This window comes from Mediterranea sp. ET5 (assembly GCF_023337025.1).
In the GTDB taxonomy this organism is placed as follows: Bacteria; Bacteroidota; Bacteroidia; order Bacteroidales; family Bacteroidaceae; genus Phocaeicola_A.
Window position 1 is genome coordinate 1 of record NZ_JAMBLN010000018.1, and the last position, 57671, is coordinate 57671.

Consider the following 57671-nt stretch of genomic DNA (forward strand, 5'->3'; position numbering starts at 1 on the left):
CCCTCACAAGATAGGCATCAGCCTGCGCTATGTCCTCAAATGGGGAAACCAATGGGCAAAAGTGCGGAAAGCTGTCGGTGCGGGAGATGGTGGAAGATTGAAATAGGACCAATTATTCAGCGTGAGTCACGATGACGTGGCATTTTAATCACCTAGTTTCATGGAACGCCTGTAATTTGGTTTACCTTTGTGACTGTCAGAATATACAATAATGAGCAACAACGATAACAATATAGAAAAAAGAAGTTTCGAGGCTTTCATCAATGCCATCGGCTTCGATCAGGAACTTGGCTTATATGTGTCAGTTCGCACGCTCATATCCATTGGGCACATTACAGAGTTTCATAGAAACCGATGTGAAATTAACAAATCCCAGTGTGCGGAAAATCACAGATGCAATCCAAAGCCTGAACAATGTGCCATTTATGCAAGAGCCTCTTGTGCAAATTCAATCATCTAGCAACAAGGAAGTTGCAATTGCGCAAGAACCTCTTGCACAAATTCAGGATGTATCCCAGACAGTAGCCGCTGTTTACCAGATGCCGATTGAGGACATGGAAAAACTGTTCATGTCATCACCCGTCGCAAGAATCAATTGGGCAAGCCATGTAATTATACTCAACAGTTCGCTTCCGTTGGGTGTGGAATATTGGTATATGAAGCAATCCGTGGAAATGGGCTGGAGCAGTAATGTCCTAAAAATGCAAATTGAAAACAAACTGTATAAGCGGCAAATCAACAGCCAAAAAGTCAATAATTTTACTGCCACGCTTCCCGCACCTCAAAGCGACCTTGCCAACTACCTGTTGAAAGACCCGTATATCTTTGATTTGGCAGGAACTAAAGAACGTGCAGACGAAAGAGATATTGAAGAACAACTGGTAAAGCACGTTATCTGTTGGAAATGGGCAACGGATTTGCCTTTGTCGCAAGACAGAAACATTTCCAAATTGGCGACAGTGATTTCTATGCCGACCTGATTCTGTATAATGGACGGCTTCGAGATGGTAAGGCGCATCCGTGAGACGGACGGGGACACGCCCATCCTGTTCGCTTCCGCCCTGACCTCGCCCAAGGATGTGAGGCATGGCTACAAACTGGGGGTGAACAACTACGTGAAGAAGCCATTTGTCCCGGAAGAGATTGATGCGCACATCCATGCCATCCTGAAGATGAAGGAAGGTGCCAAAAGCAGGTCGGTAGAGGGGCACTGCAGGTTCGGTCATTACACGCTCGACACCATACATGCCACCTTGCGTGATGACAACACGGGTAAAACCCGTGTATTGACCACAACGGAAGCCAAAATTCTGCAGCTTCTCGCCGAAAACAAGAATGAGGTCATCCGCCGCGAAGCCATCCTGAGCCGTTGCTGGAAGACGGAAGACAACTTTTTCGCTTCCCGCAGCCTGGATGTGTTTATCAGCAAGCTCCGCAAGCTCTTTGCCGGGGACCCGAATGTGGAAATTAAGACTGCAAGAGGTGTCGGACTGATGCTGGCAGTCAAGTGAAAGCCTCTCAGGCAAGACGGCACGAGGGAGAGATTGTCCCCGACCGATGGTCCATGAAACCAACGATTTTTCCTACCTTTGCAGCCTCAACCGTATGACAACATGAAGATTAGAAACATCGACCTGGGAGAACATCCCATTGTCCTCGCCCCGATGGAGGACGTGACCGACATAGCCTTCCGCCTGATGTGCAAGCATTTCGGAGCGGACCTGGTATACACCGAATTTGTTTCAAGCGACGCACTGGTGCGCTCTGTGAGCAAGACCATGCAGAAGCTGACCATCAGCGACGACGAACGCCCCGTCGCCATCCAGATTTATGGCAAGGAGACCGACGCCATGGTCGAGGCGGCACGCATCGTGGAGGAGGCACGCCCCGACATCCTCGACATCAACTTCGGCTGTCCCGTGAAGCGGGTAGCAGGCAAGGGTGCGGGTGCAGGAATGCTGCAGAACATCCCGAAGATGCTGGAGATTACCCGTGCAGTGGTCGATGCCGTGAAGATTCCCGTCACCGTGAAGACCCGCCTGGGCTGGGATGCCGACCACAAAATCATCGTCGACCTGGCGGAGCGTCTTCAGGACTGCGGCATCGAGGCGCTGACCATCCACGGACGGACACGCGCACAGATGTACACCGGCGAGGCGGACTGGACCCTCATCGGAGCGGTGAAGGAAAACCCGCGGATGCACATCCCCATCATCGGCAACGGCGACGTCACCACCCCGCAACGTGCCGCGGAGTGTTTTGAGCGTTACGGTGTGGACGCGGTGATGATCGGACGCGGCAGCTTCGGGCGTCCGTGGATATTCAAGGAGGTGAAGCACTTCCTGGAGACCGGTGAAGAGCTTCCCCCGCTGTCGTTCGACTGGAAGATGGATGTCCTGCGCGAAGAAGTCCGCCAGAGCGTGGCGCGACTGGACGAGCGAAGGGGTATCCTGCACATACGGCGTCACCTTGCCGCCACTCCCCTGTTCAAGGGTTTGCCGAACTTCCGCGACACACGCATCGCCATGCTGCGCGCCGAGACCGTCGACGAGCTGTTCAGCATCTTCGACGACATCAAGGAGCGTTACGGCAAGGAGTAAGGACACACCGCGGGATGCGAAGGCACAAAAAAAACGAAGACCACCAGGGACGCGCCTTTGTGCCTTCGTATCTCGTCATCATTGTCAATTATCAGAGTTGTCCATTGTCAATCAAAAAGTTCCCTTCCTCTCTCAGGAACATGCTGGCAATCATAATGGAGTTTATGCCTATAGCAAAAACGACAATAGTGTGTATATGATTTGCATCCGTCTTCTTCTCTCTCCACACTGCATTCTTCTCTAGTCTCCATATATCTTCGCTTTTCTCCACCTCTATATATTTCCCTCTCTGCATCTTTCTCTCCCATCCAGTCTTCCCAGAGAGGAAGGGAACTGTCTTTCTTTAGTTAATGATGGACAAAAGTATGTTATTTTATCTGTAATGCAAAATCTTTTCCTCCTTTTTTGTTGTCTGTACCATAAAATCGTTGTGAGATGTATTTTCTTACACTTCTCAACCATTCCCGCTTTGTTACATTCCGACTGTAAGAAAGATAAGGGTTAAATTTACACTCCATACTTTGCTTCCGCCTGTACAGAAGACGCACTTCATGGACACACACCCTCCGGACATTTGTGTTTGACCGGACAGACACAAGTCTTTCATCGGGCAGACACAAGTGTTTGACGTGGCAAACTAATTGGTTTGATATACCAAAGTATGATACTTAGCCTACCAAAGTATTATACTTAGACCACCTAAGTATTATACTTTGCCTGCCTAAGTATTATACTTTGGTCTGTCAAGTCCCTATGCGTATCAGATTAAGCACGGGTGTGCAGTGAGTCAGGCACGGGTGTGCAGTGAGTCAGTCATCCATGCCCCGTCCGCCGGACAACCGTGTCTGTGGGAGAACGTCCGGACAACGGAAGGGGCGACGCATAAAAAAGGGAGGCGCGTTCGTTTGACGCACCTCCCCGCATGCTCCTCCTGTACGGAGGCAGCGACATATCCCAAATCGGTCATTAGACCGCTCAAAGTTCCCTTCGTTTCAAAAGGGCAAGCTCTTTGAGCATCTTGTCCACCTCTGTCGGCATCTTCTTCCTCGTTCTGTCTCGACGTAGCCCGCTACGTCTTCAACAAAATGAGAAACAAGCTGCCTGACAGATGCGAACAATCTACTCAAACTCTAATGACCGATTTGGGATTATCAAATAGAAAACAGGAATCAGAACTGGTCCACTCCCCATCCGTCGGCCTCCTTCGTCCGCACGCTCACGATGCGGCCGAAGTCATCCGGAGACTCCCAGAGGATCTTGGCACTGTCGTCCAGGTTCTTGGCGTTCTGCATCGGCAGCAGATAGAACTTGCCGTTCTCCAGTCCGAGTCCCATGTAGTTGCTGTTGAACCACTCGGCGCACATCGCCGTCACCGGAGCGTCGAATGAGAGGTACTTCTTCACCGACTTCGCCGTGCGGTCGAGCATGTACAGGTCGTTGCCGCTCGCGATGAACGTGTAGGCACCGGGGTTGGAAGCCTGGGTCGTGTAGGGCAAGGTGTAGACGTAGCTGTCGGCACGCATGATGTCGTCGATGAGGTTGACGTGCGAACCGTCTTCCGAAGCCGAGAGCACCGCCATGTTGTCCACCATCAGGGTCGAACTGTTGTAGTTGTCCTGCCAGATGCGGCAGGTCTGCACGGTATACTGTCCGTCCTTCTCGAAGATGAACACATAGCTGTAGCCCGTGCCTCCGTACTGGTACTGGTCGTGGTAGCCACAGTGCACCAGGTTGTAGCCCTCGTAGTTGTCGAGGGGCACGAAGCCGGCAGGTCCCTCGAAGTGGCGGAGCGCCGAGATGCGTCCCAGCGTGTACTCACCCTTGCTGTCCGACTTGATGTCCGACACGTGGAGCAGGCGCTTGTGCTTGTCGTCATGCAGCAGGCAGAAGTTGCCGCCCAGCTTGCTGACGATGATGTGGGTGTCGGTGAGCGGTTCGTCCTCGCCCTCACACTTGCAGGGCACGGGATAGAAATACTCCGAGTTGGGCAGCTCCTTCGTCGACTTGATGCGGGTGTAAATCTGTCCTTCCTCGTCCTCCAGCACGTCGGTCCAGCCCATGTACATCACATTGGCGGCACGCATGCCGGCAGGCCAGCCTCCGTCAATCATCTCCGAACCGGTCATGTCCTTCACAAAGGTCGACGACTCCACGTCGACCAGCTCGGTGGGCGTGATGACCATCACCTGCGGACCGCCGCCGTACCAGTTGTGCTCGTGCAGGCGGATGGGGTCGTCCGGCAGGTACTCGTCGTTCTCGGCATGATACACACCGACGACCGTACGGATGGTGCTGTTGGCAATGTCGACCTTGTCCCCCAGGAACGAAGAGCTGAGGATGGCGCTCAGGCAGGTGTGCCCGTCCTTCTCGCCCAGGACGTAGAAGCCCGCACCGCTGTACTTCTCACGGACGCTGACATAGACGGTCTGGGCATAGTGCAGGTCGTTCACCAGGTCATGGATGTCGAAGACCAGCAGGGCGTTGCTCATCAGCGAGTCGCAGACATAGGTCAGGTCGCGCTCACGGCTCACGACCTGTGCGTAGTCGATGCTCCATGAATATTCCACATTGGCGATGTCCCGCAGGGTGTCGCCCTGCTCGCTGAGGATGACCGGCGACAGGGTCAGGGTGTCGCCCTGTGCCAGACTGAGGGTACTGCCGCCCCCGAAGGACGACTCGTCGATGACATACTTGGGGATATCCGTGTACGAATAGTTCCCCTTGTCCTCATAGCAGCCTGCAAGGACTGCCGCCACGCAGAGGTATAACAGGATTAGTTTATGTTTCATAGCTTTTTCTTCTCTTTACTTAAGGATTAATATCCGGCCAGTTCGATGGGCGAACCGTCCGCTTCCGTCCACTCGGGGTGGGCATCCAGTGCCTGCTGGTAGGCATCGCGGACCTTACGCATCTCGGTCAGCGAGTAGCCCGAATAGTCGGCAATGCCGGTGGACTCGATGAGGTAGTGGTACTTGGCATCGCTGTAGGGGCCGAAGATGGCGTTGGTGATGTCCTCGGTCCACCACTCGGGCTTGCGCAGGAGGTTGCTGAAATGGGTCTTCACCATCAGGCTGTCGGGGTAACCGACGTCAAAGTGGTCGTTCGCCACGATGCGCAGGGCGAGCGAGACCTCCTCGTCGTCCATGCGTGCGCTGCGCTTGAGCAGGACCTTGAGTGTGTCGGTGAACAGTCCCTTGCGGAACACCACGGGACTGGGCAATGTGTATTCATCGGGCAGTGCCGTGGTGGCAGTGTCCACCACCTCGACGCTCACCTCGCGGTCGGCATCCAGCTGCTGGCCGATGAGCTGTATCGGGAAGCACGCCTCGTAGGTGTCCGTCCCGGGATAGAACTGGAAGGTGACGGTCTGCTCCTTCTCGCCCGTGAAGTAGAGGCGGTGGGAGCTGACGTCGTAAACGGGTATCTCCGCCTCCGAGCAGGCAGCAAATGCAAGCACGGCACACAGAGGCGCACTGAGTAACAGGTGTCTTTTCATAATCATTCTCGAATCGTTTGGTTAAATGGCACTCTCGCTGTCGGGCAACGGGAATACGAAGTTGGCGTCGTAGACGTAGTCCGGGTCAATGCCCAGGCGCTTGTAATAGTAGAAGAGCTGGCCCTCGCCAACGAACTCGCGGTTCGCCTCCTTGACGATTTCCGGACCGAACCATCCTTCGGGGTCGCTGGCAATGATCTGGCTGTACTTGCCCTTCGAGCAGTTGCGCCCTTCACGGACGACATCAATCTCGTCGGCAGCCTTCACATTGTCACCGATGGTGTAGTAGTACTCCGCACGGATATAGTACATCTCGCTCAGGCGCAGCACCGGGAGCAGGTCGGCACAGTAGCTGTTGGACTCGTCGCTGTACTTCAGCGACAGCACGTTGTAGGACGTCGTGTTCAGCAGGACCGCATAGCGCACGTCCGACTGGTCGTCGAACAGGTAGGAGGCGTCGTTGATGTAGAACTTCGTGTTGTCGGCAGTGGCGTCGCTGTAGTTCGTCACGGTCTTCTGGTTGGAGAGGCAGAAGATGACATCGTGATAGAGGCGCGTGTTGCCCGTCGAGGGATAGGTGAACGTGAAGTAGGGGTTGCCCTCGTAGGCTCCGTCAATGATGGGCTGCGTCTCGTCGAACGCCCGCTTGTAGTTCTCCGCGTCGTAGGGTCCGGCGTAGTTGTAGGCGCGTGCCAGGGCGGCGCAGATGGCGTAGTAGTTCATGCGGTAGCCGCGGTAGGTGAAGAAGATGTCCGACGGGGGATTGCCCACACCCGAGCCTTCGAAGTTCTCGATACGGGCGTTCGTCGTCATCCAGTAGGCGCGTTCCTCCGCCGTGTCAAAGGGCTTCACCAGCTCCTTGGCAGCCTGGAGGTCGGCGATGATGCGGTCGAGCACCTCCCGGTTGGAGCTGTACTCCTTGAAGGTACAGGGGTACGTATCCACATAGGGGATGTAGTCCTTCCCGTCATCCTTGACAGGAGCGGGGGCGAACAGACGCAGGACGTCCAGGTGGAGGAAGGCACGCAGAGCCAGCGCCTCGCCCTTGATGAGCTGACGCTCCTCCTCCCCTCCGCGGAACTTGGAGGCAGGCGCCTCCTCTATCTGGGCAATCAGGTTGTTGCAGTTGGCGATGCTGTTGTACATCTTCGACCAGATGTCGTCGATGACATCTTCCACCTTGGAGTCGGTGTATTCGAAGCTGGCGAACTTGTCGTAGAGGGTGTTCGTGCCCAGGTACCAGGAAGAGTACATCTGTGCGGCGGCATCCAGGTAGCCCCACGTCAGGGCGGAACCGTAGAGCGAGGTCTCCGACATCTGACGGTAGACACCGTTGAGGGTCACGCGGTAGCCGTCGCCCTCGGCAAACAGCTCGTCCTGCGTCAGCGTGTCAGACGGACGCACGTCCAGCCAGTCGGAACAGGAACTGCCCGCCAGGAGCAGGACGGCGGACAAGAGTATGTAGAGTTTCTTCATTTGTCGTACGTTTAAAGGGTTAGAAGGAAGCCTTGACGGCGAAACTTACGGAGCGCGAGTACGGGTAGCTCAAGCCACGCTCCTGCTTCACGGTGGAGGCATAGAACAGGTCGTTGGCAGACAACTCCAGCCGGAGCATGCTCAGTCCCCAGGGGGCTATCAGCTCGTTGTCGAAGGTGTACTCCAGCGAGAGTGAGTTCAGCGTCAGGTAGTTGTAGTCCTGCACGAAGCGCGACGTAGGCTGTGTCTGCGCGATGTTGTTCACGCCTGCCTGCAACGCCTGGAACTTCGACACGTCGCCGGGCTTCTGCCAGCGGTCGGTCAGCACGCGGTAGTCGACGTTGCTGTCATAGATGTCGGCGTCCTCGACCTTGTCGACCAGCGTCTGGTTGTAGCGCTGTCCGCCGAACTCGTACATGAACGTGGTGTAGAGCGAGAAGTTCCTCCACGATGCGCTGAAGCCGAAGGTTCCCTGGCCGTCCGGCTCCTTGTTGCCGATAACGACCTGGTCGCCCGAACGCCAGGTGTCCGTCACCGTCCCGTCAGGACGCAGGAACAGCTCCTTGCCCGACGCAGGGTCGATGCCCAGCGAACGTACGCCCCAAATGGAATTCATCGAACCGCCCTCGACGTATTGCAACAGCGGCTGCGAACGTGAGCTCTGGTTGAAGGGGTCGCTGTAGTAGTCCTGCACCTGCTTGTTGTAGTCGCGCAGGCTGTCGGAAATCTTCAGAATCTTGTTGCGGTTGTGTGCCAGGTTGGCGAAGATGGAGACGTACCAGTCGCGGTTGCGGAAGATGTCGGAACGGAAGTCCAGCTCGAAACCGCGGTTCTCCACCTCACCCACATTGTCCTTGTAGGTCGTGAAGCCCGTGTGGCTGGGGATGGTCACGTCGTTCACCATGTCCGTCGTACGCTTCACATAGTAGCTCGCCTTCAGGTAGAACAGCCGACGCAGGAAGCTCACCTCGAAGCCGACGTCGAGCGTGTTGGTCGTCTCCCAGCGCAATGCCTCGTTGCCCAGGGCGTAGAGCGTGGCGCCATAGCCCGTCTTGTACCATTCGTCGGTGAATATCTGATAGGTGGTCTCTGCCTGGTAGGGGGCGAAGTTGACGGCGCCCGTCTGTCCGTAGCTTCCGCGGAGCTTGAGCAGGTCGAAGAAGCCCAGGTCGCTGATTGCCTCGTAGTTGTGCAGGTTCAGTCCGACGCCCGTGCTCCAGAACGTTCCGCACTTCTCATCGGCACCGAACTCCGAGGAGCCTTCCACGCGGATGCTGGCGTCGAAGAGGTAGATGTTGTCGTAGCTGTAGTTGAACACGCCCACGCCACCCATCTGACGGGTCGTGTTCTCGCTCGTCGACGGCTTCTCATAGACTTCCTGCGCATAGTTGGGCGAATGGAGGATGCCCGAGGGGAAGCCGCGGTAGGTCGTGCTGACCGACTCGGTCTGCGTCTCCTGCGCGTTAAAGCCCAGCGAGAAGTTCAGGTTGTGCTTGCCGAAGAACTGGTTGTAGGACAGGGTGCTCTGGAAGTCCCAGTTCAGGTTGGAGCCCGAGCCGGTGGTCAGTTCGCCCGACGAGTAGTTGGTGGAGCTGATGGGGTTGGTATTCTTCTTCGAGAGCGGGTCGAGGAAGCGGTCGCTCTTGTTCGTCTGGTAGGTGACACCCAGCGAGGCTTTCCACAGCAAGTGGTGCGTGATGTTCCACTGCAGGCTCAGGTTGTCGATAAGCTCGTTGTACGACGACTTGTCAAAGTTGTGCAACCCTGCCTCATAGAGCGGGTTGGTGATGGTGCCCGACATGTGCCAGTCTTCCAGCTCCTCGAGGTAGTTGCCGTTCTCGTCGGTGTACACGTCGTAGGGCTGCTTGGTGGTGTAGTCGGAGAAGGAGCCGTAGGGTGACTCCTGACTGTGGGTCGTGTTGAAGCTGACGTAGTTGCGCACCTGAAGCTTGTTGATGCGATAGTCGAGGTACATGCCTCCGCCCATCGTCCGACGACCCGAACCCTTCATGACACCGTCGTCCTGCTTGTAGTTGAGGTCGACGCCGAAGCGCAGGTTCTCCGTACCGCCGTCGATGTAGAGGCTGTGGTTATGGTTGAACACCGTGCGCAGGGGCTTCGACAGCCAGTAGGTGTCGACACCGCGCCGGACGTTGTACAGCTTGCCCTGATACTCCTCGTTCAGCCGTTCCTGGTCGGCGGGAGTGTCGGAGACGTAGCATCCTGCGAGGCGTTCTGCCTCCAGCTTCTCAGCCGCGTTGAGCAGGTGGTAGTCGCTCAGGTCAGGCGCCTCGACCTCACCGGTGAAGCTGTACTGCACGTTGAGCTTGCCGGGCTTCGGAGTGACGGTCGTGATGACAACCACACCGTTGGCTGCACGCGAACCGTACATCGCCGTGGCGGCGGCATCCTTGAGGATGGTGATGCTCTCGATGCGAGAGGGGTCCATGTCGTAGAGTTTCGTCACGTCGATTTCGAAGCCGTCCATGATGAAGGTCGGCAGGTTCGGGTTGTTCTGCAGGTTCGACTTCGAGGTCAGGCTCTGCGTATCCAGCTCCTTCACGCCGATACCGGAGTTACCACGGATGGACACTTCGGGCAGGGCATTCGGGTCCGAACCCCAAGTGGTGTTCTCGGCAATGCGGAACGACGGGTCAAACGCCTGAAGCGCCTTGATGACGTTCGTCTTGGAAACACGTTGCAGCTCCTCCTTGCGGATGGTGGTGGAGTTTCCCGTGAAGCTTTCCTTCTTGAAGTTCACAAAGCCTGTCACCACCACCTCGTCGAGCTGCTGGGCGTCTTCATCCAGACGTATTTCCAGTTCTTTCTCTCCCAGTGCGGACGCTTTCACCCGCACCTCCTTCGTTTCCATACCGACGAAGGAGAACTGCAACACGGCATCCGCTCCTTTCGGCACGTTGATTTGGAACCGTCCGTCGATGTCGGTGATCACACCGTTCATGTTGCCTTTGCGCAACACGGTCACACCGGGGAGCGAGTGGCCTTCCTTGTCTGCCACCCTACCCTTGACGGTAATGAGCGTTCTCTCGGTGCTTGTCTGCAGACCCGTGCTCACCCGCACCGACACCTGTGCTGCCACAGGAGCCGCGCAACAGAGGGCACACGCCAGGAGCGCACCTTGACTCACTAGTAACTCTCGCTTTTTTCTCATGTTCTATATGTATTAAATACTCAACATTAGGATGATTCGTTTCACTTCTTCCGTCTGCGCCACCACGTCAGCGTGTAGCAGGCGATGAGGGCGGCGGGGACAAGCCCCATGAAGAGGATGCGCACCCAGATGAGTGCTCCCTGACCGATAGACATGGCGTCGTCGGCCGGACGCGGACGGTCGGTGTTGATGGGGAAGACGTTGTAGGACAGGTCGCGGAACGACTCGGTGATGAGTGAGAAGTTCGAGCCGTTCAGGGCGTAACGCTCGGTCGTCAGCTCGCCGTTGCTCATGCAGTCCGCGTCGCCCAGGATGAGGATGCGCTGCTCCTTGTCGCCCACCTGACGGGTGAGGCGGAGCATCGTCGGGACGGCAGCCTCGCGTTCGCCCGTCAGGGTGTCGAGCACCGCCTTGTCGTCAACGAAGTCGGTCGTCTGCAACTCCATCCACGAGCCTTGTGCCGGGGTGGTGAGCATGGGGGTCACGTGGAAGGCGGTCGTGTCTGCCCACGCCAGTCCGACGGCACCGGGCATGATGATGCGGTAATCGTTGCGGCGCAGTCCGGCATAGACATCGTTCAGGGCGGCAGCTTCGGGTGTGAGTTCCTGCGCCAGGAGGTCGGCTGCATACTCTGCCGTCGGATGGACGACAATGCCCGGCAGGAAGCGGACGCCGAACGGCTCCACGAGGGGATTCATGACCTCCTGACGGCGCGGCTCACCGGCAATGATGAGGTTGCCCCCGCGCTCCACGTAGTCGTGCAGGCGTGCCAGTTCGCCGTCAGTGAACGGGGTGCGTGCCTCGGCAATGACCACGATGTCGATGTCGGCAGGGATGCCCGTGGAATCCGCCAGGTTCAGCCCGACGGCATCAAAGCCCTGGTTGATGAGGGAGTAGCGGAAGGTGAGGTTGCGGGCAAAGGCGGCATAGTCGCGCTCGCCTGCCTTGTCGATGCTGCGTTCGCCGTGACCAGCGACAAAGCCCACCTTGGGAGCCTTGACGACGAGCCGCTTCAGGGCAGCGGTGATTTCGCTCTCACGCGGGTCGCGCTGATTGTCGTCATACACACGCAGGAAGCTGCGTGCACCGTTCTCCCGTTCGAGGACGCGGACGAAGCGGTTGCCTTCGGGCGTGAGGTCGATGATGCGATGTATCTCTTCGGGACTGAGGAACATGTCGAAGTCCAGGTCCATGATGTCGCACATGCGGCGGGCGATGCCTTCCTCGTCCAATCCGGGGAACTGGGCATAGATGGAGGGATTGTTCACCCGGTCGTAGTAGTAGACGTAGTTCATCTCCAGCTCGGGCTTGAAGCGGATGTACTTCTCGAACTGCTCGCGGTCGTAGTTCAGCCGGGAGGGCATGCCCTTGCCGTAGTTCTCGTCGAGCAGGTTGACATAGGTGGTGATGGTCAGTCCGCCGGTCAGCTGCTTCATGACTTCCTGGCTCTCGGGCGTGAGCGTGTTCGCCTTGGTGGCAGTGGCGTCGTAGTAGCCCATGAGCTTGGGGCGTGTGGTGGTGTAGCCGACGAGGAGGGCGACGCAGACCGTCAACGTGTACTGCATCCACTTGACAGCCGGCTTCACCGACGTGCGTGCGAACTTGAGCTTCAGGATGGAGAGCACGAGGAAGAGGACGATGACGATGAAGAAGTAGAGCACGTCCTGACTGCAAATCATGCCCTCGATGAGGCTGTCCGAACGGCCGGAGAGGGAGAGCCAGTAGGTGATGTCACGGACGAAGGCGATGTCCTGCCCCACATTACCAATGTAGTTGAGCAGTGCCAGCAGCGTCAGTGTGCCGACGGCGGCGACCACCTGATAGGCGGTCAGGGTGGACATGAAGAGTCCGATGGCGGCATAGGCACAGGTGAGCAACAGGATGCCCAGCAGACCCGTGAAGGCGAAGGGGTAGTCAAAGTGCTCCACTGTCAGGGCACAGAAGACGAGGAACAGCAACAGCACGGCGATGAGCAGGAGGGCATAGACCAGCATCGACAGGTACTTGCCGAGGATAATCTGGGTGTTCGTTACCGGAGAGGAGTAAAGCAACTTGATGGAGCCGCTGCTGTACTCCTTGCTCATCAGCCCCATCGTGAGCAGGGGGATGTAGAGATAAAGGTTGTCCTGCATGGCGGCAAACACACCGCCGAAGCCCAACAGGAGGCGCGAGGTGAGGTTATAGGGACGGTAGCCCAGTGCGAGGTAACGCAGCTGGTCGTCGATCAGGTCGGAGAAGGTAAGCCCCGCCTGAAATGCGAAGATGATCAGTATGAGCCAGGCGATGGGCGAGCAGAACAGGTTGTACAGCTCCGCCTTGGCTATTTTCCATGTTGTTTTCATATTCACTGGAAATGGGTTAGTTGACGAGTTAACAAGTAAACGTGGGAACGGACGGACTGCACCCGGTCGACGGGGGAACGGACGGACCGGGAGACGGTGCCTCATCCTTCCCCCTTCGAGAGGCGGGCGAATATCTCGTCGAGCGAGCGACGTTCGAGCCTGATTTCCTTCAAGCCCCATCCGCTGCGGACGCTCCGGTCGATGACCCGTTCGGTGATGTCGGGGCGGCGGTCGAAGTGAACGCGGAAACTTCCGTCGCCCAGGTCCTCGCTGCCGGTGACACCATCCAGTGCAGCCAGCTCATCCGTCGTCGGCGGATTGTCCCACACGACAAGGAACGAGGTGGGCGCGACGTAGTTGTCAAAGTCGTCCATCGTACCGGTGAAGACGACGTGTCCGCGCTCGATCATGCGTATCTCGTCACACGTCGCCTGCACCTCCGAGAGGATGTGGGTGGAGAGCATCACGGCATGGTCGGACGCGAGCTCCTTGATGAGGTTACGTATCTCGACAATCTGGTTGGGGTCCAGTCCGTTCGTCGGCTCGTCGAGGACAACGAACTTCGGGCTGTGGACGATGGCCTGCGCGATGCCGGCGCGCTGCTGGTAGCCTCCGGAGAGGTTCTTCAGCAGACGGCTGCGGAAGTGGAGGATGCCGCAACGGTCCATCGCCCGCTCGACAGCGGCAGGGATGGCTGCCTCGTCCATCAGACGCAGGGCGGCGCAGTAGGTCAGGTATTCCTCCACGGTCATGTTGGGATACAAGGGAGGACGTTGGGGGAGGAAGCCGATGTACTTCTTGGCTTCCACCGGATTCTCACGCAGGCTGATGCCGTTGATGTAGACATTGCCTTCGGTCTGGTTGAGTACTCCGCAGATGATGTTCATCGTGGTGGACTTCCCCGCTCCGTTGGAGCCGAGCAGGCCGAAGACACCGCGGCTTCTCACTTCCAGGTTTATGTCGCGTATCGCCCAGTCCACGCTGTAACGGTGGGACAGGTGCTCTACTTTTACAATTGTTTCTTCCATAATGGGTCTATTTAAGTTGACGAGTGGACTGGTTACTATCTTCTGCGCCGGCGCACACGGATGGTGATGCCGCAGGCAGCAAGTGCCAGGGGCAGGAGTCCGGCAAAGCCGTACTTGATCCAGCGGCGGGAGTCACGCCCGAGATAGATTTCGTTGTCCGTAGGTTCGGGGCGGGTGGTGTCCAACGGGTATTCGCCGTAGGAGAGCCACTTGAAGCTTCCGGTGAGCAGGGTGAAGTTCGACGAGTTGACGCCGTTGCGGGTCTTGCCCAGCTCGTAGTTGCTCACGCAGTCGGCGTCACCGGAGATGACGATGCGCTGCTCCTTGTCGCCCACCTGGCGGGTGAGTGCCAGTACCGTGGGGTAGCTTCCCGGACGCTCGCCGCTCAGGCTGTCGGCTGTGGGTACCTGGTCGAGGAAGTCAGTGGTCTGAAGCTCGGTCCAGCTCTTCTCGCCGGAGACGATGACGGGCAGGGCAGTGAACCCGCACGAGGGGTCAAACGAGAGGGCGGTCGCCTCGGGCATGCTGATGGTGTAGCCGTAGGCATAGGGACGACGGTAGGTCGGGAAGGCCTCGGCTGCCTGTGCCGTGATGTGGCCGACGGTCAGTGTCGGCAGGTCCACGTCGTTCGGCTCGACGAGCACGCCGGGCAGGAAGCTGACGCCGAAGGGGGCGACAACAGGATTCATGACCTCCTGACGGCGGTAGTCGCCGAGGATGAAGAGGTTGCCCCCGCGGTTGACGTAGGCGGACAGCTTGCCGCCCTCTGCCTCATCAAAGGGGGTGCGCATGTCGGCAATGACCACGATGTCGACGTCCGCAGGGATATCTTCCCGGGAGAGGTCGACGGTCAGCACGTCGAAGCCCTGGTTGATGAGCGAGTATCGGAAATAGATGCTCTCGGCAAAGCGGTTGTAGTCGCGGTCGCCGGTCTTGTGGATGTCGCGCATCCCGTGGCCCGTGAGGAAAGCGACCTTGGGCGACTTGACGACAAAGCGCTTGAGTGCAGCGGAGATTTCGGTCTCGGAGGGGTGCTTCTGGTTGTCGTCGTAGAGACGGAGGAAGCTGCGCTGTCCGTTCTCACGTTCGATGACGCGGACGAAGCGGTTGCCCTCGGGTCGCAGGTCGATGACCTTGCGTATCTCTTCAGGAGTGAGGAACATGTCGAAGTCGAGGTCGAGGATCTTGCTCATCTTTTCAGCCTTCTGACGGTCGTCCAGCCCCACGAAGCGGTCGTCGAGCGACTCGTTGTCTGCCTTGTCCCAGAAATAGACGTAGCGCATCTTGATCTCGGGCTTGAAGCGCAGGTACTGCTCAAATCGCTCCACGTCATATTTGAGCTGGCTGGGAAGCCCGCTGCCGTAGTTCGGCTCCAGGAGGTTGACGTAGGTCGTGATGGTCAGTCCGCCGTTGAGCTTCTTCACGATGTCCTGGCTGGTGCGGGTGAGCGTGTTCGACTTGGTGGCGGTGCAGTCATAGTAGAACTTCAGCGAGGGCAGCGTCGAGAGATAGCCGACGAGGAAGGCGGCAGCCACCACAGCCGTATAGGTTCCCCACGAACGGGCACGGGACACCTTGCTGCGTCCGGCACGGAGCTTCAGGATGGAGAGGCTGATGAACAGCACGATGACAATGAGGAAGTAGAGCACGTCCTCCGTACAGATGAGTCCGTCGATGAACTGGTAGGCGCGTCCGGAGATGGAGAGCCAGTAGGTGATGTCGCGGACGAAGGCATAGTCCTGCCCCACCTCGCCGACGTAGTTGAGGGCGGCGAGCACGGCGAGCGTACCCATGGCGGCGACCACCTGATAGGAGGTGATGCTCGACATGAACAGTCCGATGGCGCCGTAGGCACAGATGAGCAGGTAGATGCCCAGAATGCCCGAGAAGACCAGCGGCAGGTCGGCGTCCTTCACCGTCAGTCCCGTGAACACGGCCATGACCAGCAGCGGGAAGATGAGCGCCAGGTTGTAGACGAGCACCGAGAGGTACTTGCCCAGGATGATTTGCGGGTTCGTCACGGGCGAGGAATAGAGCAGCTTGATGGAGCCGCTGCTGTACTCGCGGCTCATGAGCCCCATCGTGAGCAGGGGGATGTAGAGGTAGAGGTTGCCGAGCAACCCCGGGAAGATGCCCATCCAGCCGGTGAACATGCCGGAGGTGGCTCCCCACAGGCCGTAGCCCATGGCTTGCGACTGGATTTGGCGTCCGATGGCATCGCTGAAGGCCAGCCCCGACTGGAAGGCGAAGATGACCAGGATGAGCCATGCGATCGGTGAGCAGAAGAGCGAGCGCAGTTCTGCCAATGCTATGCGGATGGTTGTTTTCATAACGGTTCTTTGCTAGGTTCGTTGGTTGAGGTGCGTCGGGAGTCCCGCCGTTCAGGAACGGGAGGCGGCGGCGTCCGTGTGTGCACCGGTGTGCAGGGAGGCGACGCCCTTGCCCGAGAGCTGTGCGAACACGGTGTCGAGCGAGTCGCGTTCGAGCATGATTTCGCTGGGACGCCAGCCTTTCTCCACGGCGAGGGCGGCGACACGGCGGGTCATGCCGTGGTCTTCACCGTCGAAGTGGAGGCGGAAGCGTGTGGGAGTGAGGTGTTCCACCTTGAGGATGCCGGGGATGGCGACAAGCTCCTCCACCGGTGGTGCCTGTTCCAGCACGAGCACAAAGGTGCTCGGCGCCATGTAGTTATTGAAGTCGCGCAGCGAGCCGGTAAAGACCACCCGTCCGTGCTCGATCATCATGATTTCGTCGCACGTGGCCTGCACCTCGGGCAGGATGTGGGTCGAGAGCATCACGGCACGCTCGGCAGCAATCTCTTTGATAAGGTGGCGGATTTCGACAATCTGGTTCGGGTCCAGTCCGTTGGTGGGTTCGTCGAGCACGACGAAGGGCGGGTTATGGACGATGGCCTGCGCGATGCCCACCCGCTGCTGGTAGCCGCCGGAGAGGTTGCCTATCAGGCGGCGACTGAAGTGCATGATGCCGCACTTCTCCTTCGCGCGGTCCACTGCAGGGCGGACCTCCTTCGGGTCCATGAGGCGCAAGCGGGCACAATACATGAGATACTCGTCCACCGTGGCGTCGGTGTACAAAGGAGGGCGTTGTGGCAGGAAGCCGATGTAGCGTTTCGCCTGCACCGGGTCTTCGCGGAGGCTGATGCCGTTGATGTGGACATCTCCCTCGGTCTGGTTGAGCACACCGCAGATGATGTTCATCGTGGTGGACTTCCCCGCTCCGTTGGAGCCCAACAGACCAAACACCCCTTTCTTGCTGATCTGAAGGTTAATGTCCCGGATAGCCCATTGCACGCTGTAGCGATGCGACAGGTGGTCTACCCGTACGATAGGTTCTTCCATAAAGCAGAATAATGTCTTTAGGTTAGTATGGAGCCGACCCCACCGTTCCCCCTAAGAACGGCAGAGCTGCTTTTAATCTGTAAGCGAATGAATATTGAATCCCCTAATCTTTCAATATTTTCTGACTCCCTGTAGGGAGGTGTGCGAATATAGGAAGAAATATTCTGATATACGAGGATGGTGTAACGGCCGTTTGTATTTATTCACACTTGCATATCCATGCAGACAGAACACATTTGCCGATAATACGGTCCTGCTGGCAGACAAATACTGACAGTTTCGTCCTTTCTCACGGACAGAAGATAAGGAAATGCAGCATCCTCCCGACACCGTGTCACGAACTCACAAACAGGCGTTTAGTTTATTTAACGCAATAATGGTTAGAACATCTTGCCGTAACAGATTCTTCATCGGGGCGAAACGGAGGTTTCAAATTCAAACCACGGCACGTAAAAACGACCGTGCGCCTACAGAATAAGTGTCAAAAACACGAACATCTGTAAGCGCACGGCAACGGGTCCGGAGGCAGCGCGTCAGCCCACAGCCGACAGGGCGGCGGTGGCTTTCTTCTCGGTGTATGCCTCCACGACGTTGATGACATAGTCGCCCAGCTTCTCGCACTCGGCAATGAGGTCCATGTAGTGGACACCCATCTGGTAACCGTACTCCCGGTTGTTGATGTCCATCACGTTCTGTGTCTTGAGCTGGTCGCGGTAGTTGTTGATTTCCTGCTCGATGTTGAACGACACGTTCGGGTCTACCTCGTGGGTGGTGTCGTTGAGCAGCGCCATCATCTGCATCATTGCCTCGTTGACGAACTGGAACATCAGTTCGATGTGTTCGTACTGCTTCTCCGTGAAGTCGGTCTTGCCGCTGTGCTTGTGGTTCAGCGTACGCGCCAGGTTGTAGCAGCTGTCGCCGATACTCTCGATTTCGGACACCTCGCGCAGCATCTCGCGTATCTGCTCCTTGCTCTCGGAGCTGAGGCGTCCCTCGGAGACGAGGTTCAGGTAGTTGGCTATCTCCACCTCCATGCGGTCGCTGATATTCTCGTACTTCTCGATGCGGGCGAACAGACGGGTGAAGGCGTCGTCGTCGGTTGTGTGGAGCAGGTCGCGCACAAAGCCGAACATGCGGTGGGTGCGCTTGGCGTAGAGGTTGATTTCCTTGCGTGCCTGGAGGATGGAGAGCTCTGCCGTCGACAGCAGGCCGCCCTCGATGTAGCGCAGGCGGAACTCCTCATCGTCGTCCTTCGCCTTGATGACACGGCAGATAATGCGTTCCATCGGCTTGATGAACCAAATCAGGATGAGCACGTTGCAGATATTGAAGCAGGTGTGGAACGCCGAGAGCGCATAGGTGATTGCGATGTGAGGCGACGCGTCGGGTGCCATCCAGCGGACCAGCCCCCGCACCATGTCGACGAAGGGATGGAACACACACAGCACCCAGATGACTCCGAAGGTGTTGAAGATGAAGTGGGCGAACGCCGCACGCCGTGCCTGCGCATTGCCCGTCAGCGCCGCGATGTTGGAGGTGACCGTCGTGCCGATGTTCTCGCCCATGACCAGCGCGATGCCCATGTACAGGTCGAGCACGCCGCCGGAACAGAGAATCAGCGTGATTGCCATGACCGCTGCCGACGACTGTACCAGCATGGTCAGCACGCTGCCGACCAACAGGAAGAGCAGCGTCGAGAGGAACCCCCAGCCCCGGCACGAGGCGATGAAGCTGATGACCGCCTCGTTGTGCTCCAGGTCCATGGTCAGCGCGTTCTCCCGAAGGGTCGTCAGACCGAGGAACATGAACGAGAAGCCAAAAATAAACTCTCCGAATGACTTGCGCCCGCTCTTGCGGGAGAAAATCAAGGGGAGAGCTACAGCAAACAGGGGGAAAACGAAGTTGCTCATGTTCATCTGGAAACCGAATATCGACATAATCCACGCAGTGAGCGTCGTGCCGATGTTCGCACCCATGATGACGGAGATGGCTTGTGCCAGTGTCAGCAGGCCGGCGTTGACGAAGCTGACCGTCATGACCGTCGTCGCAGTGGACGACTGGACGGCGCCGGTAACGAACGCGCCCGTGAGCAACCCCGTGAACCGGTTCGTCGTCATGGCGCCAAGGATGTGGCGGAGGTGTCCGCCCGTGAGCTTCTGAAGTCCCTCGCTCATGGTCTTCATGCCATACATGAGCAGTGCCAAAGAGCCGAGAAGCTTTAAAAATACGAAAATAGACATGTGGTTTATCTTTATTAATAGAGTCTCCTACCACGCCTCATCCCGATTATGCCTATCTTTAGCCACAGGCTTCCCCACCGACGGGAGACAGCCGCCAAACGAACCGCATAATTGTAACAGGAATGAAACAAGTAATACAAATCTGCTGCAAAAATAATGAAAAAACTCAGAGCTTTCCTATCGGGAGCTCACTTTTGCAAATCTACAAAGGCTTCGGACTCGACATGCCCTACGGCGTGGTGAGTGCCAAGGTGAACAACCACGTGGAGGGTCTGAACTTCCGGGTCTACCACAACAAGGATGTGGAGTTCCTCGACATCTCCAGCGAATCGGGACTGCGCACCTACGTCCGCTCGCTCTGCTTCGTGCTCTGCAAGGCGGTCGCGGACGTATTCCCCGACGGACAAATCCTGCTGGAGCACCCCGTCTCGCGGGGCTACTACTGCAGCCTGCGCATCGGGCGTGAACCGGAGCTCGCCGACGTCACCCGCATCAAGCAGCGCATGGCGGAAATCATCGCCGCCGACCTGCCCTTCCACCGCATCGAGCAACATTCCGAGGAGGCAATCCGCCTCTTCGAGCAGAAGGGCATGACGGACAAGGTGAAGCTCCTGCGCACGACGGGACGGCTCTATACCTATTATTATACGCTCGACGGATTCGTGGACTACTACTACGGTAGCCTCCTCCCCTCGACGGGACACCTGCACCTGTTCGACCTGGTGAAGTACTACGACGGGCTGCTCCTCCGCTTCCCCGACCGCATGAACCCCTCCGTACTGGGCGAGATGGTCAAGCAGGAGAAGATGTTCGACGTCTTCAACGAGAACCGCCGCTGGCAGGAAATCATGGGCGTGAGCACGGTGGGCGACTTCAACGAGGCGATTGCCGAAGGACACGCCACGGACCTCATCAACGTTGCCGAGGCACTGCAGGAGAAGCGCATCGCCCGCATCGCAGACGACATCTGCGCGCGCCCTGACGTGAAGGTGGTGCTCATCTCCGGTCCCTCGTCGTCGGGCAAGACGACCTTCAGCAAGCGGCTCTCCGTCCAGCTCATGGCGAACGGCAAGCGCCCCCACCCCATCTCGCTCGACGACTACTTCGTCGACCGCCAGCACACGCCGCTGGACGCCGACGGGAACTATGACTACGAGTCGCTCTATGCGCTGGACCTCGACCTGTTCAACCAGCACATCCGTTCGCTCATCGCCGGCGAACAGGTGGAGCTGCCGCGCTTCAACTTCACCACCGGGGCGCGCGAGTACCGGGGCGACTTCCTGCACCTGGAGGAGAACGCCATCCTCATCCTCGAAGGCATCCACGCACTGAACCCCGAGCTGACGCCCCACATCCCGGAAGCGAACAAGTACCGCGTGTACGTGTCCGCCCTGACGACCATCTCGCTCGACAACCACAACTACATCCCCACGACGGACAACCGTCTGCTGCGACGCATCATCCGCGACTACAACTACCGGGGCTACTCCGCCGAGGAGACCATCCTGCGCTGGCCGAGCGTACGGGCAGGTGAGGCGAAATGGATTTTCCCGTACCAGGAGAACGCCGACGCCATGTTCAACTCCGCATTGCTCTTCGAGCTGTCGGTGCTCAAGAGCCACGTGGAGCCTGTGCTGTACCGCGTCCCCGAGTCGTCACCGGCCCACTCGGAGGCTTACCGCCTGCGCCGCTTCCTCGAGTACTTCATCCCCGTGCCGGACCGCGACCTTCCGCCGACCTCGCTCCTCAGGGAGTTCCTGGGTGGAAGCAGCTTCACCTACTGACCCAGACGTGTCCGCTCCAGGTCCAGTCCCGTCGGCGACTGGAAGACGTGGAGGCCGAAACGCGGGAGGACGGCAAGGCACACCTCGAGCACCTCAGCCTGCAGCATCTCGTAGGGAATCCATGAACGGTCGGCCGAGAAGAAGTAGAGCTCCAACGGGAGACCCTGCGGACCGGGCTGGAGCTGGCGTATCATCAGCGTCAGCTCCGCATTGATGCGCGGGTTACGACGCAGGCAGTCGGTGAAATAGGCACGGAACACGCGCAGGTTGACCACCTCCTTCTCATCCTTCAGCGGGGCGAACCACTCCTCATCGGCATAGGCGGACAGCTCCTCGGGCGTGCAGAAACGGATGCTCTGCATGTCGATGTTCACCGAGCGCTTTACCCGGCGCCCGCCGCTCTCCTGCATCACACGCCAGTTCTCAAAGGAGTCGCTCACGAGCGTGTAAGGCGGGACCGTCGTCACGGAGTTGTCCCAGTTGAGCACCTTCACCGTCGTCAGGTTGACCTCCGTCACCATGCCGTCGATGCCCTGCTTGGGGATTTTGATCCAGTCGCCCGGACGGAGCATGTCGTTGGCAGAGAGCTGCACCCCGGCGACCAGTCCGATAATGGTGTCCTTGAATATCAACATCAGCACGGTGGCGGCGGCACCCAGGGCGGTGAACAGTGCCAGGGGCGAACGGTTCACCAGGACACTCACCACGCCGATGACGCCGACACAGATGACGATAATCTTCAGCATCTGGTAGACGCCCTTCAGCGGGCGGTCGCGCAGGTCCTCGTGCTGCGTCGAGAGCTCATAGACCGACGAGATGAGAGCGGTGAAGAACCGGATACCCACGATGATGAGCCATATCTGGGAGATGCGCAGCAGGATGTCGAGCCACAGCCCCGTGCCGATGAACACGTAGGGAATCACGACATAGACCACCATCGCAGGCACGAGGTGGGAGATGCTGCGCAACACGCGGGGATTGAAGAGGTAGTCGTCCCACGTGGCCTTGGTCTTCGACACGACCTTCGCGACGAGGGGGATGACCACCCGACGGCAAATCAGGCCGACGAGGTAACCGAACAGGAGAACTGCCACGAGCCAGAGCACGCGGTGGAGGGTGGAAGTGGAGTCTTCGCCCATGAGGTAGCCTTCAGAGCGCAACCACTGGTCGAAGGTGCGAAACATATCTTCATTCATAAGGCAACTAATTTTCTGCAAAGATACAGGGCAATTGACAATGGACAACGTTTCAATTGACAATTGACAATGGACAATTGACAATTGACAATTGCCCTTCGGCATGGGAGCTGTCCAACAAGGCAATAATTGTCCATTGTCAATTGTCCATTGTCAATTGCCTTGTATCTTTGCACCGTATTAACGAACCAAGCTCTACGTGTTATGGAAAACCGGAACACATCGGGACGGGCGGAACGCGAACGGCGCATCTACCGCGTGACCATCGTCGGCAGCGTGGTCAACCTCGCCCTCCTCCTCTTCAAGTTTGCCGCGGGCATCCTCGGGCGCAGTGCCGCCATGCTCGCCGATGCCGTCCATTCGCTGTCGGACTTCGTCACGGACGTCATCGTACTCCTCTTCGTACGCATCTCCAACAAGCCGCAGGACAAGGACCACGACTACGGGCACGGGAAGTACGAGACCCTTGCCACGGCACTCATCGGCATCATCCTCTTCTTCGTCGGACTGGGCATCTTCTGGAACGGCGCACGCTCCATCTGGGCGTTCGTCCGTGGGGAAACGCTCGAAGCGCCCGGCACCCTTGCCCTCGTGGCAGCCCTCCTCTCCATCGTCACCAAGGAAATACTCTACCGCTACACCGTCATCGTGGGACGGCGCGAACAGTCACAGGCGGTCATCGCCAACGCCTGGCACCACCGCAGCGACGCCCTCTCGTCGGTCGGCACGGCAGTGGGCATCGGCGGAGCCATCCTGCTGGGCGACAACTGGCGTGTGCTCGACCCCGTGGCAGCCGTGGTGGTGAGCATCTTCATCGTGAAGGTAGCGTGGGAAATGGTCGTCCCGTGTGCCAACGAACTCATGGAGCAGTCGCTGCCCGAGCAGACCGAACGGGAAATCGAGGAGATTCTCCTCAGCTTCCCCGGCGTGACGGAACCGCACAACCTGCGCACCCGCCGCGTGGGCAACAACTGCGCCATCGATGTGCACGTCCGCATGGACGGCAACCTCACCCTCCACCAGTCACACGAGACCACACGCGCCATGGAGCAGCGCCTGCGCGAGCTCCTGGGCGAAGGGACGTTCATCAACATCCACGTCGAGCCGGCGAAAGGGTAAGTCAGGAGGAGAGGTCCTCGCGGAAGTAGTTGGCAAACTGGTAACTGTTGTTGTGTGACAGGATTTCCTTGTTCGTCTTGTCGCCCTTGGGCGTCCGTTTCTCCTTCCAGTCACTGGGCGTCATGCCCGTGTACCGCTTGAAACACTTGGTGAAGTACTTCGGGTCGTTAAAGCCCGTCATGTAGGCTATCTGGGAGAAGTTGTAGTCGCCGCGCAACAACTCGATGGCGTAGGCAATGCGCACACGGTGCATGAACTCCACGGGCGTCAGTCCGGTGACGGACTTTATCTTGCGGTAGAGCATGGAGCGGCTGATGTTCATCCGCTTGGCAAACAGCTCGATGCTCAGCCCGGCATTGTCCATGTTCTCGCGCATGAAGCGGACGATTTGTGCCAGGAACTCGTCGTTGCTGTTCCACGGCAGCACGTCCGTCCCCGTCGGTCGGCGCGCCCCTCCCGTCAGTCGTTCAGCGGACGGCTCCGCCGCCGCTGCTCCCTCCGGGTTGTCGCGTCGCTGCTGCTCCTCCTCGTGGCGGTGCAGCAACTGGTGGGCGTGCAGCAGCTCCGTGCGTATGTTCTCCTCCTGCTGCTTCAGCCGTTCGACGGTGCGGCGGCACTCCGTCAGCTCCGCCTCCAGACGGGCTATCTCCCCGTCCTTCTCCCGCCCTTCTTCCAACTGGTGCGCATGCGCCTCCTCCAGGTCGGCATGTTCCCTCTCGAGTGTCAGCAGACGGGCACAACGCTCCTGCAAGTCCGTATATCCCCCACGGAGGGTATCATACCGACGCCCCGCCTCATCGAGCAGCATCTGCTCCTTCTCCAGCGTCAGCGTCAGCTCGTTGCACGCCTCCTCCAGCTTCCGGTGCGTGGCGTCCAGCTCGTCGTACGCCTGGCTCTTCTCCGCATAGTGCATCTTCAGCTCCGCATGCTCTCTCCGGACCTCGGAGCACATCCGTTGGTTACGGCGCAGCACATGGAGCAGATAGCCGACGAGCAGCAGGAGCACGACCGCCGCACAGACCGCAGCCAGGAGGCCGTTCTGCAGGTCATACGTACTCCCCGTGGCAGCTTCCAGCCGGACACAACAGGCGGACAAGCAAAGAATGGTCAACGTTCGCATCATAAACAAGTCTTATCTGAGGATTCTACGGCAAAGATAGCTTTTCAATTGACAATTGGCAATGGACCAGGAACAATTATCTCAACTGAGGATGGACAACCGTCTGCGAATCAGGGACGAGCACTCGCCTGTGCATGACGCACGAAAGCACAAGAGGGGCGACCGCTCCGGTCGTCCCTCTTGTCTCCGCCTGATAAGTTCATACCCACGCCGAAGGGAAATTGTCAATTGTCAATTGTCAATTGTCAATTATCCTAGTCCCTGTCGAGGTCGACGAGGTTGCCCTTGAAGTCGAACGTCATCTCCCAGCGGTTGGAGAGCTTGACCTCATATTCCTTGTCATCCTTGTCCTTTTCGACGCTGATGATTTTGGTGTCGGGGTGATTCTCGGACACGTATTTGGTGATGAACGAGGGCACGGCAGCAGCGGGCACCTGGCTGTACTTGCACTCTATCTCCTTCCACTCACCGTTGCGGTAGAACTCCACGTTGTCGCCGTTAGCGAAGACAACCACGTATACTTTCTCAAGGAAGTCGGTCTCCACCTTCGAAATCACCACTTTCTTGTCAGCGAAATGTTGCTTGATGAACTGTTGCGCACTTTGCGGGAACTGGGTCACCGGCATCGAACGTTCGTTGTCGGCTTTCACTTGGGCAGATACCAGGGTAAACATGCAAACGAGGGCAAATAATACTTTTTTCATACGATAGAATATTTAAAGTTAGACATTTATGTTTTTAGTTACGGATGAGACGGTTGCCAATCGACAAGGAATGATACCGTCCGGTTGGACCGGGAACATCGTCCGATTGGACCGGGCGACCAGACCGGTCGCCCCTACATTCACCGCCTGATGGACATCCCCCAACGCCGAAGGGAAATTGTCAATTGTCCATTGTCAATTGTCAATTGAAACGTTGTCAATTGTCAATTATCCTAGTCCCTGTCGAGGTCGACGAGGTTGCCTTTCAGGTCGAACGTCAGCTCCCAGCGGTTGGAGAGCTTGACCTCGTAGAAGCGTCGGTTGTCCTTATACCCCAGCTTCCATATCTTCTGGTCGGCATGGTTCTCCGCCACGTAGCGTCGGATGAACTCGGGGACGGCGGACGAGGGTACCTCCGTGTACTTGCACTCGATTTCTTCCCATTGTCCGTGGCGGTCGAACTCGACCTTGTTCCCGTTGGTAAATATCACGTCGTAGCTGCGGTCGAAGAAGTCGCTTTCCATCTTTGCCAGTGCCACCTTCACCCCCTTGAAGTGCTCGCGGATGAAGCTTTGTGCCTTCTCCGGCAACTGGTCAATGCGGATGGGACGGTCGTCGTCGTTCGTCGCTCGTGCCGTACAGACGGCAATCAGGCACAGGAGGCTCATCAGAATCTTTTTCATAGTCCTACGTTTTTGTCGGGTTTCACTTGTTGTTTCGTTCTTACACTGCAAAATTCGGGTGTAAATCTGAAAAGAATCTGAATCGGACGAAAAAAAATAAGGCTATTGACAAGGGGATTGTTGGACCGGGATGCGTCGGTTCATTGGATGGGGTGCGTCGGGTGTTTGAATGGGGTGCGCCGGGTGTTTGAATTGGACACATCCGTTTATTGGACCGGGCGACCAGACCGGTCGCCCCTACATTTTTTGGAATGTTTTGTTTATGGGGTCCGACGTTTTTATCAATTTGTCAAAATGTCAAATGAACCGTCCGAGAATGCCCACGGTTGCGCCAAAATACGGATTGGTGACCGGGAAAGGAATTTTCAGGCGGTTTGTGAAATACACATTGACAGGGTTTCCGTCGGTTTCTTTTCTTTCTGTCTCCTTTCTCCATCCATCCGTTCCCTTCCGTCGGTCTTTTCACACGGACGGACGCAATTTCACACATCGGAAATCGTGCCCCTTCGGTCTCTAAAAAATGGGGACAGGTGGTTGTTTTCGTACGGACGAACGACCACGACGGTGCGGACACGTCCGTACGACGGTAGTCGTTCGTCCGTACGAAGCCAATCACAGGTGCTTCGGACCGTGGAAATAGGTTCGGCGGATGCTTTTTTTGCGTTAGAAACGGTATAATTATGTAAAGATACGTTTATCCTGATACGTTCTGACGGACGTGTCTTAAAATATTTAACGCGCAATTTTCTAATTGGGACGATTTTGCGAAAATATGCGTTACCTGAAAACGGCAAATCGGGAAAATATGATGTTAAAACCGGACTTTCAATTGACAATTGACAATTGATAATTGACAATGGACAATTATCGCCTTGTAGACACATCCCCCACGCCGCAAGGTAATTGTCAATTGTCCATTGTCAATTGTCAATTGTGTTATGTCGCCCCTACATTCGCCGCCTTATGGGCTCGGTCTTCATGTCACAAGACAAGGCAACCTGCCCAATGAAAACGGGCCCGTGCAACTCTCCGGTCAGGAGATGTCGCACGAGCCCGCACGCCCTTGGATGGGTAGAAATCTTAACTTTAATCCTCTACAACCTGGAAGTCTTCCTTTCCAACGCCGCAGACGGGGCATACCCAGTCTTCGGGAATATCTTCAAACGCAGTGCCCGGAGCAATGCCGCTTTCGGGATCACCTACCTCGGGGTCGTAAACCCAGTCACATACAGTGCAAATGTACTTCTTCATAAGTTCGTTAGCTAAATGGTTTGTAATCGTTTTAACTTTGGACACGACAAAGAAAGTAAATACTTCCGAATGGTCGTCATTCTTTTAACAACATTTTGAAAAGTTCGTCCATTCCGTCGGATGCGCCCTTGGTAATGGTGTGCACGGGCGATGCGCTATGGACCGCAACCGCCTTCGGGTCGATGACGTAGACGGGCACGCCGGGACGGATGTAACGGACGAGTCCGGCGGCGGGATAGACCTGCATCGACGTGCCGATGATGACGAAGATGTCGGCAGTCTCGGCTTCGGCGATGGCATCCTCAAAACGAGGCACCGCCTCGCCGAACCACACGATGAACGGACGCAGCTGCGAGCCGTCGGCAGCCTTGTCCCCCAGGCGGATGACGGGCCTGGCGGGGTCGATGTCGCAGATGCACGACGGGTCGTTCGGGTTGCGGCTGGAGGTCGCCTTCATCAGCTCGCCGTGCAGGTGGATGACGTGCGAACTGCCGGCACGCTCATGCAGGTTGTCCACGTTCTGTGTCACGACCGTGACGTCAAAGTGTTGCTCCAACGCTGCCACCATCCGGTGACCGTGGTTCGGCTCGGTGCGCAGCAGCTCCGCGCGACGCGCGTTGTAGAAGTCCAGCACCAGACCGGGGTCCGCCTCGTAGCCTTCGATGCTGGCGACCTGCTGCACCGGGTAGTTCTCCCACAACCCGTCGGAGTCGCGGAACGTCTTGATGCCGCTTTCGGCACTCATGCCTGCGCCCGTCAGCAGCACAATCTTTTGCTTTTTCATGAATGATTCCTCCTTGTTTGGTGATTAAAGGCAAAATTATGAAAAAATCATTGTGACCCACTCGTTAACTGCAAATATTCAGCTACCTTTGCACCGTTTCAACAAGAATCACAGTCTCAAAACAACTAAGTAAGGAAACAGACATGGATAAATTCAGTTACTCCATCGGGTTGGGCATTGGCCAGAACCTGAAAGGCATGGGAACGGCGGACCTGAACGTCGAGGACTTCGCACAGGCAGTCAAGGACGTTCTCACGGGTGCCGAGCCTGCCATCTCGCACACCGAAGCCCGCCAGATAGTCAACGAATATTTCGAGAAGCTCGAAGAACGGATGAACGCCGAGAACATCGAGAAGGGCAAGGCGTTCCTCGAAGCCAACAAGAACAACCCGAACGTGAAGGTGCTCCCCAGCGGACTGCAATACGAGGTCATCCGCGAGGGCAACGGCAAACGTCCGAAAGCCACCGACCAGGTGCGCTGCCACTACGAGGGAACGCTCATAGACGGCACCCTCTTCGACAGCTCCATCCAGCGCGGCGAACCCGCCGTCTTCGGCGTGAACCAGGTCATCAAGGGATGGGTGGAAGCCCTCCAGCTGATGAGCGAAGGGGCGAAATGGAAGCTCTACATCCCCTCCGAACTGGGTTACGGCGCAGCAGGGGCAGGCGCGATGATTCCGCCCCACAGCGTGCTCATCTTCGAGGTCGAGCTCATCGAGGTGCTCTGATGCGCACACAGACAAAGAACTACAAATCAAACAAACAGATAAGCAAATGAAAAAGTTAGGTATTGCATTGATTGCCGCCGCAGGCCTCTTCGCTTCGTGCGCCGGCAACGCTCCCACAGCCACGTTCAAGTCCGGCGTCGACACTCTGTCGTATGCAGCCGGTGTGGCAAACACCCGCGGTCTGCGCCCCTACCTGGAGCAGCAGATGGGCATCGACTCCACTCAGATGAAGGACTTCATCCGCGGTCTGAAGACAGGTGTGAAGGCTTCCGAGGATGAGAAGCAGAAGGCTTACTATGCCGGCATCCAGATCGGACAGCAGGTGAAGACGATGATTGACCGTTTCAACTACGAGTTGAGCGGCAACGACTCTGTCCGCGTGGTGAACGATGACAACTTCCTCGCTGCTTTCATCGCTGCCGCCATGGAGGACAACAAGGGCATGATGATGGACATGGACAGCGCGATGAACTACCTGCAGAACAACATGGAGCGCATCAAGTCGGACTACCTCGCCGAGACATACGCCGAATACAAGGCTGCCAACGAGAAGTTCCTCGCCGAGAACAAGACGAAGGAAGGTGTCAAGACCACTCCGAGCGGCCTGCAGTACAAGGTGCTCGTGGAAGGCAAGGGCGAAGTGCCTGCTGCTGATTCCCGCGTGAAGGTGAACTACAAGGGTACGCTCATCGACGGCACCGAGTTCGACAGCTCCTACAAGCGCAATACACCGGCTACCTTCGGCGTCAGCCAGGTCATCAAGGGCTGGACTGAGGCTCTGAAGATGATGCCCGTCGGCTCGAAGTGGCAGATTTTCGTTCCGCAGGAACTGGCTTACGGTTCACGTGAAACAGGCAAAATCAAGCCGTTCTCTACGCTCGTCTTCGAGGTTGAACTGCTCGAAATCGTAAAGGACGATAAGAAATAAAATCCGCAGGCGTTGCCTTCGGTAATTCCAACATGCATTTTGAAAGGAGGTCTCCTGCCCCGCAACGGGCAAGGACCTCCTTTCTTCTTGATGGCGATGCACATTCGCCGCCTTGCGGAATCGTTTCCACGCCGAAGGGCAATTGTCAATTGTCCATTGTCAATTGTCAATTAAATCGTTGTCAATTGTCCATTGAGGAACGTAAGCTCCGTAAAATAATCTTTCATCCTTATAAAAAACGGACGGTTCGACAGGCAGGCACGGAGAAACGCCTTATCTTTGCAGGAAATCCAAACGGCTAATCAAACACATCGTTATGAAGATACGCAACTACATGATGCTCATCTGCGCCACGGTGGCATTGGGATGCCTCTCGTGTGCCAACAGCAAGAAAACATCGGCTGCCGAAGGGGAGACGACGGAGAAGGCGGTGCAGGTGCCTGCCTTCAATGCCGACAGTGCCTACCTCTACGTCAAGCAACAGGTGGACTTCGGTCCGCGCACACCGAACAGCCGGGCGCACGACCTCTGCGGTGACTACCTGGCCGCACGGCTGGAGTCCTTCGGCGCGAAGGTCTACAACCAGCGTGCCGACCTGACGGGCTATGACGGCAAGACGCTCAAGGCACGCAACATCATCGGCGCGTTCAACCCCGATGCCAAGCGGCGCGTACTGCTCTGCGCACACTGGGACACCCGTCCGTGGGCAGACAACGACCCCGACGAGGCAAACCACCACAAGCCTATCCTGGGCGCGAACGACGGCGCCAGCGGAGTGGGCGTGCTGCTCGAAGTGGCGCGCCAGCTGCAACAGCAGGCTCCCGCCATCGGTGTCGACATCATCTTCTTCGACATGGAGGACTCCGGCACCCCGCAGTTCGCCTCATCCATGGGCGACGACAGCCACACCTGGTGCCTGGGCTCGCAATACTGGGCACGGGCTCCCCACGTGCAGGGCTACAATGCACGCTTCGGCATCCTCCTCGACATGGTGGGCGGCAAGGGGGCGACCTTCCTGCGTGAGGGCTACTCCATGCAGCATGCCCCGTCCGTGGTGAAGAAGGTGTGGAAGGCTGCCGCCAAGCTGGGCTTCGGGAACTACTTCATCGACGAGGACGGCGGCTATGTGAACGACGACCACGGTCCGGTGAACGAGCTCGCACGCATCCCGTGCATCGACATCATCAACTGCTCACTGACCGACGAGCTGTCGAGCTTCGGCAACTTCTGGCATACGCTCGACGACAACATGGACGTCATCGACCGCGCCACCTTGCAGGCAGTGGGACAGACCGTCCTCCACGTGGTGTACAACGAGAAATAACCTTGCAAGGGACAAGGGAGCATGGACAACCGGACGTGGCTCCGGCGGCGTGCCGGCACACTCGGGACAAACGGACGCCCTTACCTTATATATACAGGCGTCCGCTGACCGCCACCGGACGGCCGTGGCTCCTTGCCTGCTGTTCCTTTCCAACTGAAACCACTTTCTTATGACTATGACAATAAACGAACTACAAGACGAAGTCATCGCCGAGTTCAGTGACTTCGACGACTGGATGGACAGATACCAACTGCTCATCGACCTGGGCAATGAACAGGCTCCCCTGGACGAAGCCTACAAGACGGATTCCAACCTGATCGAGGGCTGCCAGAGCCGTGTGTGGCTGCAAGCCGACCTCATCGACGGGAAGGTGCACTTCCAGGCGGAGAGCGACGCGCTCATCGTCAAGGGCATCGTCGCCCTGCTCATCCGTGTGGTGTCCGACCATACGCCGGACGAAATCCTCAACGCCGACCTGTACTTCATCGACCGCATCGGGTTGAAGGAGCACCTCTCCCCCACGCGCAGCAACGGACTGCTGGCGATGGTCAAGCAGATGCGCATGTACGCCCTCGCCTTCAAGGCAATGAACAGCTGACGGATGGGCAAGGGCGTATTGCTGGGCATGAGCGGCGGCACTGACAGTTCGGTTGCCGCCCTTCTTTTGCAGGAGCAGGGCTACGAGGTGACGGGCATCACCTTCCGCTTCCACGAGGACGAAGGCGACACCGCCTACCTGGACGATGCCCGCGAGGTGGCGGCACAGCTGGGCATCCGTCACCTGACCTACGACGCCCGCGAGGTGTTCAGGCAGACGGTCGAGGACTACTTCGTCCGCGAGTACCTGGCGGGACGCACACCCGTGCCCTGCACCCTGTGCAACAACCTGCTGAAGTGGCCCCTCCTCTGCCGGGTCGCCGACCGCGAGGACATCCCCCACGTGGCGACGGGACACTACGTCCGCACCGTGAACGACGGCGGACTGCACTACATCGTCCGCGGGGCCGACCCCGACAAGGACCAGTCCTTCTTCCTCTGGGGTCTGCCTCAGGAGGTCATCCGCCGGATGGTGCTCCCCATGGGCGGACGGACGAAGGCGGAGGTGCGCCGTCTCGCGGCAGAACGCGGGTTGCGCAAGGCAGCCGTCAAGCGCGACAGCCTGGGCGTGTGCTTCTGCCCCGGAGACTACCGTCCGTACCTCCGTGCGCGGGTTGCCGACGGACGCATCCGCCCGGGCTGGTTCTACGATGAGGACGGCACGCCCCTGGGCAGGCACGAGGGCTACCCGTTCTACACCATCGGGCAGCGGCGCGGACTGGGACTCTGGCTCAACCGTCCCGTCTTCGTGAAGGACATCGACCCGACGACCAACCGCGTCACGCTCTCACCCCTCTCCTCGCTCGAACGCCGGGAGATGGTGCTCACCGACTGGCGCGTGGTCCGCCCCGACGACGTGCTCGGCCGCTCCGACGTCGACGTCCGGATACGCTACCGCAAGCAGCTCAACCGCGCCACCGTCACCCTCCTCCCCGACGGACGCCTGCACGTCCGCCTCCACGAACCCCTCACCGCCATTGCCCCCGGACAGGCCGCCGCATTCTACCGGGGCGACCGCGTGCTGGGCGGAGGGATTATTGCCTGAAAGTACATACGTGCACACAAAAATTCGCTAACTTTGCCTCGCTAAACCACTATTCATGCGACAAGGGAATTATCAGATACAGAAACAACAACAGATACAGACGCTCTCCCCCCAGCAGGTGCTGGCAGTGAAGTTGCTCGAGCTGCCCACCGTCGAGCTGGAAGAGAGGGTCAAGGCGGAACTGCTCGACAATCCTGCCCTGGAGGAAGGCGAGGCCCCCGCAACCGCACAGGAGGACGGCGACGACTACACCGCCGGACCCGCCGACGACGAGGCTGCTGCCATCACCCCCGAAGACATGGAACTGGGTGACTACAGGACGGAAGACGACATCCCCGACTACAAGCTGCACGAACCGAAGACGCCGGCTGCACAGGCCGAGGAGATCCCCTTCTCCGAAGCGGTATCGTTCTACGAGCTCCTGAAGCAGCAGCTGGGCGAACGTGAACTGACCGACCGTCAGCGGCAACTGGCAGAATACCTCATCGGCTCGCTCGACGACGACGGCCTGTTGCGCAAGGACTTCAACTCCATCAGTGACGAGCTGCTGTTCAACTACGGCCTGGAGACCACCCCTGCCGAACTGGAGGATGCCCTGCACGTCATCCAGGACTTCGACCCGCCCGGAGTGGGCGCACGAAGCCTCCAGGAGTGCCTGCTCATCCAGATACGGCGCAAGGACGACTCCCCGCTGAAGACGCTGGAGCAGGACATCATCGGCAAGTGCTACGACGAGTTCACCCACAAGCATTGGGACAAAATCAAGCAGCGCCTCGGACTCACCGACGCGCAGTTTGAGGACGCCAAGAACGACCTCGTGCGGCTCAACCCGCGCCCGGGCAGTTCGCTGGGCGAGACCGTAGGCCGCCCCAACCAGCAGATTGTGCCCGACTTCCTGGTCGAGACCCTGGACGACGGAACGGTGACCCTCGCGCTCAATGACCACTCCGTGCCCGAGCTGCACGTCAGCCGAGAGTTCGCCGACATGCTGGACGAGCACACCCGCAACCGCGCCAACCAGAGCAAGGAGTCACGAGAGACGATGATGTTCCTCAAGCAGAAGATGGACGCCGCCCAGAGCTTTATCAATGCCGTCAAGCAGCGCCAGCAGACGATGCTCAGCACGATGCGCGCCATCATCGACCTCCAGATGCCCTTCTTCCGCGAGGGCGACGAGTCGCTGCTCCGCCCGATGATACTCAAGGACGTGGCCGCACTCACCGGACTCGACATCTCCACCATCTCGCGTGTGAGCAACAGCAAGTACGTGCAGACGAACTATGGCATCTATCCCCTGAAGTTCTTCTTCAGCGACGGCTATACGACTGACGAAGGCGAGGAGCTATCCGTCCGCGAGATACGACGCGTGCTGAAGGAGTGTGTCGAGAAGGAAGACAAGTCGCACCCGCTCACCGACGACGAGCTGGCGCGCATACTGAAAGACAAAGGATTCGCCATCGCCCGGCGGACGGTAGCCAAGTACCGCGAGCAACTGGGCATCCCGGTGGCGCGACTACGAAAATAGACCGCTTTGCTGTATGGAAGAGAAGTATTTACGCACGGCAGCCCATCTGCTGTCCATCATATTCAGGCCGTTCTACGTCCCCACGGTCGGCTTCATCGCGCTGTTCCTGTTTACCTACCTGGGGCTATTGCCCATGCGCTACCAGGTCATCATCGTGGGCGTGGTCTATCTGTTCACGGTGGTACTCCCGATGCTGGCCATCTATTTCTACCAGAAGGTGAACGGGTGGAGCCTGCGCCACCTGGGACATCGTGAGAAGCGCATCGTCCCCTATGCCATGACCATCGCCTCCTACGTCACCTGCCTGCTGCTGATGTACCGCATGGGCATCCCGCGCTTCATGTCGGGCATCCTGGTGTCATCGCTGCTCGCCATAGTCATCTGCGCGCTGGTGAACATCTGGTGGAAAATCAGCGTCCACATGGCAGCCATCGGGCAGTTCATCGGCGGGATGGTGTCGTTCAGCCTGCTGTTCTACTACGACGGGGTGGGATGGTTCTGTCTTGCCATCATCGTGGCAGGCCTGCTGGGCACGTCGCGCATCATCCTGCGGCAGCACAGCCTCAGCGAGGTCATCGTCGGCTTCCTCGTGGGCCTGGTCTGCGGGATTGCCGGCATCCTGTTCATCTGACGCGGACGGGCGATGCGCCGTCCCTGACCGGGTCCGTCCGCTCCGCCAACCGCATGCAAAAACATCAATTCACTATAAAACCAAAGACTATGAAACCTGTTGTAAGCATTATCATGGGAAGTACGTCCGACCTCCCAGTCATGGAGAAGGCAGCTCAGCTGCTTGACGAAATGCAAATCCCCTTTGAAATCAATGCGCTCTCCGCACATCGCACCCCCGAGGCTGTCGAGGCATTCGCCAAGGGCGCACGCGACCGCGGACTGAAGGTCATCATTGCCGCCGCCGGTATGGCTGCTGCCCTTCCGGGCGTGATTGCTGCCAACACCACCCTGCCCGTCATCGGCGTACCCGTGAAAGGCTCCATGCTCGACGGCGTGGACGCCCTCTACTCCATCATCCAGATGCCTGCCGGAATCCCTGTGGCTACGGTCGCCATCAACGGCGCCATGAATGCCGCCATCCTTGCCGTACAGATGCTAGCCCTGAGCGATGAGGAGCTCGCCGCCCGCTTCGCCGCCTACAAGGAGGGACTGAAGCAGAAGATTGTCAAGGCGAACGAGGACCTCAAGGCGGTGAAGTACGCTTACAAGACCAACTGAGCCCCGTCATGACAGACCTATTCAACTACGAACGCCGGGCGACGCACGAGGTGCAGGTCGGCGCCACACCGATGGGGGCTGCCAACCCCATACGCATCCAGTCGATGACCAACACGCCGACGCGCGACACCGAAGCGTCCGTCGCACAGGCAAAGCGAATCATCGACGCCGGAGGAGAGTACGTACGGCTCACCACCCAGGGAGTGGCAGAGGCTGAGAACCTGCGCAACATCAACGCCGCCCTGCGCTCGCAAGGCTACCTGACGCCCCTTGTGGCAGACGTCCACTTCAACCCCAAGGTGGCGGAAGTAGCTGCACTCTATGCCGAGAAGGTGCGCATCAACCCGGGCAACTACGTCGATGCCGCACGCACCTTCAAGCACCTGGAATATACCGACGAGGAGTATGCACGCGAACTGGAGAAGATACGCGCACGCTTCGTCCCCCTGCTCGACATCTGCAAGGCAAACCATACCGCCCTGCGCATCGGTGTGAACCACGGCTCGCTCTCCGACCGCATCATGTCGCGCTACGGCGACACGCCCGAGGGGATGGTGGAGTCGTGCATGGAGTTCCTGCGCATCTGCGTGGAGGAGAACTTCCGCGACGTGGTGGTCTCCATCAAGGCGAGCAACACCGTCGTCATGGTGAAGACCGTCCGGCTCATGGCTGCTGTCATGGAGCGGGAAGGGATGGACTTTCCCCTCCATCTCGGCGTGACCGAGGCGGGTGACGGCGAGGACGGACGCATCAAGTCGGCACTGGGCATCGGCGCCCTGCTTGCCGACGGACTGGGCGACACCATCCGCGTGTCCCTCAGCGAAGAGCCGGAGGCGGAAATACCCGTAGCACGCAAACTCGTCGACCATGTGCTCGCCCGTCAGGGACACCCCTACATCCCCGGACAGGCACCTGCCTCGTTCGACTACCTCTCGCCGGTACGCCGCCACACACGGGCAGTGGGCAACATCGGGGGCGAGAACGTCCCCGTGGTCATTGCCGAGGGCATCGTCGAGCGCACCGAGGTCAACCCGCAGTTCCAACCCGACTACATCTACGCCGCCCGTGCCCTGCCGGAGAAGCGCGAGGCGTGCGGCTACATCCTCGATGCCGACTGCTGGAGCGGCGAGGTGGGCACCTATCCTGCCTTCATGCCGTCGGGCGAAGGCGACGAGCCGCTCTTCCTGAAGCTCATGCAGTGCCCCGCGCCGATGAAGTTCCTCTTCCTGACCTACATGGCTTGCGACGACGAGATGCTCGCGCTCCTGCGCCACCACCCCGAGGTCGTGGTCATCGCACAGAGCAACCACCCCAACCGGCTGGGCGAGCTGCGCGGACTGGTCCACCAGCTCACGTGCGCCGGACTGGAGAACCCGGTGGTGATGTTCGAGCACTACGATGAGCGCGACGCGGAGGACCTGCAAATCAAGGCGGCAGCCGACCTGGGCGCCCTGCTCTTTGACGGACTGTGCGACGGCATCTTCCTCTACAACCAGGGGACGCTGCCTTCGACCGTGGTCGACGCTACCGCCTTCGGCATCCTCCAAGCTGCCCGCGTGCGGACGAGCAAGACCGAGTACATCGCCTGTCCGAGCTGCGGACGCACCCTCTTCGACCTGCAGGACACGCTGGCACGCATCAAGGCTGCCACCGCCCACCTGAAAGGACTGAAGATTGGCGTCATGGGCTGCATCGTCAACGGTCCGGGCGAGATGGCGGACGCCGACTACGGCTACGTCGGTGCCGGACGCGGACGGGTGAGCCTCTACCGACGCAAGGAGTGCGTCGAGAAGAACATCCCCGCCGAGGAGGCAGTGGACAAGCTGCTGGAACTGATACGACGGGACCGGGGCGAATAAGTCTCTCCCGAAAGATAACTGAAGAAGAAGGTGTGTCAACGAGCGCACCTTCTTTTTTTATGCCCGATTCCCTCCCGTCATCCGGACTTTCTCCCGGCAAGCACCGTCGTCCGACGGACGGGAGACAAAGGTTCCCCTCGCTCAACCCAAGGGCTTGACTCACTGCACACACGCTCTTAATCTGATAAGCACAGGGACTTGACAGACCAAAGTATAATACTTTAGCAGCCTAAGTATAATACTTAGGTGGTCTAAGTATCATACTTTGGTAGGCTAAGTATTATACTTTGGTCTGTCAATCCCACGTGGGTACGCAGCTAAAGCCCCGTGCACAGGCGACTGAAGGCATGCGCTTGAGCCGTCAGGCACAAAGGACGGAAGATAATGCCGACAAGCACACCCCCTCTTTTCAAAAATGAAAAGGGTGCACCGCCCATCGCGATACACCCTCTGTCTCTTCGTCCGTCTGGCGGAACGCCTTCGGGAACAGGTCCGTGGCTGTGTGTGAAGGTCACCTCATCGCCAACGCCTTGTTCTCGGCTGCCTCCATGATGGCACGTTCGCCCGGGCCCTTGTCGTTGATGCCGCAAAGGTGCAGGATGCCGTGGATGATGACCCGGTTCAGCTCGTCCTCGTAGGTCGTGCCGACCTGCTCCGCATTGGAACGCACGGTGTCAAGGCTGATAAAGAGGTCGCCGCTGATGACGTCCCCCTCGGTGTAGTCGAAGGTGATGATGTCGGTGTAGTAGTCGTGTTGCAGGTACTCGCGGTTCACCTCCAGTATCTTCTCGTCGTTGCAGAAGATGTAGGCTATCTCGCCCACCTGCTTGCCGTAGGTCGCAGCCACGGCTTTCACCCAGGCGCTGTTCTCGCGCCGCTTGATGGACGGCATCTTCACGCCGTCGGTGTTGTAACTGATCATATCGTTTGAGTTTATACGTTAGGCAATGGACTATCAGAAGAACAGGTACGCCATGCAGATGGCAGCAATCACACCGGCGAGGTCGGCCAGCAGTCCGCAGCCGACGGCGTGGCGCGTATGACGGATGCCCACACTGCCGAAGTAGACTGCCAGGATGTAGAACGTCGTGTCCGTCGACCCCTGGAAGATGCACGCCAGACGGCCCACGAACGAGTCGGCTCCGTAGGTCGCCATGGCATCGACCATCAGTCCGCGTGCCCCGCTGCCGCTCAACGGCTTCATCAACGCCGTGGGCAACGCACCCACGAAGTCGGTGTCACCACCGCATGCAGACACGACCCACGCGATGCCGTCCACCAGCATGTCCATCGCTCCCGATGCACGGAACACCCCGATGCCCACCAGGATGGCGACCAGGTAGGGGATGATGCGGACTGCCGTACTGAAGCCCTCCTTCGCCCCTTCGATGAACGTGTCGTAGACGTTGATGCGCCGACGTACGCCCGAGAGGATAAAGCCTATAATGATAAGGAACAGCAGGATGTTTGCCGCCGACGTCGACACGGCGTCAATCTGCACCTGCGACAGACTGCCGAAGCCCCAGATGAGGAGCGACACAACGACCGACGCACCGCCCAGGGCGATGAGCAACGTCCGGTTGAGCAGGTTGATGCGCTGGCAGAAGCTGACGCAGAGGATGCCCGCCAGCGTGGAGAAGAAGGTGGCAATGAGCAGGGGGACGAAGATGTCCGTCGGCTGTGCAGCCCCCATCTGTGCCCGGTAGACCATGATGCTGATGGGGATGACGGTCAGCCCCGACGTGTTGAGCACGAGGAACATGATCATAGGGTTCGTCGCCGTGTCCTTCCGCGGATTCAGCTCCTGGAGCTGCTCCATCGCCTTCAGACCCATCGGGGTGGCGGCATTGTCCAGTCCCAGCATGTTCGCAGCAATGTTCATGAAGATGGTCCCCGTGACAGGATGCCCCTTGGGGATGTCGGGGAAGAGCCGGCAAAAGAGCGGACTCAGCCAGCGTGCCAGCAGACTGACGACACCGCCCCGCTCGCCGATGCGCATGATGCCCAGCCAAAGAGAGAGCACACCCGTCAGCCCCAACGAAATCTCAAAGGCAGTCTTCGCCGAGTCAAAGGTGGAGCTGACCATCGCGGGAAACACCGTGGTGTCTCCCCAGAAAAGGAGCTTGGCGACCGCCATGACGAAGGCGATCAGGAAAAAGGCTATCCAAATGTAGTTCAGTACCATAAGCTGTCGTATCAATGCTCCGCACGGGAGGATGTGCAAAAGTAACACATCTTGCGGACATACGGAACGAATCCACCGCCCAAGAAGGCAGCGCGTCCGGCACACCGACGCGAAGGACATTCCACCGGAGGGGACAGGCAGGGGCCGTCGGCTGGTAACGGACGACAAGCACATCGGGACGCGCATATTTCGACGGACAAAGCGTTGTAACATTCAAAAAATCATTTAACTTTGCTCCCGATATAAGCTTAACACACATACTATGAGAAAACTGATTGGACTGGCAGTCATTGCCTTAATGACTCTGCTCGTCATGCCCTCTGGACTGTCCGCAGCACAGCCCGAAGCGAAGAAGCGTTACAAAGTGTCCGTTTGCGACTGGATGATTCTCAAACGTCAGAAGATTGGCGAGTTCGCCCTGGCACGCGAACTGGGATGCGACGGCGTCGAGGTGGACATGGGCGGACTGGGCAAACGGGACACCTTCGACAACAAGCTGCGCTATCCGCACTTCCAGAAACTTTTCAGGGAGACCGCCCGGGAAAACGGGGTGGAAATCTCCTCCATCGCCATGTCGGGCTTCTACGGACAGTCCATCGTGGAGCGGGACAACTATGTGGACCTCGTGACGGACTGCCTCCACACCATGAAGGCAATGGACGTACGCACCGCCTTCCTTCCGCTGGGCGTCTGCAACCTGACGAAGAGCCCCGAGCTGCGCCCCGAGCTGGTGAAACGGCTGAAGGTCATCGGCGACCTGGCGGCACGTGAGGGACGCATCATCGGCATAGAGACCTCGCTTGACGCCACCGGGGACCTGGCGCTGCTCAAGGACATCAACTCGCCCGGCATCAAAATCTACTTCAAGTTCCAGAACGCGCTTGAGGCGGGACGTGACGTATGCACGGAACTGGAAATCCTCGGCAAGGACAACCTCTGCGAACTCATCCACTGCACCGACACCGACGGCGTGACGCTCGACCGGAACACGCGGCTCGACCTGCGGAAGGTCAAGCAGACCCTCGACCGCATGGGCTGGAGCGGATGGCTCGTCATCGAACGCTCGCGCGACACCGCGGACGTACACAACGTGAAAAAGAACTACGGCACCAACGCCGCCTACCTGAAGAGCATCTTCCAGTAGGCAGCAGCACGGACGCCACAGACCGAAGGCTGGATGAAGGCGAACGCCAACCCGACCGGCACCATGGAGGAACAGGACGGCACGTACGTCTACTGCACGCCGGAATAAATGCGACAACGTTTTCAATTGACAATTGATAATTGACAATTGTCAATTGAATATGTTGGACCGGACGACCCGACCGGTCGCCCCTACATTCCTTGAAATGTTTTGTTGATGGGATTTGGCGGTCGTGTCAATTTGTCAAAACGTCAAATGAATCGCCCGAGAAGGGGCTTCCTTGCACCAAAATACGAGTTGGTGACCACGGAGCGCCTTCTCGGGCGATTTGCGTTTTGCACCTTGACAACCTTTTTGCCTGTTCTCTTTCCTTCTGTTTAGCTCTTCTCTTCCTTTGTTCCCTTCCGTCGGTCTTTTCACACGGACGGACGCAATTTCACACATCGGGAATCATGCCCCTTCGGGCTCTAAAAAATGGGGACAGATGGCTGTTTTCGTACGGACGAACGACCACGACGGTGCGGACACGTCCGTACGGTGGTAGTCGTTCGTCCGTACGAAGCCAATCACAGGTGCTTTCGACCGTGGAAATGGGTTCGGCGGATGGTTTTTATGCGTTAGAAAGAGTGTAAATGTGTGAATAACGGTTTATTTTGATATGTTCTGACGGACGTATCTTAAAATATTTAACGCGCGATTTTCTAATTGAGACAAATTTGCGGATTTGTGCGTTACCTGAAAACGGCAAATTTGGAAATTGTGATGTTAAAACCAGGAAAATTGTGCCGTTTTGACAAACCGTTCATGGGGAAAATGTAGGGGCGACCGATCTGGTCGCCCGGTCCAACATATTCAATTAACAATTGATAATTGACAATGGACAATTATCGCCTTGCAGTCACATCCCCCACGCCGCAAGGTAATTGTCAATTGTCCATTGTCAATTGTCAATTGTGTTATGTCGCCCCTACATTCGCCGCCTTGCGGTCATATCCGCACGCCGCAGGGCAATTGTCAATTGTCCATTGTCAATTGTCAATTAAATCTCACCCGAAGCAGACTCCCATCCGTTTGCCTTGGACGATGAGGTCGGCATCGGGGGTGACCAGCTTCACCTTGCCCGCTACGTCGGTCAGCGGAATCGAAGAGATGGTGTCGCCCTGCAACGTCACCATGCGGCCGAAGCGGCGGTCGGCAATCAGCTCCACCGCATGACCGCCCATGAGGGTGGCAAGGTTGCGGTCGAATGACGTCGGGGTGCCACCGCGCTGCAGATAGCCCAGCACCGTCTCGCGCGTCTCGAAGCCCGTCTCATACTCTATCTCCTGCGCGATGTATTCACCTGCGCGCTTGCGGCTGTCGGCGTCGGTGTGGATGCCTTCCGCCACGACCACGATGCTGTAGGGCTTCCCCCGCTTGAGGCGGTCGATGATGACATTGCCCAGATTGCGCATCTTGTAGGGAAGTTCCGGAAGGAGGATGATGTCGCCCCCGCCCGCCATACCGCTGTGCAGTGCCAGCCAACCCGCCTCGTGGCCCATGACCTCGATGACCATCACCCGCTTGTGCGAGCTGGCGGTGGAGTGGAGGCGGTCAATCGCTTCGGTCGCTACCTCGACCGCCGAGTCAAAGCCCAGCGACGAGTCCGTCCCCCAGATATCGTTGTCGATGGTCTGCGGGATGGTCACCACGTTCACACCCATGGCAGCGATGCGCGCCGCCGTGTTCTGCGTGCCGTTCCCCCCGATGCACACCAGGCACTCGATGCCCTGTTGCTCGATGGTCTGCATCATGCGTCGGGCGTTCTCCGTCTGGCTGTCGCTCCCCCGGCGGGGAAAAAGCTTGACACGCGACGTCCCCAGCACGGTGCCGCCCATGCCGAGCAGTCCCGACAGGTTGTCCGTCCCGAACGGCTCCACATCGTTGTCGAGCAGCCCCTGGAAGCCGCTGTGGATGCCTACGACCTCCATACCATAATGATTGATAGCTATTTTGCTTACGCCGCGGAGCGTGGCGTTGATGCCCGGACAATCGCCCCCGGATGTCAGAATTCCGATTCTCATAACTAGCGTGTGTCTATTCGTTAAAACTTCACGGTAAAGATAGAGCTTTTCAAATCTTTATACTACTTTTGTCCGTCAAAAAGAACGAGAAAGAGTATGAACAGCCGCCTGCCCGGGCACTGACAGACCGGGCAGCATCCGTCCGCCGGACAGCCCGCAGGGACCCGCCGCGCGGCACGGGACTGTAAGTTGAGTTCACGGAACCCAAGTAAGCAATATTTCAAGACGAATGAATACGACCAGACTCATTGGAAAACTGTTTGCCCCCCGCCAGAAGGCACTCGACGCCTACGCCACCCGCGCCGTCGCGTTGCAGGATGCCGTGCTGCGCCGCCTCCTGTCCGAAGCGGCAGGTACCGAGTGGGGCAGGGCACACCAGTATGCAGGCATACGCTCCTACGAGGACTACCGCCGGCTGGTGCCCGTGCAGACCTACGATGATGTGAAACCCTATATCGAGCGCATGCGACACGGCGAGAGCGACGTCCTCTGGAAGGGGCAGGTGCGCTGGTACGCCAAGTCGTCGGGCACGACCAACGACAAGAGCAAGTTCATCCCCGTCAGTCCCGACGGTCTGAAAAGGATACACTACGCCGGCGGAACCGACTGCGTGGCGTCCTACCTGCGCAACAACCCCGACAGCCGCTTTTTCTCAGGCAAGGGGCTGATACTCGGCGGCAGCCACGCCCCGAACTACAACCTCAAGGACAGCCTGGTGGGCGACCTCTCCGCCATCCTCATCCAGAACGTGAACCCGCTGGTGAACCTCATCCGCGTCCCGAAGAAGGAAATCGCCCTGCTCAGCGACTTCGAGGTGAAGCGCGACCGCATCGCCCGCAGCACCATTGGGAAAAACGTCACCAACCTCTCCGGCGTCCCCTCGTGGATGCTCTCCGTGCTCCGTCGCGTGCTGGAGCTGACGGGCAAGGACTCCCTCGAGCAGGTGTGGCCGAACCTCGAAGTGTTCTTCCACGGCGGAGTGGCGTTCGCGCCCTACCGCGAGCAGTACCGCCAGCTCATCCGCAGCGACCGCATGCACTATGTGGAGACGTACAACGCCAGCGAGGGCTTCTTCGGCGTGCAGACCGACCCGACGGATGCCTCGATGACGCTCATGGTGGACTACGACGTCTTCTACGAGTTCATCCCGATGGACGAGTTCGGCAAGGCGGACCCCACCGTCGTCCCCCTCGAAGGGGTGGAGACGGGCAAGAACTACGCCATGCTCATCAGTACCAGCTGCGGCCTGTGGCGGTACCTCATCGGCGACACCGTCCGCTTCACCCGCAAGGACCCCTACCGCTTCGTGATTACCGGACGGACGAAGCACTTCATCAACGCCTTCGGCGAGGAGCTCATCGTCGACAATGCCGAGAAGGGGCTGGAGGTGGCATGCGCCGGGACGGGCGCACAGATTGCCGACTACACCGCCGCCCCCGTGTTCATGGACTCCGACGCCAAGTGCCGCCACCAATGGCTCATCGAGTTTGCCGTCCTGCCCGACTCGACCGAACGCTTCGCACGCATCCTCGACCGTGCGCTGCAACAAATCAACTCAGACTATGAGGCCAAGCGATACAAGGACATCACGCTCCAGCCCCTCGAAGTGGTCGTGGCGCGGAAGAACCTCTTCCACGACTGGCTCAAGGAGAAGGGAAAGCTCGGCGGACAGCACAAGGTGCCCCGACTGAGCAATACGCGTGAGTACATCGACGAACTGCTACGCCTGAACCGATAAATGACAATGAACCGCAAGAAACATACCCACCTGTTGAAGACGCTCGCGGGGGCCCTGGGCATCCTGCTTGCCCTCCTGGCGTACGCCTGTGCCAGCCCCGGTACCCCCGACGGGGGACCCTATGACGAAGACCCGCCCGTGCTGCTGAAGTGCTCGCCCGAACTGATGGCGACGAACAACAAGCAGAAGAAGATCACCCTGACCTTCGACGAGTTCATCAAGCTGGAGAACGCCAACGAGAAGGTCGTCGTCTCCCCGCCACAGATTGAGGCTCCGGAAATCAAGACCAGCGGAAAGAAGGTCGAGGTCGCCCTGCTGGACTCCCTCCACCCGAACACCACCTACACCATCGACTTCTCCGACGCCATCGTCGACAACAACGAGGGTAACCCGCTGGGCAACTTCGCATTCACCTTCTCCACCGGGGAGCGCATCGACACGCTGGAGGTCTCGGGGACCGTCCTTGACGCCTCGAACCTCGAACCCATCAAGGGCATCCTCGTCGGGCTGCATGCCGACCTGGCGGACTCTGCCTTCGTGACCCGCCCCTTCGACCGCGTCGCCCGTACGGACAGCCGCGGACGCTTCACCATCCGGGGCATCGCGCCGGGAACCTACCATGCCTACGCCCTCCAGGACGTGGACCAGAACTTCGTCTTCTCTCAGAAAAGCGAGATGATTGCGTTCTCGGACGACTCCATCTGTCCGTCCTTTGACTTCCGCACACGCAAGGACACCCTCTGGCTCGGCGCCGACAGCATCGCCATCGACACCATCAAGGAGGTGCAGTACACCCACTTCATGCCCGACAACATCGTGCTCCGCGCCTTCACCGAGCAGGCGGTTACCCAGTACATGACCAAGAACGAACGCCTCGTCCCCTGGAAGTTCTCCCTCTTCTTTGCCGCGCCGGCAGACACCCTGCCGACCCTCGAAGGCATGAACTTCGACGCACACGACGCCTTCATCATCGAGAAGAGTGCGAAGAACGACACCATCGACTACTGGATCAAGGACTCCCTCGTCTACAACATCGACACCCTCCGCATGCGCGTCACCTACCTCACGTCGGACACCCTCAACCGGCTCGTCACCCAGACCGACACCCTGGAACTGGCACCGAAGACCACCCGGGAGAAGATAGCCAAGGAGAAGGCGGACAAGCTCGCCGAGTGGAAGAAGGAGCTGGAGAAGAAGCTCAAGCGACGCAAGAAGAACGACAGCATCCCCATCGATACCGTCCCACCCGTTGAGTACCTCAAGGTCACCGCCGGCGCGCCCTCGCCCCTGGAGCTGTACCAGAACATCAGTTTCGCATTCGACGAGCCCCTCGCCGCCATCGACACGTCCGCCTTCCACCTGCACGAGGTGGTCGACTCGGTAGACGTGGAGGTGCCCTTCGTCTTCCGTCAGAAGGAAGGCAAGCTGCGCGAGTATGAGCTGCTCGCCGAGTGGCACCCCGGAGCGGAGTTCAAGCTGAAGGTAGACTCGCTGGCATTCACCGGACTGTACGGGCTCTCGTCCGACAAAATCGAACAGAACATCAAGGTCCGTCCGCTGGAGGAGTACGCCTCCCTCTTCCTGAACCTGCCCGGCGCCGACACCACCGCCATCGTGCAGCTGCTCGACGCCCAGGACAAGCCCGTCCGCCAGGCACACATCGCCGACGGGCGCGCGGAGTTCTACTTCGTCAACCCCGGGAAGTACTACGTCCGCCTCTTCTACGACCGCAACGGAAACGGTGTCTGGGATACCGGACTCTACGAGGAACACCGTCAGGCGGAGGAGGTCTTCTACTACCCGCAGCCGCTGGAGCTGAAGGCACAGTGGGACGTGGAGCAGGACTGGAACCTCAACGCCGTCCCCGTCGACCGGCAGAAACCGCTGGAAATCACCAAGCAGAAGCCCGACGAGAAGAAGAGCGTGCGGGGACGCAATGCTGAACGTGAACGCAATAAAAGGAAATAGGCTATGAAACGAATCATTTTGCTGTGCCTCTGCATGCTGGTTGCCTGGTCCGTCCGGGCACAGTACGAGGCGGAGAACAAAGCCTTCAAGGCTGGAGAGCGTGTGACCTACGACCTCTACTTCAACTGGAAGTTCGTCTGGGTAAAGGCGGGGACTGCCGAAATGGCAATCCACAACACGACCTATCACGGCGAGCCTGCCTACCGCACGTACCTCCAGACAAAGGGAAACAAGCGTGCGGACTTCTTCTTCGTCATGCGCGACACGCTGGAGAATGTCATGTCCCAGAAGCTCGTCCCCTACTTCTTCCGCAAGGGTGCGGAGGAAGGGAAGCACTACACCGTCGACTCGGTCACGTTCACCTATAAGGACGGCAAGAGCCACATCCGCCAGTCGCGCCACCGCCGGGGCCGTGACCCCAAGTTCGCCAACGACGTGACGGACTACTGCGTCTACGACATGCTGAGCATCCTGGCACGTGCCCGTTCGTTCGACCCGACGAACTACCGCGTGGGGCAGAAGATACGCTTCCCCATGGCGACAGGTTCTGCCATCGAGGAGCAGACGCTCATCTTTCGCGGACGGGAGGTGGTGGATGCGAACGACAAGCACGACTACCGCTGCCTGAAATTCTCCCTGGTGGAGTACAAGGATGGTAAGGAGAAGGAGGTCATCACGTTCTTCATCACCGACGACGCGAACCACCTCCCCGTGCGCCTGGACATGTACCTGAACTTCGGCAGCGCCAAGGCTTTCCTCACGGGCGTACACGGCAACCGCCACCCCATCACCTCACGGGTCAAATGAGGCATCGGACAGAGCCGCCTGTTTATTTTGTCAAAACGACACCATTTACCGGATTTTAGCATCACATTTTCCTGATTCGGCGTTTTCAGCTAACGCGCATTTTCGCAAAATCGTCCCAATTAGAAAAACGCGCGTTAACTATTTTAAGATATGTCCGTCGGAACGCATCAGAATAAACCGTTATTCACACAATTATACTCTTTCTAACGCAGAAAAAGCATCCTTCGCACCCATTTTCACGAGCAAAAGCACCTATGACTGGCTTCGTACGGACGAACGACTACCGTCGTACGGACGTGTCCGCACCGTCGTAGTCGTTCGTCCGTACGAAAACACCCACCTGTCCCCATTTTTTAGAGCCCCAAAGGGCACGATTCCCAATGTGTGATTTTGCGTCCGTCCGTGTGAAAAGACCGACGGAAGGAAAGAGACGGGAGGAGAAAGGAGACAGAAGGAAAGGGAACCGACGGAAATCCCGTCACTATGCAAAACGCAAATCGCCCGAGAAGGCCCTCCGCGGTCACCAATCCGTATTTTGGTGCAACGAAGCCCCTTCTCGGGCGATTCATTTGACGTTTTGACAAATTGATACAATCGCCACATCCCATAAACAAAACATTTCTCAAAATGTAGGGGCGACCGGTCTGGTCGCCCGGCCCAACGAACGGATGTGCACACACGCCGCAGGGCAATTGTCAATTGTCCATTGTCAATTGTCAATTGAATCGGTGCCAACGAATAACGCCGGGCAATTGGACCGGGCGACCAGACCGGTCGCCCCTACATTCACCGCCTTGTGGTCTCGTCCCCACGCCGCACGGCAATTGTCAATTGTCCATTGTCAATTGTCAATTGAACCGTTCTCCTTCCAGCGTTGCAGCAGGGCAGGCAGGCTCGTATCCTTGAGCACGACCTTCTTGTCGGCGTCGAGGAGGTAGAGCGACGGCATCGCCTTGAGGTCATAGAGCGGCGTGTCCTTCACGGCGCACGCCGTGTCCGTCGCCACGGTCCAAGTGTGGGGCAGCAGGGGAGCAGTCTCGCGCCACACCTCCTGATTGCCCTCGGTGTAGACCGCCAGCACGCGCAGTCCGCCCTTGATGCGGGCAGCCAGCTCCTCGGACGCGACGAGCGCCTGGAGCGTCGCCTGGCAGTGCTCGCACTCGGGGTCATAGAACACCAGCAGCAGCTCCCGGGCAGGGGTGGCATGCAGCGACGAAGGCTCTTCGCGCGGATAGAGCAGGAAGGGGAAGTCCGTCGCCGGGGTGCCCGGACGGTTCTTGGCGATGAGGTCCAGACGGAAGGTCAGGCGGCTCTTGTCAGCATAGCCCACGGACGGGAGGGCGAGCAGCGGACGGACGAGGGTGGCGTACAGCTCCTCGTTCACGTAGGGGGAGTTGGGGTCGTAGAGGTACTTCTCGGCGTTAGTGAGCAGGAAGGTGAGGGCAGCAGGATGGGGCGCGGCACGCTTCACGAGCGAGTCGAGCGCAGCCCCGGCGTCACCGGGGAGTGCCTGCGGCAGAAGAGCAATGAAGTTCGCAAAGCCCTGCTCACCCACGTCGGGGTTGGTGAGGGAGGTGGAGTCGGAAAAGTCGAACTCGTCCCAGAAGTGGCGCACGAGGAACGCCAGACGTTGTTCCGGTTCGGTCATCAGGTCGGGAATCTCGGGGAAGACGAACGTTGTCGGCTTGGCAGGAGCAGTCTCCGCAGCCTTCCGTCCGCTGGTGCCGCCCCCGCAGGCAGCGAGGGCAAGGGCAAGGATACATAAGGTGATGGTTCTCATAAATGTGTATGTGGTTTGTGGATGGTCTGTCGGTCGTCGGACGGACGTCAGTCGATGACCCACGCCGGGTCATGCGGACGGGTGTCCTGCGGACGGTAATGGAGCGACGCACTGTCGGGGATGGCGATGCGGTAGCGCCTCCGGGAACGGTTCTGGAGCGTGTAGCCCTGTATCCAGGGGTTCGCCTCCTTGAGCTGACGGACGAGCAGTCCGTGTTCGCGTGCGAAGTCGGTGAGCGAGGCGATGGGGGTGTCCACCTCCACGTAGGTGTACTTCAACGGGGGATAGAGCTGGCTGCGCCGCAGGCAGAACCCGAAGCGGCGGGGATTGGCGAAGAGCTCCTTCGCGGCGAGCAGGCGGAACATGTAGCGCGTGGTCTCCTTGTTGAGCCACAGGTCGGTCGCGCAGTCCGCCTCCTGACGCTCCAGCTCGCGGGAGATGCGCCCCTGCCCGGCGTTGTAGCTGGCGGCTACGGTGAGCCAGTCGCCATAGCGTGCATAGGCATCCTTGAGGTAGCGGCAGGCGGCGCGGGTCGCCTTCTCCACGTGGTAGCGTTCGTCGATGTGGTCGTTGACCTCCAGCCCGTACTGCCGTCCGGTGGCTTCGATAAACTGCCACAGCCCGGCGGCATGTGCCGGCGAGTACGCCCGCTCGTCGAGGGAGCTCTCGATGACAGCCAGGTACTTGAGGTCGTCGGGCACTCCCTCCTGACGGAGGATGGGTTCGATGACGGGGAAGTAGCGGTTGGCACGTTTGAGGGCCAGCAGGGTGGAGGCGTGCATGTAGGTGAAGGCACACTGTTCGCGGTCCATGCGTTCGCGCAGGTCGGCGCGGTCGAGCCTCAGCGTGTCCCCGGCGAAGACGACGGCGTCCGGGACGTCGGGCGACACGGTGGCGAAGGGGAGTTGGGACTGCGGCACGTCGCGCTCTCCGGTGGAGAGGCAGGCATAGAGTGCCGGCAGCGCGACTCCGGCAACGAGGAGCAGCAGGGCGTAAAGCGTTCGGCTGAATAAGTGCGGTTTTATCATGTCAGGGAGTGTTTGTGCCACAAAGGTAAGGAGAAAAAGCCGATTCAGGTGACAAACCTACAAGGAAACAAGGAGAAAAGTGGGACCTGCCCGCTCCCGCCGACGCCACAAAAAGCGGGAAAACTCTTGACTAAGCGGCGGAAATTCCGTTACTTTGCACCCTGGAACCGAGGCCTTGACATGCAGCCGGGGCGACGGATGTGCCTGCATCCTTCCGCGTGTGCGGCAGCGGGTTGCCCGCCCTTCGGCATTACGGGACTGACTAATAACTTCTAGAATACCTATGCAAGAAACAGAGCTGATTGCAAAGACCTTCCAAGGACTGGAGGAGGTCTTGGCCAAAGAGTTGACTCAACTGGGAGCCAACAATATCGAAGTAGGAAGACGAATGGTGTCGTTCACCGGCGACAAGGAGATGATGTACCGGGCGAACTTTGCCCTGCGTACCGCCATCCGCATCCTCAAGCCCATCAAGCACTTCACGGCGGGCAACGCCGACGAGGTGTACAATGCGGTCAAGGAGATTGCCTGGGAGGACTACCTCACGCCGGAAGGGAGCTTTGCCGTCGACGCTGTGGTCTTCTCCGACGAGTTCCGACACTCGAAGTTCGTGGCGTACCGCGTCAAGGATGCCATCGTCGATTACTTCCGCGAGAAGACGGGCAAGCGTCCGTCGGTGCGCATCAATAACCCCGACCTCTCCCTCAACATCCACATCGCACAGGACCACTGTACCCTCTCGCTCGACAGCTCGGGCGAGTCGCTCCACCGGCGCGGCTACCGCCAGGAGGCGGTCGAGGCACCGCTCAACGAGGTCCTGGCGGCAGGCATGATTCTCCTCACCGGCTGGCACGGAGAGTGCGACCTCATCGACCCTATGTGCGGGTCGGGAACCATCCCCATCGAGGCGGCGCTCATCGCGCGGAACATCGCCCCGGGCGTCTTCCGCAAGGAGTACGCGTTCGAGAAGTGGGGCGACTTCGACCGGGAGCTCTTCGACAAGGTCTATAACGACGATTCGCAGGAACGCGAGTTCTCCCACAAGATTTACGGCTACGACATCAACCGCCACGCGAACGAAATAGCCACACGCAACGTCAAGGCTGCCGGACTGAGCCGCGACATCGTTCTCCAGGTCAGACCCTTCGAGGAGTTCGAACAGCCGACGGAGAAGGCCATCATGGTGACCAACCCGCCCTACGGCGAGCGCATCACGACCGACGACCTGCTGGGACTCTACCGCACCATCGGCGAACGCCTCAAGCACGCCTTCTCGGGCAATGAGGCATGGATTCTCAGCTACAGGGACGAGTGCTTCGACCAGATAGGGCTGAAGGCTTCGGAAAAGATACCACTCTTCAACGGCGCTCTCGCCTGCCAGTTCCGCAAGTACCAGCTCTTCAGCGGACGCTTTAAGGACTACATGGAGACCAACGCCGACGACTTCCGCGCTTCCCGTGGCGACCATCCGGGCGAGTTCCGTCCGCGTCGCGACCTGCGCAGCCCCCGACGTCCCGACGACAGCCGCCGCGAACGTCCCGACGGAGGACGACGCCCCCGCCAGGGCAACGACCGTCCGCCCCGCTACGGCGAGAACCGGCGCGAACACCCCGACGGCGGACCACGCGGACGCTACGGCGACAACCGCGGACGCCGCCCCTACGACACACGCGACTCACGAAAGCCTTTCGATCAAGAGAATAAAACCAACCGTTATGAGAATCAAGATTAATCTGCTGCCGGCGCTGCTCCTGCTGTCGGCAGTTACCACCATGGCACAAGAACTCAAGCGCTTCACGCTGGAGGACCTCATCCCCGGCGGTAGCAACTTTTACAACTGCTCCACCAAGAACCTCTACGACGTCCAGTGGTGGGGCGACCGCTGCATTGTCCCCGATGCCGAAGAAGTCAAGGCGGTCAACCCCCGGAGCGGACGGGAAAGTCTGCTCTTCAATCTCGTCGATGTCAACGAGGGCATCCTGTCCTACACCGGGGCGAAGCTGCCGCGGGTACACAGCCTCTACGGCGTGCGCTTCCCGGACGCCCGGCAGCCCATCGTGATGCTCCGCTTCCCGGAACACATCGTCTACTACAACTTCTCCATCCGCCAGGTCGACCATCTCATCGGCATTGACCGCGCAGCCGCCAACGCCGACATCGCCCCCGGCGGACGCGCCGTCGCCTATACGCTGGGCGACCGCCTTCTGATACGCCGCACGGGCGAGAACAAGCCCATCGACCTCAGCCCCGAGTTCGCCGACCCGGCGCATGCGCCCAAGCCGCACGACATCGTTTACGGCCAGGCGGTGCACCGCAACGAGTTCGGCATTACGAAAGGGACCTTCTGGAGCCCCCGGGGAAGCCGTCTCGCCTACTACAGGATGGACCAGAGCATGGTGACCGATTACCCACAGGTCAACATCGACACCCGCATCGCCACGCTCGAGCCTGACAAGTACCCCATGGCCGGGATGACCAGCCACAAAGTCACCGTCGGCGTCTACGACTTGGCGACGGGGAAGAATGTCTACCTCGATGCCGGAGACCCTACCGACCGCTACTTCACCAACGTCAGCTGGTCGCCGGACGAACAGAAGCTCTTTCTCATAGAGCTCAACCGGGACCAGAACTACGCCCAGCTCGTCCGCTACGACGCCACGACGGGCAAGCGCGAAGCCGTCCTCTACGAGGAGATACACCCCAAGTACGTGGAGCCGCAGTTCCCGCTGACCTTCCTCCCATGGGACGACACGAAGTTCATCTACCAGAGCCAGCGCGACGGGTACAACCACCTCTACCTGTTCGACACCTCCGCTCCCTGTGAACCGACCATCAAGAACACCGACAACGGAGGCACCTGCCGCGAGAGCCTGCGCGTCACCCCGCTCACCCAGGGCGACTGGCTCGTGCAGAGCATCGTCGGCTTCAACGAGAAGAAGAAGGAGGTCTACATCGCCAGCACCGAAGTGTCGCCCATGCAGACCAACATCTATGCCGTCAGCCTGAAGAACGGCAAACGCCGTCCCGTGGGCAATAGCGAAGGAGTCCATCACGTGCAGCTCTCTGCCGACGGCAACTACCTCATCGACAACTACTCCACCCCGACCGTGCCGCGCAACATCGACCTCGTCGCCACCGCCGACGGACGGACCACGAAGAACCTCTTCCGCGCCGAAGACCCCTGGAAGGGATACGACGTCCCCACCATCGAGACAGGCACCATCAAGGCGGCTGACGGCGTGACGGACCTCTACTACCGGCTCATCAAACCCACCGGCTTCGACCCGTCGAAGAAGTATCCCGCCATCATCTACGTCTACGGAGGACCGCATGCGCAGATGCTTCAGAACAATTTCCGATACGCCGCACGAGGCTGGGACATCTACATGGCGCAACAAGGCTACGTCATGCTCACTTTGGACAACCGGGGCAGCTCCAACCGCGGACTGGCGTTTGAGAACTGTACCTTCCGTCAGCTCGGCACCGAGGAGATGAAAGACCAGATGAAGGGCGTCGAACTGCTCAAAAGCCTCCCCTACGTCGACGCATCCCGCCTCGGCGTGCACGGATGGAGCTTCGGCGGATTCATGACCACAAACCTCATGCTCACCCACCCCGACGTCTTCAAGGTGGCAGTGGCAGGAGGACCCGTCATCGACTGGCAGTACTACGAGGTCATGTACGGCGAACGCTACATGGACACCCCCGAGGCGAATCCTGACGGCTATAAGAACGCCAACCTCAAGCTCCGCGCCGGCAACCTGAAAGGGCGGCTGGAACTCATCATCGGCGGAAACGACCCCACGTGCGTGCCACAGCACACCCTCTCGTTCATCCGTGCCTGCATCGACCAGGGCACGCACCCCGACCTCTTCATCTACCCCGGTCAGGGACACAACATGGTCGGCCGCGACCGTGTCCACCTGCACGAACACATCACCCGATACTTCGAAGAGCACTTGAAATAACCCCTCTCCGGGACTCCGCACCGTCCGCGAGCCGTCCGCCGGCAGGGATGCACCACGCAACGCCCCGTCGGCGGACGTCCGGCCGACAGCCCCGCAGCGACGAGGCGGAGGACCGGAAACACAATACCCCATCACGATTATGAAACTACTGTTACTTGGTTCGGGCGGGCGCGAACATGCGCTGGCGTGGAAGATATCCCAGAGCCCGAAAGTGGAAAAACTCTACATCGCTCCCGGCAATGCAGGGACACGCAACGTGGGCGAGAACGTCGCCATCCAGGCGAATGACTTCGACGCCATCGGCCGCTTTGTCATCGACAACGGCGTACACATGGTCGTCGTCGGACCGGAAGACCCGCTCGTCAAGGGCATCTATGACTATTTCAAGGCTGACCCCCGCCTCGCCGGCGTACCCGTCATCGGACCCTCCCGTGCCGGTGCCGTGCTCGAAGGCAGCAAGGAGTTCGCCAAGGAGTTCATGGAGCGTCACCACATCCCCACCGCCCGATACCGCAGCTTCACCGCAGACCGCCTCGACGAAGGGCTCGCCTTCCTTGAGACCCTTCCCGCCCCGTACGTACTGAAGGCCGACGGCCTCTGCGCCGGCAAGGGCGTGCTCATCCTGCCCACCCTCGACGAAGCCCGTCGCGAATTGCGCGAGATGCTCGGCGGCATGTTCGGCGATGCCTCGTCGAAGGTCGTCATAGAGGAATTCCTCAGCGGCATCGAGTGCTCCGTCTTCGTCCTGACCGACGGACGCCACTACAAGATACTCCCCGAGGCGAAGGACTACAAGCGCATCGGCGAGGGAGACCGCGGCCTCAACACCGGCGGCATGGGCTCCGTCTCGCCCGTCCCCTTTGCCGACAAGGCATGGATGCAGAAGGTCGAGGACCGCATCATACGCCCCACCGTCGAAGGACTTGCCGCCGAAGGTATCGACTACAAGGGCTTCATCTTCTTCGGCCTTATCAACGTACAGGGTGAACCCATGGTCATCGAGTACAACGTCCGCATGGGCGACCCGGAGACCGAGAGCGTCATGCTGCGCATCCAGAGCGACCTGGTCGACCTCTTCGAAGGCGTGGCACAGGGCGACCTCGACCGTCGGACACTCACCATCGACCCCCGCACCGCCGTCTGCGTCATGCTCGTCTCCGGCGGATACCCCGAAGCCTACACCAAGGGCCATCCCATCACGGGCATCGACAGTGTGACAGACAGCATCGTCTTCCACGCCGGGACGGCACTCAAGGACGGACAGGTCGTCACCGCCGGTGGACGTGTCATCGCCGTCAGCTCCTACGGCGCGGACAAGGCAGAGGCGCTCGCCCGCTCCTTCCGCGGCGCACAACAAATCGCATTCGAGAAACGCTACTTCCGCTCGGACATCGGGTTCGACCTCTAAGCCTCTCATGCGACTGACCTATCTGCAAGAACGGCTGGCAACGGGGAGTCTCCCGCTCCTCGTTGCCTTTCTCATTGCCTCGGCGCTCTGGTGGCTTCCGTCAGCCGACACTGCCGCCGCGACGACAGGCGGGCTGTGGGACAGTGTGCCGGGTCTGCTGACTCCCTTCGGCGGACGGCTCGCGGGCTACATCCTGCTGCTGCTCGCCCTGCTGCTGCTCGGGGCAGTGACCGTCCACCACGCCGTCATCCGCGTCCACTCGACCTTTTACCTGACGCTCTTCCTGCTCCTTGCCGCCGTCGCCCAGCCCCACACGTTGCAGGGCGGGAGCGTGTCGGCATGCTGCCTGGCAGCGACGTTCTACTTCCTCTTCCGCACCTATCAGGGCGTGGAGCCCGTGGGCGATGTCTTCCGCGGCTTCTTCTTCTACGGACTGGCGACCCTCGCCGTCCCCCCGCTGTTGCTGCTCCTGCCCGTGCTGCTGCTCATGCAGACGGGGTTCCACCACCTCTCTCCGCGGACGCTCTGCGCGGCGCTCATCGGTGCGCTCCTCCCCTACTGGTTCCTGGGCGGCTATGCCTACACCATCGGCGAGTGGGACCTCCTGCTCCGCCAGCTGGCAGCCGTCGTCCGTTTCAGCCCCACGGACTACAGCACGCTGACGCCCCCGGCGATAGCCACGCTCGCGCTGACCCTCCTCCTGACGCTGTGGAGCATCATCCACTACGCCCGCAACAGCTTCCTCGACAAGATACGCACCCGGACGTGCATCTACTACATCCTCTCGACGGAAGCCCTCCTGTGGGTGCTCCTCGCCTTCCAGCCCGTCCTTTATCCCTCGCTCGCAGCTCCGCTGACGGCTTGCGCCTCGCTGCTCTCCGGGCACTACTTCGCCGTGACCCGCGACCGCCGCAGCGGCATCGGGCTACTTGTCACGCTGGCGCTCATCGCCGCACTTTACCTCCTTGACGTATGGACACAGCTTTACAGTTCCTTCTAGACTATGGGTACGTGGGGATGTTCCTCGCCGCCTTCCTTGCCGGGAGCATCCTCCCGTTCAGTTCCGAAGCCCTCCTCGTCGCGTTCGTCGAGATGGGGCTGGACCCCGTGGGCACGGTCGCTGCCGCCACGCTGGGCAATACCGCCGGTTCGATGACGTGCTACTGGCTGGGTCACCTGGGCAACATGGCACGTCTGGAGCGTTGGCTGGGTGTGAAGCCTGAGAAGCTGGCACGCGCCGAGCGTTTCATCCGCGGACGGGGAGCATGGATGGCGTTCTTCTCGTTCCTCCCCGTGGTGGGGGACGGCATCGCTATTGTCCTCGGACTGATGCGGGCGAACCTGCCCATCACGTTGTTCTCCATGACACTGGGAAAATTGTTGCGCTACGTTGCGCTCGTACTGGCGGCACAGGGCATCAATATTCTAATTGACAATTGACTCTGCTCCATTTATCAAAACGACACAATTTGCCCCATTTTAACATCACAATTTCCAGATTTGCCGTTTTCAGCTGACGCGCATTTTCACAATTTCGTCCCAATTAGAAAAACACGCATTAAATATTTTAAGATACGTCCGTCAGAACATATCAAAATAAACCGTTATTCACACATTTACATTCTTTCTAACGCAGAAAAACCATCCGCCGAACCCATTTCCACGGTCGAAAGCACCTGTGATTGGCTTCGTACGGACGAACGACTACCGTCGTACGGACGTGTCCGCACCGTCGTAGTCGTTCGTCCGTACGAAAACAGCCACCTGTCCCCATTTTTTAGAGACCAAACGGACACGATTCCCGATGTGTGAAATTGCGTCCGTCCGTGTAAAAAGACTGACGGAAGGAAACAAAAGAAGATAAGAGCAAAACAGAAGGAAAGAAAACCGACGGGAACCCCGTCAATATGTATTTTGCGAATCGCCCGAGAAGGGCCTTCCCGGTCACCAATCCGTATTTTGGTGCAAGGAAGCCCCTTCTCGGGCGATTCA

Annotated in this window: 41 protein-coding genes and 2 pseudogenes; 23 read left to right on the plus strand and 20 right to left on the minus strand. The window is 58.9% G+C overall.

Annotated elements, in window-relative coordinates:
• Positions 1–211: 211 nt before the first annotated feature.
• The 3 genes and pseudogenes from M3087_RS10960 to dusB all read left to right on the plus strand — a co-directional run.
• Positions 212–1000: pseudogene (locus M3087_RS10960) on the plus strand (PDDEXK nuclease domain-containing protein); the annotation flags it as partial.
• A pseudogene (locus M3087_RS10965) lies at positions 987–1511 on the plus strand (response regulator transcription factor); the annotation flags it as partial. The pseudogenes M3087_RS10960 and M3087_RS10965, both read left to right, overlap by 14 nt.
• A gap of 102 nt (positions 1512–1613) precedes the next feature.
• Positions 1614–2600 carry a tRNA dihydrouridine synthase DusB gene (gene dusB, locus M3087_RS10970; RefSeq protein ID WP_022385354.1) on the plus strand — a complete coding sequence of 329 codons (987 nt, stop codon included), beginning with the start codon at positions 1614–1616 and terminating at the stop codon, positions 2598–2600.
• A gap of 1169 nt (positions 2601–3769) precedes the next feature.
• Here the strand turns inward: dusB and M3087_RS10975 are convergent.
• From M3087_RS10975 to M3087_RS11015, 9 genes are all read right to left on the minus strand, one after another.
• Positions 3770–5389, minus strand: coding sequence for a PKD-like family lipoprotein (locus M3087_RS10975; protein WP_249095709.1), 1620 nt, complete (start codon positions 5387–5389; stop codon positions 3770–3772).
• A gap of 26 nt (positions 5390–5415) precedes the next feature.
• Positions 5416–6102, minus strand: a complete 687-nt coding sequence (locus tag M3087_RS10980) for a DUF4843 domain-containing protein (RefSeq protein ID WP_106484024.1) — start codon at positions 6100–6102, stop codon at positions 5416–5418.
• A 15-nt stretch (positions 6103–6117) separates the two neighbouring features.
• Entirely contained in the window at positions 6118–7572 is a 1455-nt protein-coding gene (locus M3087_RS10985; protein ID WP_249095711.1) for a RagB/SusD family nutrient uptake outer membrane protein, read from the minus strand.
• Positions 7573–7591: 19 nt separating this feature from the next.
• Positions 7592–10744, minus strand: a complete 3153-nt coding sequence (locus M3087_RS10990) for a SusC/RagA family TonB-linked outer membrane protein (protein WP_249095713.1) — start codon at positions 10742–10744, stop codon at positions 7592–7594.
• Positions 10745–10785: 41 nt separating this feature from the next.
• Positions 10786–13086: a Gldg family protein gene (locus M3087_RS10995; RefSeq protein ID WP_249095715.1), complete on the minus strand. Its 2301-nt coding sequence runs from the start codon at positions 13084–13086 to the stop codon at positions 10786–10788.
• A gap of 101 nt (positions 13087–13187) precedes the next feature.
• Positions 13188–14114 carry an ABC transporter ATP-binding protein gene (locus M3087_RS11000; protein ID WP_022385348.1) on the minus strand — a complete coding sequence of 309 codons (927 nt, stop codon included), beginning with the start codon at positions 14112–14114 and terminating at the stop codon, positions 13188–13190.
• Positions 14115–14149: 35 nt separating this feature from the next.
• Complete coding sequence (locus tag M3087_RS11005) at positions 14150–16444, minus strand: Gldg family protein (RefSeq protein ID WP_249095717.1); 2295 nt, start codon at positions 16442–16444, stop codon at positions 14150–14152.
• A gap of 51 nt (positions 16445–16495) precedes the next feature.
• The gene (locus M3087_RS11010; protein WP_249095718.1) at positions 16496–17473 is read right to left on the minus strand and encodes an ABC transporter ATP-binding protein; all 978 of its coding nucleotides are present in this window, start codon (positions 17471–17473) and stop codon (positions 16496–16498) included.
• Between the two features lie 533 nt (positions 17474–18006).
• Complete coding sequence (locus M3087_RS11015) at positions 18007–19713, minus strand: Na/Pi cotransporter family protein (RefSeq protein ID WP_022385345.1); 1707 nt, start codon at positions 19711–19713, stop codon at positions 18007–18009.
• A 122-nt stretch (positions 19714–19835) separates the two neighbouring features.
• On the opposite strand from M3087_RS11015, the gene M3087_RS11020 reads away from it, so the two are divergent.
• Entirely contained in the window at positions 19836–21497 is a 1662-nt protein-coding gene (locus tag M3087_RS11020; RefSeq protein ID WP_249095720.1) for a nucleoside kinase, read from the plus strand.
• Here M3087_RS11020 and M3087_RS11025 read toward each other — a convergent pair.
• A complete protein-coding gene (locus M3087_RS11025; RefSeq protein ID WP_410797059.1) occupies positions 21491–22681 on the minus strand; it encodes a mechanosensitive ion channel family protein in 1191 nt (396 codons plus the stop codon). The two genes, M3087_RS11020 and M3087_RS11025, sit on opposite strands and share 7 nt — an antisense overlap.
• A 216-nt stretch (positions 22682–22897) precedes the next feature.
• On the opposite strand from M3087_RS11025, the gene M3087_RS11030 reads away from it, so the two are divergent.
• Positions 22898–23812, plus strand: coding sequence for a cation diffusion facilitator family transporter (locus tag M3087_RS11030; protein ID WP_249095723.1), 915 nt, complete (start codon positions 22898–22900; stop codon positions 23810–23812).
• 1 nt (position 23813) lies between these two features.
• Here the strand turns inward: M3087_RS11030 and M3087_RS11035 are convergent, their stop codons facing one another.
• The 5 genes from M3087_RS11035 to M3087_RS11055 form a co-directional block, all read right to left on the minus strand.
• Entirely contained in the window at positions 23814–24935 is a 1122-nt protein-coding gene (locus M3087_RS11035; RefSeq protein ID WP_249095725.1) for a helix-turn-helix domain-containing protein, read from the minus strand.
• Between the two features lie 251 nt (positions 24936–25186).
• Complete coding sequence (locus M3087_RS11040) at positions 25187–25636, minus strand: PepSY-like domain-containing protein (protein ID WP_249095727.1); 450 nt, start codon at positions 25634–25636, stop codon at positions 25187–25189.
• Between the two features lie 233 nt (positions 25637–25869).
• Positions 25870–26319: a PepSY-like domain-containing protein gene (locus M3087_RS11045; protein WP_249095729.1), complete on the minus strand. Its 450-nt coding sequence runs from the start codon at positions 26317–26319 to the stop codon at positions 25870–25872.
• Positions 26320–27405: 1086 nt separating this feature from the next.
• Entirely contained in the window at positions 27406–27570 is a 165-nt protein-coding gene (gene rd / locus M3087_RS11050) for a rubredoxin (RefSeq protein ID WP_022385338.1), read from the minus strand.
• A gap of 76 nt (positions 27571–27646) precedes the next feature.
• A complete protein-coding gene (locus M3087_RS11055) occupies positions 27647–28354 on the minus strand; it encodes an SIR2 family NAD-dependent protein deacylase (protein ID WP_022385337.1) in 708 nt (235 codons plus the stop codon).
• A 143-nt stretch (positions 28355–28497) separates the two neighbouring features.
• Here M3087_RS11055 and M3087_RS11060 point away from each other — a divergent pair, with 143 nt between their 5' ends.
• From M3087_RS11060 to M3087_RS11100, 9 genes are all read left to right on the plus strand, one after another.
• Positions 28498–29082, plus strand: a complete 585-nt coding sequence (locus M3087_RS11060) for an FKBP-type peptidyl-prolyl cis-trans isomerase (RefSeq protein WP_022385336.1) — start codon at positions 28498–28500, stop codon at positions 29080–29082.
• A 46-nt stretch (positions 29083–29128) separates the two neighbouring features.
• Entirely contained in the window at positions 29129–30010 is an 882-nt protein-coding gene (locus M3087_RS11065) for an FKBP-type peptidyl-prolyl cis-trans isomerase (protein WP_249095731.1), read from the plus strand.
• A 316-nt stretch (positions 30011–30326) separates the two neighbouring features.
• Entirely contained in the window at positions 30327–31334 is a 1008-nt protein-coding gene (locus M3087_RS11070; protein ID WP_249095733.1) for a M20 family metallopeptidase, read from the plus strand.
• A gap of 175 nt (positions 31335–31509) precedes the next feature.
• Positions 31510–31932 (plus strand): SufE family protein, encoded by a 423-nt coding sequence (locus tag M3087_RS11075; protein WP_106484011.1) that lies wholly within the window; start codon positions 31510–31512, stop codon positions 31930–31932.
• Positions 31933–31935: 3 nt separating this feature from the next.
• Positions 31936–32976 (plus strand): tRNA 2-thiouridine(34) synthase MnmA, encoded by a 1041-nt coding sequence (mnmA, locus tag M3087_RS11080; RefSeq protein ID WP_249095735.1) that lies wholly within the window; start codon positions 31936–31938, stop codon positions 32974–32976.
• 55 nt (positions 32977–33031) lie between these two features.
• Positions 33032–34501, plus strand: coding sequence for an RNA polymerase factor sigma-54 (rpoN, locus tag M3087_RS11085; protein ID WP_022385331.1), 1470 nt, complete (start codon positions 33032–33034; stop codon positions 34499–34501).
• Between the two features lie 13 nt (positions 34502–34514).
• Positions 34515–35132, plus strand: a complete 618-nt coding sequence (locus M3087_RS11090) for a hypothetical protein (protein WP_022385330.1) — start codon at positions 34515–34517, stop codon at positions 35130–35132.
• A gap of 89 nt (positions 35133–35221) precedes the next feature.
• Positions 35222–35731 carry a 5-(carboxyamino)imidazole ribonucleotide mutase gene (gene purE / locus M3087_RS11095; RefSeq protein WP_106484008.1) on the plus strand — a complete coding sequence of 170 codons (510 nt, stop codon included), beginning with the start codon at positions 35222–35224 and terminating at the stop codon, positions 35729–35731.
• Between the two features lie 8 nt (positions 35732–35739).
• Positions 35740–37590 carry a 4-hydroxy-3-methylbut-2-en-1-yl diphosphate synthase gene (locus M3087_RS11100; protein WP_022385328.1) on the plus strand — a complete coding sequence of 617 codons (1851 nt, stop codon included), beginning with the start codon at positions 35740–35742 and terminating at the stop codon, positions 37588–37590.
• Between the two features lie 511 nt (positions 37591–38101).
• Here M3087_RS11100 and ybeY read toward each other — a convergent pair.
• A complete protein-coding gene (gene ybeY, locus M3087_RS11105; RefSeq protein WP_022385327.1) occupies positions 38102–38512 on the minus strand; it encodes an rRNA maturation RNase YbeY in 411 nt (136 codons plus the stop codon).
• Between the two features lie 33 nt (positions 38513–38545).
• A complete protein-coding gene (locus M3087_RS11110; RefSeq protein WP_106484006.1) occupies positions 38546–39775 on the minus strand; it encodes a nucleoside recognition domain-containing protein in 1230 nt (409 codons plus the stop codon).
• Between the two features lie 298 nt (positions 39776–40073).
• Here M3087_RS11110 and M3087_RS11115 point away from each other — a divergent pair, with 298 nt between their 5' ends.
• Positions 40074–40919, plus strand: a complete 846-nt coding sequence (locus tag M3087_RS11115) for a sugar phosphate isomerase/epimerase family protein (protein ID WP_249095775.1) — start codon at positions 40074–40076, stop codon at positions 40917–40919.
• 1046 nt (positions 40920–41965) lie between these two features.
• On the opposite strand, the gene M3087_RS11120 is transcribed toward M3087_RS11115, so the two are convergent.
• Positions 41966–42982 carry an ATP-dependent 6-phosphofructokinase gene (locus M3087_RS11120; RefSeq protein ID WP_106484004.1) on the minus strand — a complete coding sequence of 339 codons (1017 nt, stop codon included), beginning with the start codon at positions 42980–42982 and terminating at the stop codon, positions 41966–41968.
• A gap of 229 nt (positions 42983–43211) precedes the next feature.
• Here M3087_RS11120 and M3087_RS11125 point away from each other — a divergent pair, with 229 nt between their 5' ends.
• Genes M3087_RS11125 through M3087_RS11135 form a run of 3 tightly spaced genes read left to right on the plus strand, consistent with a single transcriptional unit; the run spans position 43212 to position 47495 of the window.
• Positions 43212–44720, plus strand: a complete 1509-nt coding sequence (locus M3087_RS11125) for a GH3 auxin-responsive promoter family protein (RefSeq protein WP_022385921.1) — start codon at positions 43212–43214, stop codon at positions 44718–44720.
• A 6-nt stretch (positions 44721–44726) separates the two neighbouring features.
• Positions 44727–46688, plus strand: a complete 1962-nt coding sequence (locus tag M3087_RS11130) for an Ig-like domain-containing protein (protein ID WP_249095737.1) — start codon at positions 44727–44729, stop codon at positions 46686–46688.
• 3 nt (positions 46689–46691) lie between these two features.
• Complete coding sequence (locus M3087_RS11135; protein ID WP_249095739.1) at positions 46692–47495, plus strand: DUF3108 domain-containing protein; 804 nt, start codon at positions 46692–46694, stop codon at positions 47493–47495.
• Positions 47496–48336: 841 nt separating this feature from the next.
• On the opposite strand, the gene M3087_RS11140 is transcribed toward M3087_RS11135, so the two are convergent.
• Both M3087_RS11140 and M3087_RS11145 read right to left on the minus strand, forming a co-directional pair.
• Positions 48337–49275 (minus strand): DUF5106 domain-containing protein, encoded by a 939-nt coding sequence (locus tag M3087_RS11140; protein WP_249095743.1) that lies wholly within the window; start codon positions 49273–49275, stop codon positions 48337–48339.
• A 47-nt stretch (positions 49276–49322) separates the two neighbouring features.
• Entirely contained in the window at positions 49323–50300 is a 978-nt protein-coding gene (locus M3087_RS11145) for a lytic transglycosylase domain-containing protein (protein ID WP_410797061.1), read from the minus strand.
• A 286-nt stretch (positions 50301–50586) separates the two neighbouring features.
• Between M3087_RS11145 and M3087_RS11150 the strand changes: the two genes are divergently transcribed.
• From M3087_RS11150 to M3087_RS11170, 5 genes are all read left to right on the plus strand, one after another.
• The gene (locus M3087_RS11150) at positions 50587–52035 is read left to right on the plus strand and encodes a class I SAM-dependent RNA methyltransferase (protein ID WP_249095747.1); all 1449 of its coding nucleotides are present in this window, start codon (positions 50587–50589) and stop codon (positions 52033–52035) included.
• A complete protein-coding gene (locus M3087_RS11155) occupies positions 52019–54271 on the plus strand; it encodes a DPP IV N-terminal domain-containing protein (RefSeq protein ID WP_249095749.1) in 2253 nt (750 codons plus the stop codon). Before M3087_RS11150 ends, M3087_RS11155 begins: the two co-directional genes overlap by 17 nt.
• Positions 54272–54410: 139 nt before the next feature.
• On the plus strand, positions 54411–55679 hold the full coding sequence (gene purD, locus M3087_RS11160; RefSeq protein ID WP_022385588.1) for a phosphoribosylamine--glycine ligase: 1269 nt from the start codon (positions 54411–54413) through the stop codon (positions 55677–55679).
• A gap of 7 nt (positions 55680–55686) precedes the next feature.
• Positions 55687–56679, plus strand: coding sequence for a hypothetical protein (locus tag M3087_RS11165; RefSeq protein ID WP_249095751.1), 993 nt, complete (start codon positions 55687–55689; stop codon positions 56677–56679).
• Positions 56652–57119, plus strand: coding sequence for a YqaA family protein (locus tag M3087_RS11170; RefSeq protein ID WP_249095753.1), 468 nt, complete (start codon positions 56652–56654; stop codon positions 57117–57119). Before M3087_RS11165 ends, M3087_RS11170 begins: the two co-directional genes overlap by 28 nt.
• Positions 57120–57671 lie beyond the last annotated feature (552 nt).

Coding starts and splice junctions, on each gene's coding strand:
- dusB (WP_022385354.1), top strand. CDS start 1,614: ATGAAGATTAGAAACATCGACCTGGGAGAACATCCCATTGTCCTCGCC.
- M3087_RS10975 (WP_249095709.1), bottom strand. CDS start 5,389: ATGAAACATAAACTAATCCTGTTATACCTCTGCGTGGCGGCAGTCCTT.
- M3087_RS10980 (WP_106484024.1), bottom strand. CDS start 6,102: ATGATTATGAAAAGACACCTGTTACTCAGTGCGCCTCTGTGTGCCGTG.
- M3087_RS10985 (WP_249095711.1), bottom strand. CDS start 7,572: ATGAAGAAACTCTACATACTCTTGTCCGCCGTCCTGCTCCTGGCGGGC.
- M3087_RS10990 (WP_249095713.1), bottom strand. CDS start 10,744: ATGAGAAAAAAGCGAGAGTTACTAGTGAGTCAAGGTGCGCTCCTGGCG.
- M3087_RS10995 (WP_249095715.1), bottom strand. CDS start 13,086: ATGAAAACAACATGGAAAATAGCCAAGGCGGAGCTGTACAACCTGTTC.
- M3087_RS11000 (WP_022385348.1), bottom strand. CDS start 14,114: ATGGAAGAAACAATTGTAAAAGTAGAGCACCTGTCCCACCGTTACAGC.
- M3087_RS11005 (WP_249095717.1), bottom strand. CDS start 16,444: ATGAAAACAACCATCCGCATAGCATTGGCAGAACTGCGCTCGCTCTTC.
- M3087_RS11010 (WP_249095718.1), bottom strand. CDS start 17,473: ATGGAAGAACCTATCGTACGGGTAGACCACCTGTCGCATCGCTACAGC.
- M3087_RS11015 (WP_022385345.1), bottom strand. CDS start 19,713: ATGTCTATTTTCGTATTTTTAAAGCTTCTCGGCTCTTTGGCACTGCTC.
- M3087_RS11020 (WP_249095720.1), top strand. CDS start 19,836: ATGAAACAAGTAATACAAATCTGCTGCAAAAATAATGAAAAAACTCAG.
- M3087_RS11025 (WP_410797059.1), bottom strand. CDS start 22,681: ATGTTTCGCACCTTCGACCAGTGGTTGCGCTCTGAAGGCTACCTCATG.
- M3087_RS11030 (WP_249095723.1), top strand. CDS start 22,898: ATGGAAAACCGGAACACATCGGGACGGGCGGAACGCGAACGGCGCATC.
- M3087_RS11035 (WP_249095725.1), bottom strand. CDS start 24,935: ATGATGCGAACGTTGACCATTCTTTGCTTGTCCGCCTGTTGTGTCCGG.
- M3087_RS11040 (WP_249095727.1), bottom strand. CDS start 25,636: ATGAAAAAAGTATTATTTGCCCTCGTTTGCATGTTTACCCTGGTATCT.
- M3087_RS11045 (WP_249095729.1), bottom strand. CDS start 26,319: ATGAAAAAGATTCTGATGAGCCTCCTGTGCCTGATTGCCGTCTGTACG.
- rd (WP_022385338.1), bottom strand. CDS start 27,570: ATGAAGAAGTACATTTGCACTGTATGTGACTGGGTTTACGACCCCGAG.
- M3087_RS11055 (WP_022385337.1), bottom strand. CDS start 28,354: ATGAAAAAGCAAAAGATTGTGCTGCTGACGGGCGCAGGCATGAGTGCC.
- M3087_RS11060 (WP_022385336.1), top strand. CDS start 28,498: ATGGATAAATTCAGTTACTCCATCGGGTTGGGCATTGGCCAGAACCTG.
- M3087_RS11065 (WP_249095731.1), top strand. CDS start 29,129: ATGAAAAAGTTAGGTATTGCATTGATTGCCGCCGCAGGCCTCTTCGCT.
- M3087_RS11070 (WP_249095733.1), top strand. CDS start 30,327: ATGAAGATACGCAACTACATGATGCTCATCTGCGCCACGGTGGCATTG.
- M3087_RS11075 (WP_106484011.1), top strand. CDS start 31,510: ATGACAATAAACGAACTACAAGACGAAGTCATCGCCGAGTTCAGTGAC.
- mnmA (WP_249095735.1), top strand. CDS start 31,936: ATGGGCAAGGGCGTATTGCTGGGCATGAGCGGCGGCACTGACAGTTCG.
- rpoN (WP_022385331.1), top strand. CDS start 33,032: ATGCGACAAGGGAATTATCAGATACAGAAACAACAACAGATACAGACG.
- M3087_RS11090 (WP_022385330.1), top strand. CDS start 34,515: ATGGAAGAGAAGTATTTACGCACGGCAGCCCATCTGCTGTCCATCATA.
- purE (WP_106484008.1), top strand. CDS start 35,222: ATGAAACCTGTTGTAAGCATTATCATGGGAAGTACGTCCGACCTCCCA.
- M3087_RS11100 (WP_022385328.1), top strand. CDS start 35,740: ATGACAGACCTATTCAACTACGAACGCCGGGCGACGCACGAGGTGCAG.
- ybeY (WP_022385327.1), bottom strand. CDS start 38,512: ATGATCAGTTACAACACCGACGGCGTGAAGATGCCGTCCATCAAGCGG.
- M3087_RS11110 (WP_106484006.1), bottom strand. CDS start 39,775: ATGGTACTGAACTACATTTGGATAGCCTTTTTCCTGATCGCCTTCGTC.
- M3087_RS11115 (WP_249095775.1), top strand. CDS start 40,074: ATGACTCTGCTCGTCATGCCCTCTGGACTGTCCGCAGCACAGCCCGAA.
- M3087_RS11120 (WP_106484004.1), bottom strand. CDS start 42,982: ATGAGAATCGGAATTCTGACATCCGGGGGCGATTGTCCGGGCATCAAC.
- M3087_RS11125 (WP_022385921.1), top strand. CDS start 43,212: ATGAATACGACCAGACTCATTGGAAAACTGTTTGCCCCCCGCCAGAAG.
- M3087_RS11130 (WP_249095737.1), top strand. CDS start 44,727: ATGAACCGCAAGAAACATACCCACCTGTTGAAGACGCTCGCGGGGGCC.
- M3087_RS11135 (WP_249095739.1), top strand. CDS start 46,692: ATGAAACGAATCATTTTGCTGTGCCTCTGCATGCTGGTTGCCTGGTCC.
- M3087_RS11140 (WP_249095743.1), bottom strand. CDS start 49,275: ATGAGAACCATCACCTTATGTATCCTTGCCCTTGCCCTCGCTGCCTGC.
- M3087_RS11150 (WP_249095747.1), top strand. CDS start 50,587: ATGCAAGAAACAGAGCTGATTGCAAAGACCTTCCAAGGACTGGAGGAG.
- M3087_RS11155 (WP_249095749.1), top strand. CDS start 52,019: ATGAGAATCAAGATTAATCTGCTGCCGGCGCTGCTCCTGCTGTCGGCA.
- purD (WP_022385588.1), top strand. CDS start 54,411: ATGAAACTACTGTTACTTGGTTCGGGCGGGCGCGAACATGCGCTGGCG.
- M3087_RS11165 (WP_249095751.1), top strand. CDS start 55,687: ATGCGACTGACCTATCTGCAAGAACGGCTGGCAACGGGGAGTCTCCCG.
- M3087_RS11170 (WP_249095753.1), top strand. CDS start 56,652: ATGGACACAGCTTTACAGTTCCTTCTAGACTATGGGTACGTGGGGATG.